This is a genomic window from Robiginitalea marina, assembly GCF_024006985.1.
GTDB classification, from domain to species: domain Bacteria; phylum Bacteroidota; class Bacteroidia; order Flavobacteriales; family Flavobacteriaceae; genus Robiginitalea; species Robiginitalea marina.
Genome location: NZ_JAMXIB010000014.1, coordinates 1 through 53738 on the forward strand (window position 1 = coordinate 1; position 53738 = coordinate 53738).

36 protein-coding genes are annotated in these 53738 nt (G+C 55.1%); 16 read left to right on the plus strand and 20 right to left on the minus strand.

From position 1 onward, the window contains the following. The 5 genes from NG653_RS13350 to NG653_RS13370 form a co-directional block, all read right to left on the minus strand. Positions 1 to 1043 (minus strand): PKD domain-containing protein (locus NG653_RS13350; RefSeq protein WP_252742220.1); only part of this gene is annotated, 1043 nt, incomplete at its 3' end. A 15-nt stretch (positions 1044 to 1058) separates the two neighbouring features. Continuing rightward, on the minus strand, positions 1059 to 1874 hold the full coding sequence (locus NG653_RS13355) for a glycoside hydrolase family 16 protein (RefSeq protein WP_370281139.1): 816 nt from the start codon (positions 1872 to 1874) through the stop codon (positions 1059 to 1061). Positions 1875 to 1922: 48 nt separating this feature from the next. Continuing rightward, on the minus strand, positions 1923 to 3335 hold the full coding sequence (locus NG653_RS13360) for an Ig-like domain-containing protein (RefSeq protein WP_252742221.1): 1413 nt from the start codon (positions 3333 to 3335) through the stop codon (positions 1923 to 1925). Between the two features lie 13 nt (positions 3336 to 3348). Continuing rightward, the gene (locus tag NG653_RS13365; RefSeq protein ID WP_252742222.1) at positions 3349 to 6525 is read right to left on the minus strand and encodes a glycosidase; all 3177 of its coding nucleotides are present in this window, start codon (positions 6523 to 6525) and stop codon (positions 3349 to 3351) included. Positions 6526 to 6847: 322 nt separating this feature from the next. After that, a complete protein-coding gene (locus tag NG653_RS13370; RefSeq protein ID WP_252742223.1) occupies positions 6848 to 9652 on the minus strand; it encodes a triple tyrosine motif-containing protein in 2805 nt (934 codons plus the stop codon). Positions 9653 to 9837: 185 nt separating this feature from the next. Here NG653_RS13370 and NG653_RS13375 point away from each other — a divergent pair, with 185 nt between their 5' ends. The 3 genes from NG653_RS13375 to NG653_RS13385 all read left to right on the plus strand — a co-directional run bounded on the left by NG653_RS13375 (position 9838) and on the right by NG653_RS13385 (position 12835). Further along, on the plus strand, positions 9838 to 10569 hold the full coding sequence (locus NG653_RS13375; protein ID WP_252742224.1) for a DUF6090 family protein: 732 nt from the start codon (positions 9838 to 9840) through the stop codon (positions 10567 to 10569). A 92-nt stretch (positions 10570 to 10661) separates the two neighbouring features. After that, on the plus strand, positions 10662 to 11909 hold the full coding sequence (locus NG653_RS13380) for an aminotransferase class V-fold PLP-dependent enzyme (protein ID WP_252742225.1): 1248 nt from the start codon (positions 10662 to 10664) through the stop codon (positions 11907 to 11909). A gap of 68 nt (positions 11910 to 11977) precedes the next feature. Then, a complete protein-coding gene (locus NG653_RS13385) occupies positions 11978 to 12835 on the plus strand; it encodes an aminotransferase class IV (RefSeq protein ID WP_252742226.1) in 858 nt (285 codons plus the stop codon). Positions 12836 to 13017: 182 nt separating this feature from the next. Here NG653_RS13385 and NG653_RS13390 read toward each other — a convergent pair whose 3' ends face one another. The 3 genes from NG653_RS13390 to NG653_RS13400 form a co-directional block, all read right to left on the minus strand. Beyond that, complete coding sequence (locus NG653_RS13390; protein ID WP_252742227.1) at positions 13018 to 14376, minus strand: YfcC family protein; 1359 nt, start codon at positions 14374 to 14376, stop codon at positions 13018 to 13020. Positions 14377 to 14640: 264 nt separating this feature from the next. Continuing rightward, on the minus strand, positions 14641 to 15159 hold the full coding sequence (locus NG653_RS13395; RefSeq protein WP_252742228.1) for a 5' nucleotidase, NT5C type: 519 nt from the start codon (positions 15157 to 15159) through the stop codon (positions 14641 to 14643). Positions 15160 to 15240: 81 nt separating this feature from the next. Beyond that, positions 15241 to 15927 carry an NADPH-dependent F420 reductase gene (locus NG653_RS13400; RefSeq protein WP_252742229.1) on the minus strand — a complete coding sequence of 229 codons (687 nt, stop codon included), beginning with the start codon at positions 15925 to 15927 and terminating at the stop codon, positions 15241 to 15243. A gap of 228 nt (positions 15928 to 16155) precedes the next feature. Between NG653_RS13400 and NG653_RS13405 the strand changes: the two genes are divergently transcribed. Continuing rightward, positions 16156 to 16629 carry a hypothetical protein gene (locus NG653_RS13405; protein WP_252742230.1) on the plus strand — a complete coding sequence of 158 codons (474 nt, stop codon included), beginning with the start codon at positions 16156 to 16158 and terminating at the stop codon, positions 16627 to 16629. A gap of 29 nt (positions 16630 to 16658) precedes the next feature. Here the strand turns inward: NG653_RS13405 and NG653_RS13410 are convergent, their stop codons facing one another. The 9 genes from NG653_RS13410 to NG653_RS13450 all read right to left on the minus strand — a co-directional run bounded on the left by NG653_RS13410 (position 16659) and on the right by NG653_RS13450 (position 27397). Next, entirely contained in the window at positions 16659 to 19133 is a 2475-nt protein-coding gene (locus NG653_RS13410) for a TonB-dependent receptor domain-containing protein (protein ID WP_252742231.1), read from the minus strand. Continuing rightward, a complete protein-coding gene (locus NG653_RS13415; protein WP_252742232.1) occupies positions 19114 to 20481 on the minus strand; it encodes an HTTM domain-containing protein in 1368 nt (455 codons plus the stop codon). Before NG653_RS13415 ends, NG653_RS13410 begins: the two co-directional genes overlap by 20 nt. Continuing rightward, on the minus strand, positions 20482 to 21627 hold the full coding sequence (locus NG653_RS13420) for an imelysin family protein (RefSeq protein ID WP_252742233.1): 1146 nt from the start codon (positions 21625 to 21627) through the stop codon (positions 20482 to 20484). 94 nt (positions 21628 to 21721) lie between these two features. Beyond that, on the minus strand, positions 21722 to 22939 hold the full coding sequence (locus tag NG653_RS13425) for a DUF4856 domain-containing protein (RefSeq protein WP_252742234.1): 1218 nt from the start codon (positions 22937 to 22939) through the stop codon (positions 21722 to 21724). A 224-nt stretch (positions 22940 to 23163) separates the two neighbouring features. Further along, positions 23164 to 23439 carry an ATP-dependent Clp protease adaptor ClpS gene (locus tag NG653_RS13430; RefSeq protein WP_252742235.1) on the minus strand — a complete coding sequence of 92 codons (276 nt, stop codon included), beginning with the start codon at positions 23437 to 23439 and terminating at the stop codon, positions 23164 to 23166. Positions 23440 to 23549: 110 nt separating this feature from the next. Next, on the minus strand, positions 23550 to 24410 hold the full coding sequence (gene prmA / locus NG653_RS13435; RefSeq protein WP_252742236.1) for a 50S ribosomal protein L11 methyltransferase: 861 nt from the start codon (positions 24408 to 24410) through the stop codon (positions 23550 to 23552). Then, positions 24397 to 25149, minus strand: a complete 753-nt coding sequence (gene tpiA / locus NG653_RS13440; RefSeq protein WP_252742237.1) for a triose-phosphate isomerase — start codon at positions 25147 to 25149, stop codon at positions 24397 to 24399. The genes prmA and tpiA overlap by 14 nt, the downstream gene beginning before the upstream one ends. Before the next feature lie 14 nt (positions 25150 to 25163). Further along, on the minus strand, positions 25164 to 26837 hold the full coding sequence (locus NG653_RS13445; RefSeq protein ID WP_252742238.1) for a BT_3928 family protein: 1674 nt from the start codon (positions 26835 to 26837) through the stop codon (positions 25164 to 25166). Then, positions 26834 to 27397: a DUF1599 domain-containing protein gene (locus tag NG653_RS13450; RefSeq protein WP_252742239.1), complete on the minus strand. Its 564-nt coding sequence runs from the start codon at positions 27395 to 27397 to the stop codon at positions 26834 to 26836. Before NG653_RS13450 ends, NG653_RS13445 begins: the two co-directional genes overlap by 4 nt. A gap of 92 nt (positions 27398 to 27489) precedes the next feature. Here NG653_RS13450 and folP point away from each other — a divergent pair, with 92 nt between their 5' ends. From folP to NG653_RS13465, 3 genes are read left to right on the plus strand one after another with little or no spacing between them, the layout of a single operon-like run. Then, a complete protein-coding gene (gene folP, locus NG653_RS13455) occupies positions 27490 to 28317 on the plus strand; it encodes a dihydropteroate synthase (RefSeq protein WP_252742240.1) in 828 nt (275 codons plus the stop codon). A gap of 54 nt (positions 28318 to 28371) precedes the next feature. After that, a complete protein-coding gene (locus NG653_RS13460; protein ID WP_252742241.1) occupies positions 28372 to 29160 on the plus strand; it encodes a diadenylate cyclase in 789 nt (262 codons plus the stop codon). Then, the gene (locus NG653_RS13465; protein ID WP_252742242.1) at positions 29157 to 29933 is read left to right on the plus strand and encodes a DUF3667 domain-containing protein; all 777 of its coding nucleotides are present in this window, start codon (positions 29157 to 29159) and stop codon (positions 29931 to 29933) included. The genes NG653_RS13460 and NG653_RS13465 overlap by 4 nt, the downstream gene beginning before the upstream one ends. On the opposite strand, the gene NG653_RS13470 is transcribed toward NG653_RS13465, so the two are convergent. Both NG653_RS13470 and truA read right to left on the minus strand, forming a co-directional pair. Continuing rightward, positions 29930 to 31696, minus strand: a complete 1767-nt coding sequence (locus tag NG653_RS13470) for an ABC transporter ATP-binding protein (RefSeq protein WP_252742243.1) — start codon at positions 31694 to 31696, stop codon at positions 29930 to 29932. The genes NG653_RS13465 and NG653_RS13470 overlap by 4 nt on opposite strands. Next, positions 31683 to 32438, minus strand: a complete 756-nt coding sequence (truA, locus tag NG653_RS13475; RefSeq protein WP_252742244.1) for a tRNA pseudouridine(38-40) synthase TruA — start codon at positions 32436 to 32438, stop codon at positions 31683 to 31685. The genes NG653_RS13470 and truA overlap by 14 nt, the downstream gene beginning before the upstream one ends. Positions 32439 to 32577: 139 nt before the next feature. Between truA and NG653_RS13480 the strand changes: the two genes are divergently transcribed. Next, positions 32578 to 33279, plus strand: coding sequence for a hypothetical protein (locus NG653_RS13480; protein WP_252742245.1), 702 nt, complete (start codon positions 32578 to 32580; stop codon positions 33277 to 33279). 483 nt (positions 33280 to 33762) lie between these two features. Here the strand turns inward: NG653_RS13480 and NG653_RS13485 are convergent, their stop codons facing one another. After that, positions 33763 to 34260 carry a metallophosphoesterase family protein gene (locus NG653_RS13485; protein ID WP_252742246.1) on the minus strand — a complete coding sequence of 166 codons (498 nt, stop codon included), beginning with the start codon at positions 34258 to 34260 and terminating at the stop codon, positions 33763 to 33765. Positions 34261 to 34461: 201 nt separating this feature from the next. Between NG653_RS13485 and NG653_RS13490 the strand changes: the two genes are divergently transcribed. The 8 genes from NG653_RS13490 to NG653_RS13525 form a co-directional block, all read left to right on the plus strand. Beyond that, complete coding sequence (locus tag NG653_RS13490; protein WP_252742247.1) at positions 34462 to 40923, plus strand: sensor histidine kinase; 6462 nt, start codon at positions 34462 to 34464, stop codon at positions 40921 to 40923. Further along, positions 40920 to 42095, plus strand: a complete 1176-nt coding sequence (locus NG653_RS13495; RefSeq protein WP_252742248.1) for an FIST signal transduction protein — start codon at positions 40920 to 40922, stop codon at positions 42093 to 42095. Before NG653_RS13490 ends, NG653_RS13495 begins: the two co-directional genes overlap by 4 nt. Positions 42096 to 42121: 26 nt before the next feature. Beyond that, positions 42122 to 42457 (plus strand): DUF6616 family protein, encoded by a 336-nt coding sequence (locus NG653_RS13500; protein ID WP_252742249.1) that lies wholly within the window; start codon positions 42122 to 42124, stop codon positions 42455 to 42457. A 15-nt stretch (positions 42458 to 42472) separates the two neighbouring features. Continuing rightward, positions 42473 to 43630 carry an FIST signal transduction protein gene (locus NG653_RS13505; RefSeq protein WP_252742250.1) on the plus strand — a complete coding sequence of 386 codons (1158 nt, stop codon included), beginning with the start codon at positions 42473 to 42475 and terminating at the stop codon, positions 43628 to 43630. After that, complete coding sequence (locus tag NG653_RS13510; protein ID WP_252742251.1) at positions 43627 to 44778, plus strand: FIST signal transduction protein; 1152 nt, start codon at positions 43627 to 43629, stop codon at positions 44776 to 44778. The genes NG653_RS13505 and NG653_RS13510 overlap by 4 nt, the downstream gene beginning before the upstream one ends. A gap of 161 nt (positions 44779 to 44939) precedes the next feature. Then, positions 44940 to 45956 carry a sensor histidine kinase gene (locus NG653_RS13515; protein WP_252742252.1) on the plus strand — a complete coding sequence of 339 codons (1017 nt, stop codon included), beginning with the start codon at positions 44940 to 44942 and terminating at the stop codon, positions 45954 to 45956. Continuing rightward, positions 45953 to 48976 carry an ATP-binding protein gene (locus NG653_RS13520; protein WP_252742253.1) on the plus strand — a complete coding sequence of 1008 codons (3024 nt, stop codon included), beginning with the start codon at positions 45953 to 45955 and terminating at the stop codon, positions 48974 to 48976. The genes NG653_RS13515 and NG653_RS13520 overlap by 4 nt, the downstream gene beginning before the upstream one ends. Beyond that, positions 48973 to 53738, plus strand: a 4766-nt coding sequence (locus tag NG653_RS13525; protein WP_252742254.1) for a nuclear transport factor 2 family protein, incomplete at its 3' end; no start/stop codon positions are given. The genes NG653_RS13520 and NG653_RS13525, both read left to right, overlap by 4 nt.

A 53738-nucleotide genomic window follows, 5' to 3' on the forward strand; every position in this document is an offset into this window, starting at 1 on the left:
TGGGAGTTGACGTCGATGGAGAATACCCCGGCGTTGAAAGCGATGTCTGGATCCACCTCTATGGTAATCCCCGCAAATACTTCCCCGGCATTCTTGACGTACTGCCCCAGCTTGGCGCTCGTGTTTACCGAAGTGTCCGGATTGTCGATAATAGTACCTACTCCGCCCCCAAAGTTGTTGAATATACTGTCATCGGCAGACTCAAAGTCATTGACCAGCTCCCCGCCTTCACAGGCCTCTATAGAGCCTCCCGTATTACCCCCGTTATCCGTTTCCAACTGCACAATATCATCCACATAGAAGGTGCCGGCAGTGGTTCCCGGGCCATCAACAAAAAGAGTGAGTCGGGAATAAGAGGCCTCGGAATCAAAGTCGAAAGCGATTTCTTCCCAACCGGTACCCCCGTGGTTGGCCACAAACTCTATGGCCGCGGAAGTCCCTTCTTCAAGTTTCAAAAGGACCGGAACCGGGGCCTCTGCCCAAACGTTCATGGTGATGGTCTTCCTTGCAGTCAGGTCCACTGGCGTTTGCAGGTCGAAAAAGATCCCTTCAAAGGCATTGCCGCTGTTGGTGATGGCCCCGACCCTGGATGCCTTGTCATTGGATCCGGAAACATCGGGGTTTTCCACAATCTCGAAGGAAGCACCCGAAAAGGTGGTGGCTTCGTAGGCCACATTCGCATCGTCGAAGGTAATCGGCAGGGAAATGCCCTGTTTGATCAGGATGGAGATTACATCTTCCGAAGTATCGGATGCCCCTGAAACATTGGTGGCTACCAGCGACACTGTATAGGTGCCGGTTGCCGTGTAGGCCTTTATCGGGTTGATTTCGGAAGAGGTGGTTCCGTCCCCGAAGTCCCAGGCGTACTTGTTTGCCCCTTCTGACAGGTTGATAAAGGTAACCGTCCCGGTATCCTCATTGATGGTATAGGTAAAGGCAGAAGTTACCGACGGGAGTATGTCTTCAACATCCGTACATCCCAAAAAGGCAATGGCAAGGATAAACATGGAAAATTTCCTGGCCTGTGTGAGTATTGGTTTCATCGTTTCGCTTGTTTTTTAGTTTACCCTGTTGTTTTTATAGACCCTTACGTAATCCACCACAATGGACTGGGGGAACACGGTTTCTGCATTGGGGGGGCCGTCAAAGGTTCCACCCACGGCCAGGTTAAGCAGCAGGAAGAAGGGCCCGTTGTCAAATACCCATTCCCCGGTTACATCCTCAGGGGTGATTTGATTGTAGAGGACATCATCTACATAGAAGTTGATATACCCGGGGCCCCATTCGATCCCGTAGACGTGAAACCCGGTATCGACCCGGTCATTCACGAAATCGTATTCCTTGAAGATGGCCTGGCCTGCACTGTAGCCGGGGCCATGTACGGCACTGCTGACAATACTGGGGGTCCGGCCTTTGTTTTCCATGATGTCGATCTCCCCGCAGCCTGGCCAGGGGTTGGTGTCAATATCCGCACCCAGCATCCAGAAGGCGGGCCACATCCCCTGCCCATAGGGCAAACGCATCCGGGCCTCAAACCGGCCGTACCGCTGTTCGAACTTGTTTTTGGTCACCAGGCGGGCAGAGGTATAGTTAGAACCCTCAAAGCTTTCCTGCCTGGCGGTAATGATCAGGTACCCGTTATTCACGGTTACATTTTCGGGCCGGTCCGTATAGTATTGCAACTCATTGTTGCCCCAGCCATTCTGGCCGGTTCCGATATCGAAGTTCCAAATGTCCGGGTTTGGCGGGCCGTCCGTGTCAAACTCATCCTGCATGGTGAGTTCCGTGAAATTCACCACGGTTTGGGTATCGTCGTTCGAACACCCCCACCCCATGAGGGTAAAGGCCGCAATAATCAGGGTTTTTGAAACCACAGCTTTAGGTTTTTGTGAGCGTTGAGTGAAATTTTTCATAGCAAATTCTTATCTGTAGAAGTACATGTTATCGACTAAAACCTCGGAAATTGTACTGTCGGACACCAGGAAAAAGAGGGACAGGTTAGAGCGGTTTAAGCCGGCAAAGTCGGTAAGCGGGATGTCGAGGCTGACCCATTCCCCGGCCACCAGTACCGGACTCCTGAATTCCACAAAGGCCTGGGTGTCATCCCCGGTGCCCAGGGCGCCATCCGGGCCGGCATCCAGCAACAGGACCCTCAGGAAATCCCCCGGATCCAATTGGGCATCCTCGACCCTCAGGTCTACGTGGTAGTGGGTCATGGCAGAGGCATTCACCGTGTTCAGGGTCTTTAAGGCCACAAAATTCAGGTCGGAATACGCAATGATATTATCCCCGTTGATGTCGATGTTTCCGCCCAGGGTGGTTTGGCCATCCGGGGTAAAGAACCCGTTGAAGTATTCAATGGCTGCACTGGCATACGCGTCGCTGAAAACGGAAACCACGTCTTCGGGGTTGCGCTGCGGAGGCACGGGGGCAAATTCAAAAGGCCCGCCGACTTCCAGGGTCAGGGACCCTTTGGCCCGCACCCCGGCCAGGGTAGCCGAAATGGTCGCACTCCCGGTTTTCACAGAGGATATAATGCCCAGCTCGTTAACCCTGGCCACCTCAGGATCCGAGGATTCAAAGGTAAAATACGAGGGGGCAGCCACCACGGTCTGGTTGATCCCGGAGGCCAGGTTGTAGGTTTGGGTCAGGCCGGCACGCGGGATGGTGCTTTCAATATCCTGAAACGACTGGGCAACCAGGTCTTCCCCTCCGAAAATTGCAGGCTGGGGCTGGGCCACAGTGCCAAGCTTCTCGAACTTGAGCTCGTCGATCCAGAAGGTATAGCCGTCCCCGTCTTCAGGGCCTTCGGAATACCAGAACATCCCCTTTTCCGCAACCAGCCTGGAGGGGTCCGGGATGGGGATGACGTATTTGTTCCAGCCGGTGCTGATCCTCAGGTTGGTGAGGGTCACCAGGAATTTATTCTCCCCAAAATCATTGCCAAAGCCGATCTCGTTGATCGTGGCCGCTTTGGTAGCCCTGGCCCAGAAAGTCAGGGCATCGTATCCGGAAAGGTCACGGCCCCCGTTGTCCGGGAAGATCGCCCCGGCAAAGGCACCCTGCGGATCGCCAAAGTTGGGTACATCAAAGCGCATGGAAGCCTCCCCCTGGTATTTAACCTCGGTATCTACCTTGAAGGCGTCGAGCCTGGATCCGTTAAAGGGCAGATACTCCAGGCCCCCACTGAAGCCGTCGATAAAAACATCCGGGTTGTTCGTCAGGGTTGCAAACGCCACATCGTCTGAAACTTCCCGCTCGCAGCCGGTAAGGAACCCCAGCAGGAGCCCGGTAAGAAGTAATTGCTTATAGTACATGCTTTTTGCGTTTTTCATCAGTTTATCTCGTTTACTTCCCAATATTGATATGGACATAGGTCCTGATCTCCCACTCGTTGCCGTTACCAAATCCAACGGGGCTGATGGTGGGTTCCGTCGCAAACTCGGAAGACGTTGCATTGGGCAGGTAGCGGGGCGAAAATTCGTTAAGCGACCTCCAGGTGCCCCGAATGCCAATTTTGGTGTTGGGCAGGATATACCAATCCGGTTTCCCAAGGGTGGTGGAGAGATCGAGCATCAGCTGCACCGGGAAGGTGAGGTTGAAGTCCCTGTGGTAGTCAAAGGGCCCCCAGTCGTTGATCTTAAAGGCGTGTTCCAGCTTGAATTTCTTGTAGATGACCCGGATATCGCCCCCTACGCGTTCAACCAGTCGCGGGCTGTCACCATTGGCCTGGGCATTTCCAAAATAGAGGTTGGCAATTAACCCAAGGTCGGGGTTTACTTTGGAAACGATACGGGCATGGGTTTCCCACAGGTCCTGGGCAGGAACTGCATTCGGGAACGCGAATATGCTCCGGTTCCCAAGGAATCCGATATGCGCATCCATGGAAGTGGGTTGGTGGCGGAACACAAACCCGGCACTCACCGCCAGTTTGGCGTCTTCGGCCCGGTCATTGTCCCATTCGTACATCCAGGTACCCGGGGTCGGGTCCCAGGTAAGCAGTAATTCCCCGGCTACCATTTCGCGGTTCCACCGCACCGAAAAGGGGTCGTCGAGGATGTTCCGCAACCGTCCCGGGGACTGCACATCATTGGGCATGGGGCCCACGATGGGTTTCTGCCATAAGAAGTTGGGTGCGATTTGCACGTTTCCTGCCTGATACGTAAACCCGGAGAGGAAGTTGGTTTGGTTCCCGCTGCCGCTGTCTTTCAGGCGCCATCCGGTAAAGGTGCGCGTGTAATCGGCCCCCCCGTTCGCTACCAGGCCCATGGCCGCCCCCTGGGCGTACCAGTTGAACTTGCCGCCTTCATAGGTAATCTTTGCCTTGGCGCCCCAGTTGTCCTCGGAGTTTACCTGGTCGGTGAACACAATATATTTGGACTCTGTGCCGGGCGCGTCGGGATCAAAGTTGGGATTGTCCTCGGTGAACTGGAATTCCCGGCCATTGAGGGGCTGTCCGCCCCAGATGCCTCCGACCGCGACCCCGAATTTCCCGAAATCCCGCTCGACATGGAGGGTCGCCCTCCGGGTCCTGGGCATGGGTACTGCCAGGGAAGACACAATGGTTCCAAAATCGTCTACGTCCTCGTGGAAGATACCGGTAACGTTGAACTTTCCTATTTCACGGCTGTATTTGACCAGAACGGCAGGGTTGGCACCCCACCACAGCTGGGGGCCAAAGGCCAGTTTAAGACCGTTGAGTTCCCTTTTTCCGTCGAATTCAAACCCTGAGATCTCGCCGTTATAGATATCGAGGTTGGGGCCGTAGTTGGCTTCCGGGTACAACCCGAAAAAGTCGCCCTCGTACCCCCAATGGTAGTGCCCGGTACGGTAGAAGCCCCTGAGGTCAAAGTGTTTGGCATTCCATTCGTAGGAGGCATTGTAGATCTGTACCCGATTCAGGTCCGTCAGGTCCAGGACGCCTTCCTGGGTATTCACTGTAATGGTGCGGCCCCGGTTTTCGTAAAAGATCTCATCTATGGGGTTGTTGGCCACATTGCCCAGGATACTCACGTTTACCTCTGCCCTCATATTGGAAGTCGGCATTCCTTCTACCCCTACAAAATACGATTGCATATGGCCGAACCCGAGTTCACTCGGAAAAGTGAGGTTGTCGGGGTCCGGCGTATCCGGGGTGGTAATCAGGTTGCCCCCGGTGTTATAGGTCGTAAATTCAGCCCTGAGGTTGCTTACGCGAAGTTTGCTGTTTTGCTCCCCGATCAGGGCTGCTTTGTCGCCCCTCGCCCTAAGTACGGCATCGGTGATCTGCAAACTCCCGAAATAATCCTGGACAAACTCCAGGGTAACGCCGGGTTCGTAAGGGTTAAGCTTGTGGGCTTCCTTCAGGGCGTAGTACGCCGCCCGCGGATACAGGTCGTAGAGCCCCCTGGGGTCGGTAGGCCCTTTGGCGCAAATCCCGAACCATTCTTCATTCATGTTGTTCTCGCCTACAACATAATCCAGGCCATATCCCCCGTTGGACCAGGAGGCATTCGCATCGTGGATGTCCGCATTTTTCCGGTCATTGAACCCGTACTTCCACCACCCATCGCTGAACTGAAAGGTAAACCCGCCGATAGAGTTTCCCGCCTTGCCCAGCCCGGCGGCATTTTCATAGATTTCCTTCCAGTTACCTACCATATAATAAGCCTGAGCCTGCTGGTCTTCGGCGTTTTTGATGGCATTGAAGGCATCGGCCCCAAACTCGGTAAACATCAGGGGCATGTCGAGTTTTTCGCGGACCACCTCAAACATATCGCCAAAGGAAACCCCGCGATAGGTATTGGTTCCGTAGATATCGACGTCCTTGCATTCCTCTGCAATGATATCGATGAACAGGACATCCCCGTTGCAAATGGCCACGGGGTGGGAAGCATCAATACCTTTCATAAGAACAGCCGCCTGATTCATCAACTGGTACATGGGCCTTCCCCTTTTTTCGCCGATGAATTTCTTTTCCTCCTCGTCATCCGGAAAGTCCTCTGTCTCGGCCCCGGCCCAGAACAGCCCGTAATTGTTTTCGTTCCCCAGCAAATACATCAATAGGCCCGGGGTATTTTTGTATTCCCTGGCCAGTTGGGCTACCTCCCCGAGCAGGAATTCCCTGGTGCGCGGGTCCGCATAGTCCGTAATTTCGATCCAAACCCCGTCAATGGTGAGTCCATACCGCCCGAAGGAATGGTTCAGCATGGTATAAATCCCGTAGTTTTCGTAGATGTAGGCAATCCAGCGGGCGGGCACCCCGGTATACTGCCTGATCACATTCACATTCATATTTCGCAACAAGGACATCTCCGTATCGAGGCCGGCCTTGATGATTTCATCGGGTTTGTTCCAGAAATCGGCATTAACCGTATTGGTCCCGATCGGGATATAATCCCAGTTCATCCCGTTGATCATGAAATCCCTGCCGTTGACCTTCAATCGCATCCCATCCGAATCCCTGGCAATGGAAACCTGATCTGCCTGGGCAAAGGCGCCCGCAGTAAAAAGGAGGAGAAAAATACCAATAATGCTGTTCTTCATAATGCAATAGTTTGGATTAGAGCGATTCCGAGTTCCCCGGCAAAGCAGCTTCCATCGAGTGCAAAAAGCCACGTAAAACCTTCCTGGGCAAAACGATTCTTTAACTCAAGCTTAAACTTATCTTAAATGAATTAACATATCCGCAATTCCACCCTATACAAAAAACATACACCGCATAAAAAAATAGGTATATTTCTCAAAATCGCAATTAAATCAGTGGTTTTAGCCTGCATTGATAATGATGGTACCCGGGCTTGATTGCCTCGTTGAGGTATAGTTGTATAGGTAATGTTGAGGTATTGTAAAGGCGCTTTTGGACAGGCTAAAGGGTAAGAAGGTAGTTTACCAGGTTTTCATCGTGCTCCAGGCCCATTTTTTTACGCAAACGATATCGTTTGATCTCCACGCTGCGGGGCGAAATATTGAACAGGGGGGCAATTTCCTTTGAAGTGAGGTTCAGGCGCAGGTAGGCGCAAAGCCGGATGTCATTCGGGGATAATTCCGGATGGGCCGCTTTAAGTTTATTGAGGAATTCGCGGTCGGAATGGTTGAAGGCCTCTTTAAACAATTCCCAGTCATCGTCCTGGCCCAGGCTTTGGTCGATAATTTGAATAATGGGCTGAATGGACCCGCTGTCCCTGAAGCGATCCTGAATCTGCTTGCGAACCCGGTTCAGGATTTCATTTTTCTTGATGATGCTCATCGTGGATGCCGCCAGTTCATTGCTTTTCTTTCTGAAATCCTTACGGAGCTGATCATTTTTGAGCTTTACGATTTCCCGCTCGTTGCGGGCACGGGCCAGGTCGAGTTCGCGTTGGTTGCGCTCCAGGAGCCTGTTTTGTTTTTTTCGGTAATAATTTCGGTACTGCGTATGGATGACCCATCCTGCCAGGGCCAGCATTAGCGCGTAAATCGCCCACATCAGGCGGGTCCTGTACCATGGTTGGGCAATCACAAAAGGATAACTCGCCGTATTGCCGGAGAGCTGGTCCCCGATCCGGGCCCGTACCTGGAAGGTATACTTCCCGGGGGGAAGGTTTCGGAAGGAAGCCTGTGAATTTTCTGACCAGGGGCTCCAATCCGGATAAAAACCATCTAACCGGTACTGGTACATCGGGGGGCGGAATGGAACATATTCCCCTGTGAAAAAAGAAAAATCGAGGTTGTTCTCCCGGTGGGTAAATTCCCCCGCTTTTGCAATTTCCGCAAGCGATTCCGAACCGGACTGCAGGTGCCTGCCCTCGTAACGCACGGAGGCCAGGGCGATGTTAAATTCCTTCGGGGCATAGCGGTTCAGGTCAATCACCATGTAGCCCGAACGGGTGCCGATCAGATAGTTTCCGGGCTCCGGAAGCACCCCCAGGCTTTCATAACCCACAATCCCGTTCCGCTCCTTTTCGGCCAGGGGGATCACCTGTACCTTCGGGTTGCCCAGCAAATTCCCGGGGCTGACCAAATAAATACTGGACTCCCCAAACAGCCAGAGGCTATTGTTGGTCGGGTCCACATGCATTCTCCCGGAAAGGTTTTTTTCCTTCCCGTAAACCGCCTTCAGGGTCGTATCCTTTACAAACCGGTCACCCTCCGGGTCATACCGGAAAATGCCCTCCGAATAGGCATAGAGCAATTCACCACCATATTTTATGATGCCCGAATCATACCCTATCAGGGTAGTGTCAACCGTAACTGATACGGCCTTGGAAAACCCCGGGTCAGTGGCCACCTTGAAAATCCCCTTGTATTCATGGTTCACAAAAACCGTACGGTCCAGTACCTCCACAAAACGCGAGGAATGTTCAAATCCGTCGATTTTGTTCCTGACCTTCCACAATCGGCCCTCCTTTTCCAGGATGCTCAACCCGTCGTATTTGCCCTGTATCAGCCATTGCGGGTTCCCCGGCAATCGCGCCACTTTCCAGGTACCCGAGTCAGCATCGATGCGAAGGGCCTGTGATCCCTCGATCACAAAGGTGCCCGTGTGGTGCCCGCAGAAAAGCGTGTCGTCAATTGCGTCCAGGGACCACACCTGGCCCTTGGTCCCTTCGACCAGCGCAAATTCCCCGGTGGACCCCACCGACTTATAAAATAACCCCTGGTTGGTCCCCAGGTAGAGGAAGCCGTCATGCGCCCGGGCTGCATACACGCTGCCCACATCGCCCCTTTTATCGTCGAATTTAGCGAAAGGGGATTCCGGGTTGATATAGCTTACCCCATTGTCAAGCCCAAGCCAGATGTTTGCGTCCCTGTCCTCGAACAGGGCCAGGACCGTATTATTGCCCAGGCCACTGAGCTGGTCATACTGCCGCACCAGGTTTCCCCGGCGATCGAGGTGGTACCCACCTTTTGAAATGGTGCCAACCATAAACCCTCCCTGCCTTAACTGAATGGCACTATAGGTGCGGGAAGCCTTGAGCATGGGGTTAACAGGAATTTCCCAGGCTTCCAGGCCTTCGGGGCGGAGCCTGAAAAACCCGCTATCACTGGTCAGCACGAGTAAGCCCCCGGGCTCGAGGAAAATGTTGATGACCTCATCTTCGAGCAGCACCGGGTGGTTGCTGACCAATACCTCGGATCCGTTTTCAACCCTGAAGACCCCAAGGCCTTTCCGCTGGAAGTAGAGTACCGCGTCTACTACAAAGATTTTCGTAATCGAGGTCCGCGCTTCTATTCGGGCCACGCTTTCATCAGAAGGGTTATAGACATAAATGCGGTCGAGTGACTGGAAAATAATGTAGCCATCGATCTCCAGGATGGTCCAGAATTCTTCATCGGGCACCATATCGATGTCCAACCGCCTGGTCAATGAAGTATAGCGCAATACCCCGTAGGAATCCCGTTCCCAGAACCCGAAATCCATGTAGAACCCGCTGTAGATCCGGTCCCCTATGGCCTTAACCGACCGCATGATAGTCTTATTTGGGGAAGGATACAGCGACCAGGACGACCCGTTGTATACCAGAAGGCCCTTGTTATTGGCAATATAGATGAGTTTGTCACGCCCCTGGGTTACGGACCAGTTCTGGTTTTCCGCCCCGTAATCCGAGGGGGTAAAATTCCGGATAGGCGGCACATCCTGGCCATGAAGGCTTCCAAGCAGGACAAAAAACAGGATTACTGCTATTTTCAAGGCGGGAACTAAAATTATTGGCTTTAAAAATACAAATACTTTTATGAGAAATGGCCCCGGGTGTTGCCCTTCCTTTTCAGGTCCCGGGAATATCAGGAAAGGCCCGCCTTCCAAATATCCGGTCAAATCATTACCTTGGGGAGAAATCCAATAGCAGGGCTTTCCTTCCCAAACCACGGCGACCGATGTTCCATTTTTTTCGACAACTTCGACGGAAACTGCTCTCGAACAGCCAGTTGAGCCGCTATCTTTTTTATGCCCTGGGGGAGATTGTGCTGGTGGTATTGGGGATTCTGATCGCCCTTCAGATCGACAACTGGAATGACCAGAGGAAACTCCAGGCCCGGCAGGCCACCCTGCTTACAGACCTGCGTTCGGACCTTCAGGAAACCCTGGATGGGCTGCAGTTCGGCAAATCCCTGAACGCCCATACCGTGGTGCAGTATCGTTTCCTTATGGATGCGATTGACCAAAATGCCCCCTACTCGGAGCAAATTGATTCGGCCATGGCCTGGCTCCCCATGTTCCATGTACCCCGCTTTACACGGACGGCCTACGAAAGCCTGAAAAGCCAGGGAGTGGATATCCTGACCAACCGGACGCTGAAAAACCAGATTGCAAACCTCTATGAAAATGAATTCCCGTACCTGAAAGAAGACCAAACGCAATTGGAATGGTCCCTGCACAATACAGACAAACCGGTCTACATCAACCGGTACCTGCGCTATCGGGATAATGGGGACATTATGGTGTTTCCCGTGGACTTTGAGAAAATAAAGGCCGATACCGGATTTATCAATTTTTTGGCCACCCTCATCGCAATTCGGGCGGCAGGGATAGAATTTTACGAGAGGACCATGGCAAAAACCGAAGAGGTTATTGCCGGGATAGACCGGGAACTGGATAACCTCGAGTGATGCCGGGCTTTGTCCAACACCCGTGATCAAGCCTTCCTTTCTCAGGCGGGCTTATTTAAGAAAACCGGTGAAACACATTAAAAACACCTACCATGAAAAACACTGTTGCCGTGAAACCCGACCTCGACTTTATCCGTTCGCAATTTCCTGCCTTTTCAGAGCCTTCGCTCCGGGGATGGGCATTCTTTGAAAATGCGGGGGGGTCCTATCCCTGCCGGCAGGTCATTACCCGCCTGACGGATTATTATACCCAAAACAAGGTGCAACCCTATTACCCCTACCCGGCCTCGGAAAAGGCCGGCGCCCTTATGGACGAATCGTACCGGCGGATTTCGGAATACCTGAATGTGGAAGCTGCCGAGGTCCATTTCGGGCCTTCTACCACCCAGAACGTGTATGTGCTGGCCCAGGCGATGCGCCCGATGTGGGATGAAGGGGATGAAATCATCGTATCGTGCCAGGACCACGAAGCCAATGCCGGGGCCTGGAGGCGGTTGTCCAAAACCGGGATGCGCGTGGTCGAATGGCATGTGGACCGGGAAACGGGGGTACTGTCGCCAGATACCCTTAAAGGCCTCTTTTCCGACAAGACCCGTATGGTGGCCTACCCCCATTGCTCCAATGTAATCGGGCACGTGAACCCGGTGAAGGAAATTACCGCCATGGCCCACGCCCATGGGGCCCTCTCGGTGGTGGATGGGGTCGGCTGGGCCCCGCACGGCTTTCCCGACCTGAAGGACCTGGGGGTGGACATCTACATGTTCTCTTCCTATAAAACCTTTGGCCCCCACCTCGGGGTGCTTTACGTGAAGGATGCCCTGGCCCGGAAGATGGAAAACCAGTCGCATTTCTTCAAGGAGGGGGTCACCCGGAGCATGCTGACCCCAGCCGGCCCGGACCATGCCCAGATCGGGTCCGCAGCAGGCATGGCAGAATATTTCGACGCGGTGTATGCCCACCATTTCGCGAAAACGGCCACCCCTGCGCAAAGGAACCAGGCCCTTTGCGGGCTGTTCCGGGCGCATGAAACGGCCCTGCTCGCGCCCCTGCTCGATTTCCTGCGATCGCGGGACGATGTGCGCATCATCGGCCCCGATACGTTGGAGGACCGGGCCCCGATCGTATCGATCTTACCCAAAAGGAAAGGGGTGCGGGAAGTCTATGACGCCCTTACTGCCCACCGGTTGATGCTGGGCTACGGCAATTTCTATGCGCACCGGCCCCTGATGGATATGGGCCTGGCCACCGACCCGGGGGTGATCCGGATTTCCTTTGTGCACTATACCCGTCAGGAAGAAATCGATCAGCTGCTGGAAGGGCTAAAAAATGCCCTGGCCTGACCCCCTGACCCCTCGAAGTTACCGCTAAGTCGTACCTTAGGGGAGTGAACACAAAAAGCACTGGCAGCATGGCGAAAGGGCCTGAATATCCTTCCAAAGTTTACCTGAACGGCGCTATCGTGGACGCTGGGGCAGCAACTGTTTCCGTCTTTGACAGGGGATTCCTGTTCGGGGACGGCATCTATGAGGTCATGGCGCGGATAAACGGGCGCTTTTTCTACCAACAGGCCCATATGGACCGGCTGAAGGCTTGCCTGCGAAAAATTGACATCGACTATGACGCGGACACCCTTGAGGAGGCGATCCCTTCCCTGCTGGAGGCTTCAGGGGTCTCCGGGAAGGATTGTATGCTCTATATCCAAATCACCCGGGGGGTGGCCCCCCGCCAGCACGCCTACCCCCCGGGAATCAGGCCTACAGCCCTGATGTACGCCTGGGAAAAGGCCCTGCCCGACATCAACCGGGGCCTTGCCAAAGTAGTGACCCGGGAAGATTTCCGGTGGTCGCGCTGCGACATCAAGATGACTTCCCTTCTCGGGAATGTAATGGCCAACCAGTATGCGATGGAGCAGCAATGCTACGAAACCCTGTTTGTACGCGATGGCGTGGTGACGGAAGCCTCCCACTGCAATGTCTTTTTTGTGAAGGATGGGGTGGTGTATACCCACCCGGCCAATACGTCCATCCTGGACGGGATCACCCGTCAGGTCGTTTTGGAACTCTGCGGGTCCCTTGGCCTCGAAGTACGGTTACAGGGCGTGGCCGCATCGGACCTCCACGGCATGGATGAAGCCTTCCTGACCGGCACCAGCACCCAGGTCATGGCTATATCGGAAATCGACGGGAAACCTGTCGGGATAGGGTCTGCGGGCCCGGTCACCCGGAGGTTGCAGGAGGCGTTCCTGGACTTGAAAACAGCCCCATGAGGCAGGCCCCGGCGGAATCACGACGCGCCATCCCAAGGGTGAATAGGGAATTGAAGGAGGTGCCCGGAAGCACCGGACGGGTTTTATGATGTTGAATTACAGGGATAAGGATTATTTTGAAACCGGGTGGGTGGGGGTCAGCGCTGTAAAGCCCTGCTACCGTGGTCCGATTTCTCCAAACTCTAAAACCCGGTAGATACCCCCACTACTATTGCCGTTGCCCCGAGGCCAAGAAGGAGAAGCAAAGGTTTCCAGATAAACTGAACCCAGCGGTTAAAGGAAATGCCCGCAACGGCCAGGATCCCCATCAGGGCCCCATTGGTGGGCACTATAAGGTCCATATTTACCGCCCCGTACTGGTACGCCAGTACGCAGACCTGCCGGGATACCCCCACCAGGTCGGCAAGGGGTGTTAGCACCGGCATGGTCAGCACCACCTGGCCCGAATAACTCGATACGGGGAAGTGCAGCAACGCCTGGCTGACGAGCATCCCAAGGGCAGACAGGGTTTCGGGAAGGCCTTCCATGGGCGTGAACAACCCGTAAATCAAAGTGTCCAAAATCATCCCTTTTTCCAGCAACAGGGGCACGCTGCTGGCCAACCCCATGATGAGGGCTGCGAAGGTCATTTCCTTCATCCCTTCCACGTAGGTAAGCGCGGCCCGGTCAATCCCCATCCCAGAAAGGACCCCGGTAAGGATTGCCAGGGCGAAAAAGGAGGCGGAGATTTCATTCATCCCCCAATCCAGGGCCACCAACCCGTAGGTAACCCCCGTAAAGGTCAGGACCAGGAAGAACAGCACAAGGATGTTGCGCCCTGAAAGTTTTTGGGCGCCAGAGCCCATCGGTTCGGGGGCAACCCTGTTCTTGCGCGCATACCGGATCAGATACCCTGTCCAGATAAGCCAGGCCAGCACAAGGAACAGCAGCCGAAACAGGGCCCCTGACATTAAAGGGAGCTCCGCTTCCTTCTGGGCCAGGACCACCGCAAAGGGATTCATCGGGCTGAACGCGGCCCCCAGTACCGCAGAACCAAAACTGCAGGCCACGGCTACAAAGGCATTATAGCCCATAGAGCGGCAGAATAGGATCAGGATGGGGGCCATGGCAATGATCTCCTCCTGCAACCCGATAGTCGCCCCTGCCGTGGCAAACAGCAGGGAAACCATCACCAGGGCCACCGCTTCCCGCCCTTTTACCAGGTCCACAATGCGCTGCAGGCCCTGCCCCAGCGCACCGGTTTTCTCAACCAGGTAAAAACTGCCCCCAACCAGCAGGATGAGGGCGATCAGGTCGGCCTGGTTTATCAGGCCTTCGGGAACGGACAGGAAGAGGTCAAAAACCCCCATCGTTTCTCCGTCCACCTCCTGATACGAATTTCCCACGACCCGGGTTTGTCCGGTATCAGGATCGGTCACGCGGCCGTAACGGCCCTGGGGCAAAATAAAGGTGAGCCCCCAGGAAAGGAAGATCACCCCCAGCATAATGACAAAGGCGTTGGGGAATTTTTTCATCGGCAGCTGGCGTGTCGGGGCTTTCAACAGCGCGACAAGCCGGGTTTGGTATGGTTATGAGCGGGAAAAGATAGGCAAAAATGAGTAACCGGAAGGGTATTTCCAGGGTTGGCTTAGGGGTGCTTATATCCTTTCAGGGTACCGCACAAACCTGTTTCAGTCCATTTAGCCCACATGTTTTTTTTAGGATAATCAAAAAACTACCCTGTTGCCAGGTGATTTCAGGGAACCAGCGTACCTTATCGCGGGTGGGTGGGGGCCCTGTCATAAAACTCCAGGCGCCAACTGCCCTTAAAGCAGCTTCCCGGCCACCTCCAACCAGTCATTGGCCCGCTCAAACCCCTCGGTGTGGATGTTGTGGGGGGAGGTAAACAGGATGCTCCGGCCCTGGAAGGTCTCCAGGTTGTGGGAGCGGTCGTCAATCAGCACATCCCCGCGGAGGATATGCTTGTCGCCCAGAAGGATGCGGTTACGCCAGTGGATAAAGGGAAAGTGCTCATCGAGCCACTGGTGCTTCTCAATAAGGGAATTCGGAAACTGCATGGCTGCCGAAGCGATGTACACCTGGTATTTCCCGGCGAGTGCTTCCAGGACCTCCTTGCTGTGGGCTATCGGCTCCAGGTTGCGGAAAAAACCCGGTTCGAAGTAATGCTGCCAGATCCGGTCGCGGTGGTGCGGGACCTGTTGCCAAACCTCGCCCCCCATGCATTGCTCAAGGGTCAGCACGGCACCGAATCGTTCATTATACCTCTGGATATGGGCCCCGTAGGTATCGGCCAGGACCTCATCCATGTCAACAAAAACCGTCATCCGCTTTTTCCTGCGAAGTACTCAAAAAAGGAGGGTAATTTCAAGGGCGCTGGCGTTAAAACTCCGTTATTTTTAAACCGATCAGGGCCTTTCAATATGGTAATTCATTATGGGTGACCCCAGGGCGCCCATCAGGGAAAAGGTCATGGGCATCAGCATTTCAGTCCCCCTGCTCGATTCAATGCCCCCAAGGTCCAGGATCCGGTGCGCAGGCCAGCCCATTTCCTGAAGCAGCCCGGAAACCTGCCGCTTGGCTCCGGCATGATTGCCGCAAAGGAATACCTGGTGTTCGCCGGGAACCAGCTCAGGGGTAACCATCACATTAAAATTCAGGGTGTTCAGCGCCTTTACCACGTGGGAATCGGGATACCTGCGCTGAATTTGTTCCCCGAGGGAATCAGTATTGCATACGGTCAGGGACGGGGGGAAGCCCCGCGTAAAATCGAGGGGGTTTGCCACATCCAACAGGGTTTTTCCCGACAACGCGGCGGCTCCGACCGCTTCCAGGGCCTCGAGGGAATACATCCCGGCCGTGGCATTTACCAGCAAATCGGTATCCGGGGACACCTCCGGGAATGCACAGAGCCGGATCTCCGGGTTTTTGGCATGCCAGGCCGAAAAAGAAATGCCATTGAAGGGATTGGGTTCCGTGCGCGACCGGGTTATCTCAGGGTCGCGGGTGGCCATGCAAACCTCATGGCCCAGTTCATTCACCCGGGTCGCCAGCGCCTGGCCGACGGCTCCGCTTCCGAGGATCGTTACTTTCATAGGTTCAGGATGAGTTTATGCAACGGGTAAGGCAAGCGTTGCGCTGTTCAATCAGAAGAAATTTACAAAAAAACCCGGTATCCCCTACCCCCAAATTGCCTGTAAAAAAACACGGGCAATTCCCCTGTGCAGCGCGCAGGCCTCCAAGATTACCCATTGTCTGTAGACAGAAATCACTATCTTAGGGGGTACCGGGTGCAGGTAACCAACGGCAGCCGGGAACCTTTCATGAAACGAATTTTCGCATTGCTGATTGGGGTTGCCTTATTGGGTTGCTCCGACGATGACGGCGGGTCCGGGCCCAACCCCGACCTCGACCTGGTTATCGGGACCTGGAACCTGACGGAACTGGCTATTTCCCCGGCCCAGGACATCGATGAAGATGGGGTGCCCACCACCAATGTGGTGGAGGAACTCCCGTGTCTCTCGGCCCGGATCGAGATTCGCGCCGACAATACCTGGACCTACAGCGGGGTGGACGTGGTGGTAACCACCATAACCGGAGGGCTTTTCAAATTCTTTTGTTCGGAACAACCCCGCACGGCTGGCGGCAACTGGGACCTGCAGGGCAACATCGTCCGCCTGGCGGACGCCACGGGGAACCTCACCCTCTTCACTTTGGACCGCTCAGAGCTGACCCTTACCAATATCATTGGCGAAAACCTGCCCGGGTTGCAGGCAGAGGTGTATACCCGGCAATAACCCCCACGTTTTCCCCGGGGTTATCCCAATTACAGTTTTACCTGGAGGGTGGTGTAAAAGGTCCGCGGTTCTGCCGGGATAATGCCGGGCCCGGGGTATCCGGTGGCCCTGCGGGTAAAGTAGCTATTGTCCAGCAGGTTGTTGATGCCGGCTTCCAACCTGAATTTCCCGAAAGCATAGGAAAAGGAAAGGTCGAGGATATCATAGGCCGGGATGGTCCCCTCGATGCCCCGCTGGTTGTCTTCCGGGTCCCTGGGGGCGTTGGTAGCATCGGTAAATTGCTCCGAGAGGTATGTATACTGCAGGCTTCCCAGTAGGTTTCCATAGCCGAAGCGCAGGCCGGTCTTCAGGTTCACCGAGGGGATAAACTCCACCTGGTTGCCTTCCACGTTGTTCTGGCTCGACTCGGTGTAGCGGGAATCAGTGAGGGCGAGGTTCAGGAACGCGTTCAGGCGCACCCGTTCATTTCCGGGGAACAGGAGGGGGGCGGCGTCGAGGTCGCCAAAGCCTTCCAACCCGTAGATTACCGCGGTACCGATATTGCCGCGAAAGCGCACTACCCGCCCGGTTTCCACTTCCTCCCCCGAGGCATTCGTCCGGGTTTCATTGCGGAGGATTTCCCCCAGGCGGTCATCGTATAACAGCCCAAACACGCTGAGGTCATACGAAAAGAACTCCCTGAGCCGCCCCCGGATGCCCAGGTCTGCCGTGAAACCATTTTCATCGGAAATATCCGGGTCGATCTGGAAAGTGGGGTTCACCACCCGAATATCGTTGAAGGTGACCGAGCGGTAGTTCTGTGAAATATTGGCATAAAGCTCTGCCCGGCCCAGGGCATAGGTGCTGCCAAGGCCGAACAGGAAAAAATCGCGTTCAAAGGTGCGATTGTCTTCGATTTCTTCGTTCAGAAGGGGGTTGCCTGCCAGATCCAGCACAATATTCCGGTAGGAGCCGTCGCTCCGGGTCCGGATGTATTCATAGCGAAATCCCGGGGTAAGGGTAAAGCGGTCCGAAAGGTTGAAAATATTCTCCCCGAATAGGGCCAGGTTCAGGTTTGGGAAGTCGAACTGCGATTGCCGCTCATAATTCGGGAACTGGTCTGAGGCAAATGTGAAGTCGGCGTTTGCCGCTGCCGTGCCCGGGCCCTGTTGCTGCTGGTTATCGGTCTGGTAATACTTGGACCCTATCAGCAATACCGCATCCCTGCCCCATGCCGTGTAGCGGTTCAGCAGACGGGCCTCCGCCGAAATGTTCTGGAACTCATCGACCAGGAGTTCCCGGGGCTCTTCAGGGTCATCCGGCTGGGAGACCCTGTTGGTCCGGAAGCCGAGGGCGCTGCGGGAGGCTTCCAGGGCAGCCACATAGAGGCTGAAATCGGTCCTGGGAGAAAACCGGTGTTCCAGCCGGGCCGATAAAAGCCTCCAGTCGACCTCAAACCAGTTCCTTGGGCGGTTGCTGAATTCCGGGTCTTCCCCGAACTGTGCGTCCGTAAGCCCTCCAGGTTGCTGGGCCAGGTAATTGAGCAGGGTAGCCTCAAAGGAAATCTTCGTGTCGGAACTGAGCTGGTACCCCACGTGGGCAAAAAGGTTCCGGCTGGAAAAATCGGAATTCGGCCGAAAGCCGCTCCCCTCTTTGTAATTGAAATACGTGTAATACGAAAATTTCCCGAGGGTGCCCGACAGGCTGTTGAAACTGGTCAGGAAATCGAAGGAGCCAAGGGTTTGGCGCGATACCCATTCGATCTTTTTGTCGGGGGCCGGCTTTTTAAAGACAAAATTCACCAGTCCCCCGAATTGCGGCCCGTACTGCAGGGAAGCAGCGCCCCGCACCACCTGTATCTGTTCCAGGGCTTCCGCCGGGGGGGTGTAATAGCTTTCCGGGTAGCCCAGGGCATCCGCACTGATGTCATAGCCGTTCTGCCTGACATTGAAATTCGCCGTCCGGTTCGGATCCAGGCCCCGCCCCCCGATATTCAGTTGCAGGCCGGCGTCGCCGTAGTCGAAAATATTCAGGCCCACCACCTGGTTATACACCTGCCGCGGGTTGTTGGCGGCCAGGTTGCCCGTAAGGTTGTCGACTAAAATGACCTCGCTCTTTTTGCCTGCAAACAGGGCCGTCCCTTCCACCTTTTTCAGCCGCTGCAGGGCGAAGCGCTGTTCCCGTTGCTGGCTCAGCACCACTTCTGACAATTCCATACTCAGGTACTGCAAGCCCACAGCGAGTTCGCGGTTTTCCCGGAGTTCCACCCGGGATTCATAGACCTGGTATTCAAAGGCGAACACCACCAGGGTATATGTCCCCGAAGCGAGGCCGTCGAAGCGGAAACGCCCCTGGCTGTCGGCTGCGGTCTGCACCCCGGGTTCTTTCAGGTAGGCTTCCGCCCCCGCAAGGGGCTGGCCCTGGGGGTTGGTGACCTTTCCTGTAAGGCTCAGCTGGGCAGAGGCCCCGAAGCCGGAGAAAAGCAGAAATAAAATGTACAGTACTCTAAATGCCTTTGATCTCATCGTCAAATTTCAAAATCCATGTTTTGTGACGCAGGGATTCGCGCTCAGCAGCCAGATCCACCCCGGGGTCGATGTAAGGCCGGCTTAACCTGCCGTTCAGGGCCACATAGCTCTCCACGTAAACCGATACCTCCCGGTGGCCCTGGGCCTCAAAATGCTTTTTGAGGAAGTGGGCGTATTCCAGGATGAAATCGGGCTGGAAGCCCATCTGCTTTTCCTGGAAAGGGGTCAGGAAGTCGGTGTTGTCTACATAAAACCAGCGGCCGCTCTGCCCATCGACCACTTTAAACTGGGCATAGCCCGATTTTTCCATCAGCATCACCCGCCACGAGAAGCGATAGCCTTCCTCCGTCCAGAAGAGTTCCCCGGGGTACAACAGGTACCTCCAGGGGAACAGGAGCTGGAAGGCGAAAAATATGCCGAGGACCCCGAGGCAGAGCCTGCGGGAAAACACCGGTTCCAGCCTGAATGCCTTCCCGTTGTTGAAGCGCGAAGCGTCTATCCGCAGCAGGCGGGTGAAAAACCCAAGGATGCGGTGGTGTATCCCGGCCTCAAAAAAGATCAGGGCACTAACAATCATGATATACGGGAACATGCCGATGGGAAACAGGATACGGGTAAGGGCGTGGAAGACGACCACCAGGGCAAAGGCAAACCACCGCGTGGGTTTGTAAAGCAACAGGAACGGGATGCTCAGGTCGTAGAGGGCACCTGCCCAGCTAAAGCCATAGTGCACCCATTCATAACCCATTAGCGGGCCGATCAGGGGGGCATCGTATTTGGAAGGTAGCCATATTTTGAGGGGCATGGCGTGCACCAGCCAATCGGAATTCAGCTTGGCCAGCCCGGCGTAAAAATACACGATCCCCAAAAGCAGCTTCACCGCATCCACGCTCCAGGCCGGTACCTGCTGGAAGCGCCGGGCCGGGTCCTTCCAGGCATCCAGGGAATAATAGGCGTTGGCCGGGAGGAAGATCATCAGGAAGGAAAGGAGGCTGATGAAATAGTAGTGGTTCAGGTACGTGGTTTTGTCCATCAGCTCGATGTAGGTGAAGGACAGGAAAAACACAAGGATGGCCCAGCGGTATTTGTAGCCGAGGGCCACCATCAGGGCGGCCACCCCGCAGGTGATAAACAGCAAATAGGTCCAGGGCCCCAGGGGCTTTACCCATCCAAACCCGTAGTAGGAAAAATGGAATTTGGGTTCGAGGTAGAGCTTTTCGATCCAGCCGTAGGCCCAGAAACGCACGATGCTGATGGCCATCATCAACCCGAAGAAGATGCGAAAGACCGCCAAAGGGGCGGCCTCCGTGGTGCGCTTCAGGTATGTCGTAAGGCCGGGTGCCATTTAGTCGCCATCGGCGTCCACAAAGTCGATGGCGATGCTCATGGCCGATACCATATCGACTTTTAACAGGGGAACGACCCGTTGCACCTCGTCATAGGCCATCAACATATCCGTTGGCGGGGTATTTTCCTCGATTTCCGTTTTGAAGGCCTGCAGGGCGGTCACCATGTCCCGCGCGGTATCGAACTGGTCATTGATGACCACATCCAGGGCCACCCCGTTTTTGACTGTGTTCAGGGCCCGTAGGTAAGAGGCCAGGCTCTCGCCCTGCTGGGTGGAACCCACATGCCGGCCATTGAAAAAATCCTGAACGGCGTCCAGGCCTTCCAGGAAGAGGAGGTTCCCGATACCCGGGCTGTAAAAAGCTTCCAGGGTCTGGGGGGCCGGGGTACCCGTAAACACCCCCAGGGGAATGCCCATCTTTCCGGCCCTCAGGAATTTCTCGTAATAGAAGATATAATCGTTTACAAACCGGTCGGTGGACGCCGTTGCCGAGGCCCCGTCACTCGCCACAAACGTATCCCGGAATCCGCCCTTCCAGGCATCCGAAACCGCGCGAACGCGGGTATCGATATCCGCCAAAATGTCCTCCACGTACTGGGCGTAGTTAGGGGTGGAGGAAAACGCCGCCAGGATTTCGGCATCGGTGGCGCCCAGGCCGTTGAGCAAATAGTCCAGGGCCGGGAAACCCTTGGCGTCCCGGTTGGAGGGGAGGTTAAAGTCATAGGTGCCGCTGGAAACATGGCTTTCGATCAGGGCCACGTCGGCCGGGTAGGTGTTGACATTAAGCCTCAGCCCGTCCTGTTCGGCCGGCCCGATCTCGAACATGGAAACGCGCTGCCATTCCAGGTAAGCCTGCAGCCAGGATGCCCTCAGGGCTTCCAGCCCGGCCTGGTCCGGGGTGGTCCGGAAACTTTCGAAGGAAGCCTGAAGGGCATCCAGGTCCCCCAGGAAGGCCTCATACGCCGGGATAATGATATTGTCGGCCCAGTTCTCCAGCATGGCGCCCCGGTCAAAGGTGACCCCATTGCCCCCGCCCCCGTTGTTTCCGCCGTCAGTTGGCGGGTTGGGGTCATCTGAGCCATCTGAACTGCAGGCCCAAAGGAGGCCTGCCGTAAGTACAAAAAGATACCAGAATCGTTTCATGCAAGTTTTATTTTGCTCGTGCAATAATAGGTAAAGTTTGGCAAAATGAAGGCAGCCCCCCGGCCGGAAACCGGCTGCCACATCCCTTCGGCAATCAGCTTCCCGCCTGTGCTATGGTAAATTCGAAGCGCCCGGCTATGGCTGCAGAAAGCGCATCCAGGGTGGCGGGGGTTACATCCCACAGGCCGTTCGGGCCGTCATCCAGCAAATCTGCCAGGAAGCCGTCCACTTCTGCCTTGTTGAAATAGGGTACATTGGAGTTCGGCCGGCGGGTAAACTGCAGGCTGTATATAAACCCGTATCCCTCGGAAAGGTCGTGGAAGGCACCCCCAAAATCGGGGGTGGGTTGCTGCAGGGCGAGTTTGGCCTGCTCCAGGTAATAGACGGCCCGGATGCCCACAATTTCGGAGATGAGTTTCCGCAAGATTTCGGCCTGGGCATCCCTGACCTCATAGTCCCCTGCTACAATCGCAGCACGGCCCACTTTGAAAGCCTCAAAGATCGCTTCCGTAATCCCGGCAAAATCAGGATCGCCTTCTGTCCTGCCGATATATTTATTGAGGAAGCTGTCATCGAGGCCAATCGTCGGCCTGGGGTCTGCCAGGTCCTGGGCGGTACCGAAAGCGTATCCGTAGGCCTCGTCCCAGTCGTGCTCCATGGCGGTATAGTTCCTCCCCGCTTCAGGGACTTTGTTGTCATTATCGTCCCGCTGGGTGCCCGCATCGATAAAATTGGCGCTGACGTAATTATTCAGGATCTGGTCGACCATAAGGGCCCCGATCAGGCTTTTGTTGAACAACTGGTCCATTTCCAGGCCCCGTCCGTCGACATAGCGGGTAGCGGTACCATCGGCGATCTGGCCGGCCACCCCCGGGGCAGCGGCGCTGTTCCAGTTCGGGAAGACCTCGTTGACCTGGATATCGATCCAGGACTCAAAATCTGCCCGGATCAGCGCTTGGTTGGTGGCATTGGAAGAAAAATAGTCGAAAGAGGCGGCGGTTTTGCTCCGTACATTATTGGCGGAAGCATTCAGGGCCGGATCGGAAAAATCGGGATTCCCCTCCTGGTGGGCATACATATCCTTTAACATTTGCGCCGTGGAGGACGGATCCATCATTTTATCGATGATTTCTTCCGCCATCAGGATTCGGGTGGTCTGCCCGCTGAAGCTTACCGTGCTCTCCCCGTCGCGCTGGAAAACATAGGTAGCAGGGATTTCGATACCATTTTCAAAAGGATCATCTTCGTTGTCGTCGGAGCACCCGGTCAGGAAGGTCAGGATCAAAGCAGGAAACAATAAAAACCGCTTCATTTCTTTGTTTATTTAGATTGGTTAAATATTATGAGGCGAAAATAGCAAAGCATCCGCTCTTCAGCAAGCTTTGTTTATAATAAATCTAAATAAACAGAAGGTTTAACACTAGGCGGTGGGGGTAGCTTCTTCCAGCCTCTGAAAAGGAGGCGGAAATCCCCAGGGCATCCAAGAAGCCCGGCTGCCCCATGGGAGGGGCTAAAGAAAGCTGTATCGAACTGAAGCTAAACGAGTTCTGCGCTCAGGCCGGCCTCCAGCAGGCGGGTGCACCTGGGCTTCAGGTCGTCTAACTCCCCGGTCTTTACGGTGCACTTACCATTGTAATGGACAATCAGCGAGCATTGCTCAGCCTGCTCGGGGGTATGTTCGCACACCTCGATCAGGGTCTGGATGACGTGGTCAAACGTATTCACCTCGTCATTGAAGAGCACAATTTCGTGGAGGTCCTTTTCCTTCTGGTCGACCAGAAGGGATTCCTGTAAACGTTCCTTCGCACTCATGGTCAATGGCTTTGGTACGAATATAGTAATTTTTTTTTCCCAGCATGCCAAATCTCAAAAGGCGGTGATACGCCCGCAGCTTCGCATCTGCAAACCCCGGCCAGGGCCCTTCAGCCCTTTTCAAAGAGAGCAGCTGTCCAGGCCTCCCTTTCCCTGAACTCCAGGTAATGGAGCCCCACCGCCTGCGCCGCCTCCCGGAGGTCGGGCAGGTCGGCCCTGTAGAATCCGCTGAGCAGCACCTGCCCCCCAGGGGCCAGGGCCCCGGCATAGGCCGGCAGGTCGGCAAGGAGGATATTCTTATTGATATTGGCCAGCACTACATCGAATTGCCGCCCCGCCAGAAGGCCGGCATCGCCCTGCAGGACTTCGACCTGAGGCTGCCCGTTGCGCAGGATGTTTTCCCGGCAATTTTCAAAGGCCCACGGATCGATGTCGATGGCCGTCACCCGGGAAGCCCCGCGCATGGCCGCCAGGATGGCCAGCACCCCGGTGCCCGAACCCATGTCGACCACCTCCTTTCCCTGAAGGTCCAGATCCAGAAGGTAGTCCAGCATCAGCCAGGTGGTCTGGTGGTGGCCGGTGCCAAAGCTCATTTTGGGGGCAATCTCAATCTCGTATGGGATCCCCGCCACCTTCGGGTGAAAGGGGGCCCGCACCCGGCATCGTTCCCCGACCTCTATGGGTTCATACTCCCGTTCCCAGACGGCGTTCCAGTTTTCGGGTTCTATGGGCTCAATGGTATAGCCGACCTTCCAGGCAGGGCTTGCCAGGTAGGGTAAATCCAGAAAATCCGCTTCCTTCCATAAAGGTTCCCTGATATAGGCATTGAGGCCCGTTTCCGTTTCCTCAAAGCTCTCAAAACCCAGTTCGGAAAGCGCTGCGATGAAAATCTCCGAAGCGGGCTGCACCGGATCCAATTCCAGGGTACACCGGAGATAGCGTATGGAGTCGGGGGCGTTACCGGAAGGCATTGACGATGGCCAGGAAATCGGTTGCAACCAGGGAAGCCCCGCCGATCAGCCCCCCGTCTACATCGGGCTTGGAGAAGATCTCGGCAGCATTGCCGGGTTTTACGCTGCCCCCATACAGGATGGACACCGCATCGGCCACAGGCCGGGAATAGGCCCCGGCCACCTGCTCCCTTATAAACGCATGCATTTCCTGCGCCTGCTCCGGGGAGGCGGTTTCCCCGGTGCCAATGGCCCAGACCGGCTCATAGGCCAGGATGAGCTGCCTCCAGGCGCCTTCCGGCAAAGCAAAGAGGGCATTGCGGAGCTGGCGTTGGACCACTTCAAAGTGCCGCCCTTCATACCGGTCGGGCAATTCTTCCCCGAAACAAAAGATCACCTTCATCCCCTTTTCTACTGCCTTTGCCACTTTTTTGGCCAACATGCCGTCGTCTTCCCCAAAATAGGCCCGGCGTTCGGAGTGGCCGAGGATGACCGTTTTTACACCAATGCTCACCAACATATCTGCAGAGATCTCCCCGGTGAAAGCCCCGCTGTCGGCATAATGCATGTTCTGGGCCACCACCTCCACGGGCAGGCCCTGCAACTGGCTCAATGCCTGGGGGAGGTTTACAAAGGGGGGAGCTACCATTACGGCGGCGCTGGTTTGCGGCAACTGGGAGATAAGCTCTTGCAAAAGGGTTTGGGTCTGCCCTGCGTTGAGGTTCATTTTCCAGTTTCCGGCTACGATTTTCGTTCTCATGTTTTCTGGGTTTTTTATGGGTTCTGTTTGGCCCTGATCTCAAGGGCCTCTTCCAGGGTATAGGGCCGGTATTCAAACTCAGGCCCGAACAGGTCTTTGCCGTAGGCCTCCACGGTCTGGCTGAATCCGGCCTGCTCCCTTCGGGCGTTTACATTTTCGGGGTCTTCTATGGGCCAGATCAGGCTGACCTCTTCCGGCGTCCCGGTAAAATAGGACATCCCCTGGGTACCGTAACGCTGGGGTTTATCCTGGCCCATTAAGGACCGGTCGAGCATCATGGCATACAGCCGGTAGGGCAATTCCCCGGTTTCGGCCGCTATCCGGATCTGCGGCAAAAATTCGTCTATCCGGTTGGAATGCTGGATTACGTACCAGGCCGCCAGGTTGGCCGGCACCCCCACCAGGGTTTTCCCGGGGTAGCCGTATATGGCCATTATGGAATCGATGGTACGGAGGTTGGCGCTGTCCAGGGCCACTTGTTTGCGCCAGGATTCAAAATCCATTTCGGCCCGGTATTTCTGGTCCAATTCCAGCACACTGTCCAGGGCCCGTTTCAGGGGGAGGTCAAAGCGGGCCTCGTCATCCAGGGGGGGGAGTTCCAGTTCCTCCAGGTCGTTGTAGTGCAGTTTTTGCCGGATGTTACCCTGCTCCAGGCGCAACACCCCGGGGTTGGAGCGGACGATGGTCTTCAGGGCGGTCATGTCGGTAAAATAAAAGGGGAAATGCAGGTTGAAAGTGTCTTTGAGGGCCGTGGTCGCCGCTTTGGAAGAGGCCGACAGCCCGACTACGGCATAACCGCGGGCAAGGGCTGTATCCGTTACCCTGCTGAGTTCCGCAAAGGCCTCCGCATTGCTTTTGGCCAGGTCATAGGCCACTACCATGAGGAGGTTTTTTCGCTGCAGGAGGAAGGGGGCCAGGTCCTGCCCGTCAAACTCCATGGTAAAATCGTGGATGGGGGGCTCGTACCCTGCCTGTATTTCCCGCGTACCTTCAAGGCCGATGAACTCCCCTTTTACCTCAGGATAATCGCCCAGGGTGGTCATGATTTCTTCCTTCCCGTCTACCCGGAATTTCCAGCGGTACTCATAAACGGGTTTGGGGGCATCCTCCGGGACAACCATCCCCTCAGGGATGCTTTTACCCACGGCATAGGGGCGGAAATCCACCACCGGAAGGTGGTTCAGCACATGGTTTCCAAACCAGATGCAGGCCACCAGGGCCACCAGGGTGGCCCAGAGCCGGAACCCGGGGGTTCCAAGGGGCCTGATGTGTTTTTTTCCAGCGAGGAGGAACAGGATCAGCACCAGCAGGATCACATCCTTCCCGAAGGATTGCCAGGGGGTCAGCTTTACGGCATCGCCAAAACACCCGCAATCGGTGACCTTGTTGAAGTAAGCCGAATAAAAGGTAAGGAAGGTGAAAAATGCGATGGTGGCCAGCAGGGTCCACAGGGTCAGTTGGATCCGGAACCCCAGCAGGAGGGTCACCCCAAGGATGACTTCCAGGACCACGACAAAGAGGGCCAGAGCGAGGGCATAAGGCTCCAAAAAAGGCAGGTCCAGCACGGCCGGGCTGAAGTATTCCTCCAGCTTAAAGGAAAACCCCAGGGGGTCATTGAGTTTGATGAGCCCGCTGACGATGAACAGCACCCCTACCAGGATGCGGGCACAGGTTATGGCGTATTTCATGTTGCAGGGCTGTTTTCCCCGGGCTCCTCCCCGAGGTGGATCAGGGCGAACACCGCATAGTTGATCATGTCCTGGTAATTGGCTTCGACCCCTTCGCTGACCTCGGTCAGGCCCTTGTTGTTTTCGATCTGTTTGACCCGGAGCAGTTTCTGCAGAATCAGGTCAGTCAGGGACGACACCCGCATTTCCCTCCAGGCCTCCCCGTAATCGTGGTTCTTGGCTTCCATCAGGGCTTTGGTGAGGCCCACCTGCCGGTCGTAAAGGGCAACGGCCCGGCCCGGGTCGAGGTCGGGCATTTCCGCCACCCCCAGCTCCAGCTGGATCAGGGCCATCACCGAATAATTGATAATGCCGATGAATTCGGCCCGTTCCCCTTCGGCCACGCGTCGTTCCTCTTTTTCCTGCAGGCTGCGGATACGCTGGGCCTTGATAAAGATCTGGTCCGTCAGGGAAGGCAGGCGCAGGATCCGCCAGGCGGCCCCGTAGTCTTTCATTTTCCGCTGGAACAGGTCCCGGCACCGGCTGATGACGGCGTCATAGGCTTGGGAAGTTTCCTTCATAGATTTTGCGTAATTTTCCGCCCGGGGCGCACCCCGTCAAAAGTACCATTTTATACGGTGTTGTCCATAATGCATTCCAAAGGTATCGAATTATGACCATTTGTTGCCGGGGGGAACTCCTCGACCTCAGCCAGCCCCGGGTAATGGGCATCCTGAACTGTACGCCAGATTCCTTTTTCGATGGGGGCTCCTTCTGGGACCCCTACCTGGCCATGCGGCAGGCAGAAGCGATGTTGGCGGCCGGGGCCGATTTCATCGATGTAGGCGGGTACAGTTCCCGGCCGGGAGCTGCCGATGTGGGGGAAGAGGAGGAACTGCGGCGGGTGGTGCCCGTCATTGAAGGCCTCCTGGTGGAATTCCCCGGGGCCCGGATCTCGGTGGACACCTTCCGCAGCAGGGTGGCCCGGGAGGCCCTGGATGCCGGGGCGGCCATGGTGAACGACATCAGCGCGGGCCTGAGGGACCAAAACATGCTCCCTCTGGTGGCCCAGCGGCAGGTGCCCTATGTGATGATGCACATGAAGGGCACCCCCCAGACCATGGCCCGCGAAACCCATTACGACGATCTGGTCGGCGAGGTCCTGCATTATTTTTCGGAGCGCCTGGCCGCCGCCAGGGCGCTGGGGATTACGGACTGTATTGTGGACCCGGGCTTTGGGTTCGCCAAGACCCGGGAACAGAATTTCCGCCTGCTCCGGTCCCTGAATGAATTCCAGACGCTCCGCGCCCCGCTCCTGGCAGGCCTAAGCCGTAAATCGATGGTCTATAAAACGCTCGGGGGCGGCCCCGGCGATGCCCTCAACGGGACCACTGCCCTTCACATGCTGGCCCTGGAAGGCGGGGCGCAACTGCTTCGGGTGCATGACGTAAAGGAAGCCGTGGAGTGCATCCGCCTTTGGGAAGCCTTTACGGGGGCCTGAAAACAGGGACGCCAGGTCCTGTAATTTTTCTACTTTTACAAAAACCTGCTGGGATTGGACTTTCTTAATTTTCTGGATTTTGGGGTTACCGACCTGATCGATATCCTGCTGGTGGCCATCCTGCTTTTCTACCTGTACCGCCTGGTCCGCGGCACGGTAGCCATCAACATCTTTATCGGCATCGTCATTATCTGGGCCTTCTGGAAAGGGACCGAGCTCTTGGACATGCAAATGACCTCCAGCATGGTGGGCGGTTTTATGCAGGTGGGCCTGATCGCCCTGATCATCGTCTTCCAGCAGGAGATCCGCAAGTTCCTCCTCGTTTTGGGGTCCACGAATTTTGCCAACAAGCGCCGCCTGGTGAAACATTTCCGGTTCCTCCGCCAGGAAGGGGTCAGTACCGACCTGGACGTGGAAGGGCTGCTGGCCGCCTGCGAGACCATGGGAAAGACCGGCACCGGGGCCCTGGTGGTCGTGGAGCGCGACACCTCCCTGGATTTTATCCGCTCCTCCGGGGACCCCATGCAGATTGAGGTGAACCAGCCGATCGTAGAAAGCATCTTTTTCAAGAACAGCCCCCTGCACGACGGGGCAGCCATCATCAAGGGCAATACCATCGTGGCCACGCGGGTAATCCTGCCGGTCTCCCGGGAGCGGTCCATCCCCCAGCGCTACGGGTTGCGCCACCGGGCAGCCATCGGCATCACCGAACGCACCGACGCCCTGGCCCTGGTGGTCAGCGAAGAAACCGGCCTTATCTCCTACATCAAAAACGGAGAATTCGTACTGTATAAAGACATGGAAGAACTGGAGCGGATGCTCCGCAAGGACCTCAGCACATGACCTGCAAAAATTGTGAAGGGACCCTGCGCACCGATTTCCTGTATTGCCCGGGCTGCGGGGCCAAAGCCCAGGTAAAACGCATCGATTTCAGCAGTCTGTTTACGGACATCTACGAGCGGTTCTTCAACCTGGAGAATTCCTTTTTCCGCACCTTCAAGGCCCTGACATTTAAACCGGAGGCCGTTATTGACGGGTATATGGAAGGGCTGCGCCGGCGGTTTATGAACCCCATCAGCTACCTCGGGGTGTCCCTGGCCCTTTCCGGGCTCATCTATTTCATCATGAAGGTCTATGCCCTGGAGCGGATAGACCTGGATATGATGGGTACCGGGGCCACAGCAGCCACGCGGAAGGTCTTTGACACCATCCTGGAATACAATTCCTTTTTTTTCCTGCTCTACATCCCGGTGATCGCCCTGGCGGCCATCCTGTCCTTCAACCAGAGGGGGTATAACCTTCCGGAACACCTCGTTTCGGCCACCTACTCCCTGGCCCATTACTCCCTGCTCTCCTTTCCTTTCAGCGTAGCCATCCTGCTGCTGGATCCGAGAAATTACATGGGCTATTCCATGGGGATGCTGGTGTTCATGTTCCTGTATTCCCTTTATGCCCTGCTTCGGGTCCACCGCTATGGGCGGGGCATCGCCGTGGTGCGCAGCATCGTGTTCCTGGCCCTTTTATTTATCGGCTACATGGGGTTATCCATCACCATCAATGTGGTACTGGTACTCTTGGGGGTAGTATCCTTTGAAGATTTCCTGCCTGCCGGCTAGGCGACTTCCTCCACCATGAACTGGGCCTCGTAGAGCTTGCTGTAGTACCCTTTTTTATCGAGGAGGGCCTGGTGCGTGCCGGTCTCCACAATGTGGCCCTTATCGAGCACTAAAATGGTATCCGCTTTCTTTACCGTGGCCAGCCGGTGGGCGATGATAATGGAGGTCCGGCCCTCGGTAACCTTCTCCGAAGCCTTCTGGATCAGCTGCTCCGAATAGGTGTCTATCGAAGAGGTGGCCTCGTCGAGCACCAGGATGCTGGGGTTGCGCATATAGGCCCTTAGGAAGGCGATCAGCTGGCGCTGCCCGCTGGAGAGCATGGTACCCCGTTCCTTCACGTTATATTGATACCCGCCGGGGAGGCTGCTGATAAAGTCGTGTACCCCGATCTGCCGGGCCGCCGCCTCAATATCGTCTATGGAAACCCCTGGGTCTTTCAGGGCGATGTTGTTCGCAATGGTGTCGGCAAAGAGGAATACATCCTGCAGCACCACGGCAATGTTATTCCTCAGGGAGGCGAGGGTATACTCCCTGATGTCCTTCCCGTCGAGCAGGATGGTCCCCGAATGGATGTCGTAGAACCGGTTCAGCAGGTTGATGATGGTCGACTTCCCGGCCCCGGTGGAACCGACGATGGCGACCTTCTGCCCGGGTTTCACGGCAAAAGATATCCCGTGGAGCACTTCCTCATCGGCCTCGTAGCCGAAACGGACGTCCCGAAACTCAATGGCCCCTTCCATATGGCTTACCTCCAGGGTACCTGTATCTTCGATGCGGCTTTCGGTATCCAGGATCTTGAAAACCCGGCCTGCCGCCACCATCCCCATCTGCAGGGTGTTGAACTTGTCGGCCAGTTGCCGCAAGGGCCGGAAGAGCATCTCGATAAGCAGGATGAAGGCAAAAAGGGTCCCGGCAATATCGGCCCCGGCGTCCACGATGTTCTGCAAACCGCCATACCAGACCACCAGGCCGATGGCCAGGGAGGTGACGATCTCTGCGATGGGAAAGAAAAAGGAGTTGTACCAGACGGTCTTCAGCCAGGCATTCTGGTGCTTTTCATTGATCTTCCGGAACTTTTCAGCCTCGATTTCCTCCCGGGTAAAGAGCTGTACAATCTTCATCCCGGTAAGGCGCTCCTGCACGAAGGAGTTCAGGTTGGATACCTGGGCCCTCACCTCGGTAAAGGCCACCTTCATGGCCCGCTGGAAGATCCGGGTGGCGTAAAGGATAAGGGGCAGGATGGCAAAGACCAAAACGGCCAGCTTCCAGTTCATCCAGATCATGATGGCAGAAGCGGCAAGCATCTTCAGCAGGTCGGCCACAATCATGAAAAAGCCCTGGGAGAAGATCTCCCCGATGCGCTGCAGGTCGGCGACGGACCGGGTAACCAGCACCCCCAGGGAAGAACGGCTGAAATAGGCCATGCGGAATCCGATCATCTTGTGGAACAGGGTGATCCGCATGTCCTTGATCACCGATTCCCCCAGCCAGTTGGCGTAATAGGTAAACAGGAGCTGGCACACCACCTGGCCCACCAGCACGGCCACCATCCAGGCAGAGAGTTCAAAAAGCAGGTCCCCGTCGCGCCTCGGGATGGCCTGGTCGATGATCTCCTTGAGGATCATAGGGGTGAGAACCGAGAAAACCGTGAGCAGGATGGCTGCCAGGGCGGTCCCGTAAAAGGTGCCCCGGTAGGGTTTTGTGAATGCCATTACCCGTTTGAACAGGTACAGGTCAAATGCCTTGCCGCTATCTTTCTCCATCTGTCAGGTAAATGCCTTCAGGGTATATTATTTCCGTCAAATATAGCCCTTTTGCAGGGACCGATACCCCGGCCCGGGAACGGTCGCGGCTGCTGATAATTTCCTTGATGCCTTCCGGGGCGATCCGCCCCTTGCCCACTTCGAGCAGGGTGCCGACCACGGCCCTCACCATGTTGCGCAAAAACCGGTCTGCCGTAATGGTGAACACCCAGGCTCCCCCCCGGGGTTCCCAGGCGGCCCGGGTGATCTTACAAAGATAGGTTTTGACATCGGTCTGCGAGCGGGAAAAGGCCTTGAAGTCGCTAAATTCCATTAAATAGGCGGCTGCAGTATTCATACGGCCAAAATCCAGGGGCTGCCGCACAAAACAGGCCGTGTCCAGCGCAAAGGGGTCCCGCTGCTGGATGAGGTGATACTCGTAGGTGCGGCTCAGGGCCGAAAACCGGGCATGGGCCTCCGGGAGCACCGGGCAGATACCGCGCACGACGATATCCTCCGGCAAAAAGGCATTATACCGTTCCGGGAAATCACCGCCCAGGGGCGCTTCCCAATCGAAATGGGCCACCATCTCCCGGGCGTGTACCCCCGTATCGGTACGGCCGGCGGCTACCAGGGCCACTTCCCCCCCCAGCAAAAGCTTAAGCCGCTCTTCCATCGCCTCCTGCACAGTAAGGGCCGCCGGCTGCCGCTGCCAACCGTGGTAGTGTTTCCCCAGGTAGGAAAAGTGCATAAAGTAGCGCATGGGCCGGGTTTGGGATTTCACAGGCAAAGATACTAAGAACCCGGGGCACTCGCTTCAGGCAAAAAATAATTCACTGATTTTCAATTATTTTAGTTTTTTCTACCTACCTTCATTAGCTAACTTTAAAACCAACCACACAATGAAAAAACTAGTTACCCTTATGGGGCTTTTCATGGTTTTCACCATGACTGCCCAGGAATTGTACTTCACCACCTACAATTTTACGGTGGAATCTCAAAATGTAGGAACTGTCTACAGGATGGTAAATGATTACTATTCCAAGAATAAACCGGCAGGGGTCACTGTTTCCCTGTACGAAAACCACTTCAACGACCACGGGGTGAATTTTACCCATTCCATTGTTTTTTCGGGGTCTGTCGATGCGCTGGGAGCCATGTACGGGAGCGGTGAAAACACCTCTTGGGAACTTTTTATCACCCGGCTTCAGCAGCACGTCAAGGAAGGATACAGTTCCGCTATGGGATCGCGTTTGGCCCACGCAGGCGACTTAAACCAAAAATTCCCCTTCCAGCGGGTAATGATGCTGGACGTGGAGGACGGAAGCGCTTTTTTGGAATTCTGGAAAAAGTTTAATTCCATCAATCCGGAGGGGCGCCTGGCCATGATTGGGAATATTTCGGCAGGCAGGTCCCCTGAGGGCGAAAGCCACTGGATCGTGAACGGCTTTAAGGACATGAAGTCGGCCATGGCGGGTGTTTCGAGTTTAATGACAGACACCCAGCGCGAAAGCAGGGATAAAATGTGGGAAGAAAGCAAGGACACCTATGGCGATGTGCGTATGGTGCGCAACACCCTGCGCATCCTGCTCGGCCAGTGGTAGACCCCTTCGATTTTTTCCCTGCAAAGCCCGGTTTTCACGTGAAAACCGGGCTTTGTTATTTTTTGTGGTCGGCCTGCCAGATTATACGTTCCCGGCGCCGGGCGGTAATTAGGTTTTAAAATAAAAGCTCTGATCTGAAAGGTACTGGCAGTGCATGGCAATACCTTTATTTCGGGGGGGCGGCACCCTTTGCATACACAGTAGCCCGAAGTTCCGGTAGGCAGTTTGGAACTTCAGCGGGCCGATTACGGCCCTGGCCATCCCTTGAACTTTATTCCCGATAAACGCAATCCCCTGGGGGCAACCCTGGACACGGAACCCAATAGCTAATTGGCTAATTGCCAAATTCGCTAATTGACAAATTCGCTAATTGACAAATTCGCTAATTGACAAATTCGCTAATTGACAAATTCGCTAACTGACAAATTCGCTAACTGACAAATTCGCTAACTGACAAATTCGCTAATTCGCTAATTAACCAATTCACCCCCGCTTCCCAAGCTCCACGACCTCCAGGTCTTTGATCTCCTTCCCGTCAATGGCAAAACGCAGCATGGTGCGCACCTGGTGGAACCCCGTATTGCCGCAGGCCCCGGGGTTCATATGCAGCAGGTCGAAGCGTTTGTCATATTGCACTTTCAGGATGTGGGAATGCCCGCAGATAAACAACTTCGGCGGGTTTTCGAGCATGGTTTCCCGTACCCTGGACTGGTACTTGCCGGGGTACCCGCCGATATGGGTTATCCACACGTCCAGCCCTTCGCAGGCAAAGCGGTTGTCGAGGGGAAATTCCCTGCGGGCCAAGGCATCATCGATATTTCCATAGACCGCCCGCAAGGGTTTGAGACCGGCCAGGGCATCGGTCACCTCCAGGGAGCCGATATCCCCGGCATGCCAAATTTCGTCTGCCTGCGCGGCATAGGAAAGGATGCGTTCATCCATATGCCCATGGGTGTCGGAAAGGAGGAGGATTCGGGTCATGCCTTTAAAATCTTGAGGCAAAGATACGCAGGCGAAACAAAGCCCCGGTAAATGGAGGATATTCCCCCATGGGAATCACCTTCTTTTTTGTACCTTACAGAAATTACCGGGAGACCTGTTTCAGGTGCCCGAGGAATGACCCCAGTACCTGCCTCTTTGGCTTGACCCAGGGTAGTTTGGGACCATCCTTCAGATCAACGCATGAGTCGAGAAATTCAAACCATCAAGGAGCTGCAACGCCTCCTGGAGCTTGAGGCAGCACTTGAACAGGTACGTGCCAGAAGTTTGGTGATGCGCCACACTTCGGAGCTGCAAAGCATTATCCATACCGTACATCAGGAACTCTTAAAGCTGAACCTGTCCATTTCCGGGGGATCATTTATTGTGATCAACAGCGAGCTGGACACCCAAATCCATTGCTGGGGTTCGGGGGGCACGGCAGATACCTCAGATGAGGTAACCATCCCCCGCCTGGAGAAACCCATATACACCAACCTGTTGGAGGGGATAAAAAAGGGGCCGGGGTTTTTTACGGAAGCCTACACCCGGGAAGAAAAAACGGAGTTTTTCACCTTTTTGGTCCGGCATAAACCCTGGTCGGAGCTCAGCGCCGCGGAAAAAGAAGAAACCCTTTCGGCCCCGGGCGGATATACGCGCTCCTGTGTGGTATCTGAGCATACCAGCATTGTGATCGTCAACCACTTCGGACAGGCGTTTACAGCGGCTGAAAACCATATCCTGGAGCGTTTCGGGACCGTCTTTGAACAGTCATATACCCGTTTCCTGGACCTTCAAAAGGCCGAAGCCCAGGCCCGGGAAGCCCGGATCGAAGCGGCCCTGGAACGGGTGCGCGCCCGCTCTATGGCGATGCAATCCTCGGAGGATTTGAGCGATGTGCTTAGTGTGCTTTTCCAGCAGTTTGACCGCCTTGGTATTGCACCCTTAACAGTCTGGCTAACCCTTTGGAACCCTGAAGAAAACACCTTTACATACCGCTCAACGGGCACCTCGGGAAAACGGATCCAGGGCCAGCAGGTGGTCGACATCGGGGGAATGGACCTTTGGAAAGACCTGTACAACAAGTGGAAATCCGGCACCTCCGAAGGCGTGGAAGTGCTTTTTTATTCCAAAGAAGACCTCGGGCAGCTTTTCAGCCTGTTGGAGGAAACTTATTCGGCCATGCCAGCGGAGGAACGCCTCACCCCGGAGCGTTTCCCACACGGGGGGTACAGCGTGCAGGGGCATTGTAAATTCGGATATATCGGCTACACCCATACCCGGGAACCCTCTGAGGAAGACAAGGCCATACTTACCCGGTTTGCCACGGAATTCGGCAGGGTCTACCAGCGGTTCCTCGATTTGCAAAACGCGGAAGAGAGGGCCCGGGAAGCCCAGATCGAAGCTGCCCTGGAACGGGTAAGGGCCAGGTCTATGGCCATGCATCAAACCGATGAATTGAATGATGTGCTTTGCGTGTTATTGGAGCAATTTGATTTCTTAGGTATTAATCCGGTACTCACTCATTTAACCTTGTTTGATGAAGCCAATGAAAAATTCAGTCTTCGCCTGACCACTTCACCTACCAGCAGAATTTTGGTAGAACAGATCATCGACATCTATGCGGTAGAGTCCTGGAAAGCCTCTTATGAAAACTGGAAAAAAGGGATTCCCAATACGGTGGATTGTATTGACTATCCACCGGAAGCGTTACCCGCAGTTTGGGAGGTGTTGAGTGAAGTAATGAATGCTTTGCCGGAAGGCCATAAAATAAATCCGGAAGATTTTCCTAACGGGTTATTTACTACACAGGGTCATTTCAAATTCGGATACCTGGGATTTAATCATAGTAGAAAGGCAACAGCAGAGGAAAAAACTTTGGTAAGCCGCTTTGCCACCGAATTTGGCAGGGCTTATCAACGCTTCCTGGATATTCAAAAAGCAGAAGCCCAGGCAAGAGAAGCACAGATAGAAGCGGCATTGGAAAGGGTGAGAAGCAGGTCTATGGGAATGCAGAATACCACAGAAATGCAACAGGTGGCCAACGAAACCAGAGCGCAATTGCTGTCTTTGGGTCTCAAAATTGATGCTTTGGCCATGAGCGGGGTGATCGACAATGAAGCGGATTATGATGTTTGGGTAGGCGGGGCAATTTCTGAAAAACCTCTGCGCATACCTTATAATAACAATACGAGTGTACAACGTGACTATAACAAAGCCATTAAAGAACGACCAGAATTGTTTACAAAAACCTATTCTGGCAAGATCATGAAGGACTACTTCAGGGACTTGATGGCGACCAATACATTCAATCCTGAAATAGAAAAATTCATGTTGGAGTGCCAGGCGTTTACAACGACTTTGACCTTCATGAAAAATTCAGGAATGCAAATAGTCCGGTATACTGATCAACCGTTTTCAGATGCAGACAACACCATTGTAATACGTTTCGGGAAAGTTTTTGAGCAGGCATATATCCGTTTTCTGGATCTCCAAAAAGCAGAAGCCCAGGCAAGGGAAGCGCAGATCGAGGCCGCCCTGGAGCGGGTACGCTCCAAGACCATGGCCATGCACAACACCGAGGATATCGGCGTTACCGTGGCTGCTTTTTTCAGGGAACTCGTCGGCATGGGCCTCGATGCCTCCATCCGCTGCGGGGTCGGCATTTTGAGCCAGTCGGAGCACATGCAGCTTTGGACGGCCTCGGCCCGGGACGCCTCGGCCCCCGTGCTCAACTCCGGCACCCTCGATATGTCGCTGCACCCCTTGTTGCAAGGGGTAAAGCAAGCCTGGTCTAAAGGGGACCCTTCCTTCTCCTATACGCTTGAAGGCAATGATCTTGAACGGTACTACCAGGTGCTCAGCGACGCCCCGGATTACCCGGTGCACTTCGACCTGAAGGCCATCCCCAGGGCGGTTTACCAAAATACGTTTATCTTCAGGGACGGGGTCCTTTTCTCCTTTACCGAATCACCCCTGCCGGAAACTATCCGGAATATCCTGGAACGTTTTGCCTCGGTATTCGGACAAACCTATACCCGATACCTCGACCTTAAAAAAGCCGAGGAACGCGCCCGGGAAGCCCGGATTGAACTTGGCCTGGAACGCGTCCGGGCCCGGGCGATGGCCATGCAGGATTCTTCGGAGCTGACTGAGGTCCTGTCCGTCATCTTCCAGCAACTGAAGCTACTGGGCGTGGATACGGTCTGGACGCATCTGACTCTGGTCCATCAGGAGGAAAACACGTTTACGTATCGGATGACGGGCCGTAACGGGGAGCGTATCGTGGCTGAGGAAAAAATTTCCCTTGACGCTTCGGAGCACTGGGCGCATATCTCCGATGCCATCAAATCCCCGGACACAGAACCGGACCCCATCACGCGGTTTGAAGTTCCTACGGAAGGTCTGGAGGGTATATGGTTGCTCTTTGATGGCATCTTCTCAAAACTTCCGAAAGGGGAACAAGTGTCTCCGGCCGACTTCCCAAACGGACTGTACACAACCCAGGCCTATTGCAAATTTGGCTTTCTGGGCCTCAACCAAACCAGGGAGGCCACCGCGGAAGAGGCCGATATCCTGCTGCGCTTTACCACGGAGTTTGCCAGGCTGTATCAGCGGTTCCTCGATTTACAGAATGCGGAGGAACGGGCCCGCGAAGCCCGGATCGAAGCTGCCCTGGAAAGGGTACGTGCCCGTTCTATGGCCATGCACTCCACTGAGGAAATCCTCGAGGTGGTCGTGGTGCTGTTCAACCAGTTAAAAGCCCTTGATGTCAATTTCATACAGGCCTGGATCAGCATCTGGCACCTTGACGAGGGCTATCTGGAGATGTGGATGTCCCCTATTGAAGGATTCGGGGACCAGCCCATTTACCACCAGCGGCCTTCGGCCGAATTTGAGGATACGACGGTAAAATCGTGGTTAAAAGGGGACCGGTTTTCCTACCTGTCCCTGCCCGGGGAGGAAATTGTGACCGGGTTTTTGGTCCGGATGGACCAGATGCTCGGTGGGGATTATTTCGAGAGGTTACAGGAAAAAAACCGCTACAGCCGGCTTGAATTTGTGGATGCCAACCACAAATACGGAACCGTCAGCATGTCCTGGCACGAGGAGGTGGCGGAGCAGGATAAGGAAACCCTCTACCGGTTCAGCAAAGTATTCGAACAGACCTATACACGCTTTCTCGACCTCCAAAAAGCCGAGGCCCAGGCCCGGGAAGCGCAAATCGAGGCGGCCCTGGAACGGGTGCGCGCCAAGACCATGGCCATGCACAATACCGATGACATTGCAGACACGGTAGTTACCTTTTTCGAAGAGCTCGTCGGCCTGGGCCTGGATTATACGATGCGGGTGGGGATCGGCATCTTAAGCCAGTCGGAGGAGATGAGGTACTGGACCGCTTCGGTACGCGGGACTGCGGAAACCATCTTGCAAAGGGGGTTGATCGACATGACCCAGCATCCCCTTTTGACAGGTGCAAAAAGAGCCTGGTCCGAACAAGTCCCCCTTTTCACCTATACCCTTGAGGGCAAAGCCGTAAAGGAATATTTTAAGGTGCTCAATGATGATCCGGAAGTTTCTCTTGAATTTGACCTGGATGCCCTACCGGAGACCATACACCACAAAAGTCATGTCTTTGGGGACGGCCTCCTGTACACCTTTACCGAAACACCTCTTCCCCGGGACATCACCAGTATCCTCGAACGCTTTGCGGCAGTGTTTGGCCAGACCTATACCCGTTACCTCGACCTGGAACGGGCGGAGAAACAGGCCAGGGAATCGCAAATCGAGGCGGCCCTGGAGCGCGTAAGGGCCAAAGCCCTGGCCATGCACAGTTCGGCAGACCTGAGGCAGACCATAACGACCATTTTTGAGGAGTTGAAAAACCTGGATGTAAAGCCGCTGCGATTGGGACTGGGGTTGCTCAACCCGGACAAACCCGAAGGGGAAATCGTCACCTCGCGAATCGGTGAAAACGACGAAATCATTGAAGTAAGCGGAGCATTTGAATTGGTGGGTGATCCGATACTTGAAGAAGTTTACGACCATTTTAAAAAGCAGCTCGATTACTTCCCCATCCTGGAAGGCGATGAAATCAATAGTTACTATGCCGCCCTCACCAGGTCTGTAGATGTAGAGGGTTATGGGACGGACACCAAACATTACGGGTGTTTCCTGTTCTTCCCAGAGGGGGGGCTATACGCCTGGGCAGCCGAACCACATTCAGAAGCGCAAATTGAAATCCTAAAGAAATTTTCACGGGTGGTGGAGATTACCTACCGGCGCTATAACGACCTCATTGAATCCGAGGCCCGGGAAAAAGAGGCCGTCAAGCAGGCTTCGCTCGACCGGGTCCGGGCGGAAATCGCGTCCATGCGGACCACGGAGGACCTCGAGCGCATCACCCCCCTGGTCTGGAAGGAACTGACCACCCTGGGCATCCCGTTTTTCCGCTGCGGGGTCTTTATTATGGACGAGGCCAGCCAGCTGGTGCATGTGTACCTGACCAACCCTTCCGGGGAGGCCCTGGCCGCTATGGACCTGCCTTTTGATTTTGACATGTCCCTGATCCAAAAGGGGGTGGCCCACTGGAGAAAGCAAAAACCCCTGGTAGAAGAGTGGGACCAGCATCAGTTTATTGAAATGACTGCAAAGCTGATGAAACACGGGCAGGTCAAAAACATCCAAACCTACCAGGCTGGAGAAACACCCCCGGAACGCCTTGTCTTGCACCAGGTGCCTTTTGCACAGGGTATGCTGTATGTGGGCAGCACCCAGGCCCTCTCCGACGTGGAAATGGATATCGTAAAGGCCCTGACCCGCACTTTTGCCGTGGCCTATGCCCGGTACGAAGATTTCAGGGAGCTGGAAAAGGCAAAGCAAAAGGTTGAAAAGACACTAGATGAGCTGAAAGCTACCCAGGCCCAACTGATACAGTCCGAAAAAATGGCCTCCCTGGGGGAACTCACTGCGGGCATTGCCCACGAAATCCAAAACCCGCTGAACTTTGTGAACAATTTCTCGGAGGTGAGCAAGGAACTCCTGGAGGAGTTGAACCAGGAAATCGAAAAGGGTGACTGGGAGGAGGTAAAGGCCCTCGCCGGGGACGTGATCCAAAACCTTGAAAAAATCAACCACCACGGCAAACGGGCCGACAGCATCGTCAAGGGCATGCTCCAGCACAGTCGCAGCAGCGAGGGGAAGAAAGAACCCACCGACCTCAATGCCCTGGCCGATGAGTACCTCCGCCTGGCCTACCACGGCCTGCGCGCCAGGAACAAAAGTTTTAGCGCCGAATTCAAAACCGATTTTGACCCTGCCCTGCCCAGGATTGACGCGGTGCCCCAGGATATGGGCCGGGTCTTGCTCAACCTGATCAACAATGCCTTCCAGGCCGTGGAAAATGGTGCACGCCCAACGGTCCTGGTGGCGACCAGGCGCCTGACCAACGCGGTGGAGATTTCGGTTACCGACAACGGCCCGGGCATCCCTGAAGCCATCAAAGACAAGATTTTCCAGCCCTTCTTTACCACCAAGCCCACCGGGCAGGGCACGGGCCTGGGCCTAAGCCTGAGCTACGACATCGTAAAGGCACATGGAGGGGAACTCTCGGTGCAATCGTCCCCGGAAAGCGGCACAACCTTTAGCATCCATCTCGGCCTATGAAAGCAAAATCGATCCACGGCAACTCCCCCGAACAGATCCATCAGGCCCTGCAGCAAAGTATGGCCGATGGCTTTACCCCAACCCTGGCCATCGTTTTTATATCGATCCGGCAAGATCGGGACGCCATACGGAAACTCCTTGCCCAAAACGATATTGACGCCTTCGGGGCCACGTCATGCGGGGAATTCGTCGATGGCCACCAAAGCACAGGGGGCATCGCGATCTTGCTCATGGACCTCCCAAGGGATGCCTATTCCCTTTTGCTGGAGGATATGGGCGGGCGCGGGACAGGCGAAGTAGCCGACCTGTTTGCTGCCAGGGTCCTTGCGCAATTTGACAACCCTTCGATGCTCCTTTGCAGTACCGGGGTAACCCCTGAAGGGGGTGTGTTTGACGGCATGAAGCTGGTCGAACGGCTGACCACCGCCCTGGGCCCGGATCGGGCCTTTTTCGGGGGGATGGCGGGCGATGACCTGACCCTGACCGGCACTTCTGTTTTTACCCCAGCCCGGGAATCGCAGGACGGCCTTGTGGCCCTGGTGCTGGATGCAGACCGGGTGGCCCTGCACGGCATGGCGATTACCGGGTGGAAACCCCTTGGGATTTCCCGCAAAGTCACCCGAAGCAGGGGAAAGCTCCTGTATGCCATAGACGATAAGCCCGCCGTGGACATGTACCTAAAATACCTGGGGAAAGGGGAACAGGCAGGGGACCGGGAGTTTAACCTGCTTGCCGAGCTCTCCTTCCACCACCCCTTTATCGTGGAACGGGAAGCCGGTGGCGATACCCTGATGAAGGGACCCATGGGTATTGACCACGCAGAACATGCCCTGGTGATGGATATGGAGATGAAAGAAGGGGAAGTGTTCTGGTTTTCCATGCCCCCTGATTTTGATATCGTGCAAGAAATCACGGATGCGGCCACGGAAGTGAGAAACACCGTGGGAGCCGATGCCGATGCCCTGCTGGTATTTTCCTGCGCGGGGCGGGAACCCTCCCTGGGGCCCCTGGTGACCATGGAAAATGAAGGCCTGGCTTCCGTCTGGAACAGCCCCATGGCCGGCTTTTACACCTACGGGGAATACGGCCGGGGCAAAAGCGGCCGGCAACAATATCACTCTACCGCCTGCTGTTGGGTAGCCCTAAAAGAAATACCTCAAGCAGACTCATAAAAAACAAACCAAAACGACCTGTTCTCATGAAAGTATTTATCGAATTATGGAAGGCCAAAGAGGCCTGGAAGGCACTGCCCGCTACGGACCGGCAGGCCTATGCGGCCCAGTTGGGGCCGGTGATCCAGGATTTCGTCGACAAGGGGGCCGTCCTGGAGGCATGGGGAATGAACACGGACGAAACCGAGTACCGGGCTGCCTACGATTTTTTTGCCGTGACCAAGTTCCCCTCGGATGGGCTGCTGGAGGAATTCCAGGCCATAGTGGAAGCTGCCGGTTGGTATGCGTATTTTGACCAGGTAAACCTTTCGGGTACCCTGATGTCCCCGGAGGAAGTGGTTGGCAAAATACTCGAACTCTAACCCCGTCAATTTAAAATGAACGCAAAAACAATTACCGTAAAAACACCCGAAGCCCTTCAGGCGGCCCTGGAAGTGGCGGCGGCCGAAGGTTTCAGCCCCACCCTTGGGTTGGTTTTCGCGCCCTCCGGCTTCGAAACCCGGCCCCTGGCAGAGGTGCTTGATGCGAACGGTATTGCCGTTTTCGGGGCCCACACGCCCGACCGGTTTACCGACCGGGGGATTGAAAATGCGCTGGCAACCCTCCTGCTAATGGACCTCGACCCGTCCTGTTTCAGGATTGTGCTGAAATCGATTCCTACGGGGGAATATCAGGCAGGTTTGGAGGTAAGCAGGGAAATTGCCAGGATGGGCAAATCCTGGTTCGACCGTCCGGCCTTCATCGCCTCCGTATCCCAGGCCGAAGTGCCGGGAGATGCCGTGGTGGAGGGGTTTTTGTCAGTAGCCGGGGAAGGGGCCACCTTAATTGGGGGGTACACTGGCGGGAAACCTTACTGGTCCGACCATGTTGTTTTTACCAATGGGGAACAGAGCCAGTGGGGCATTGTTTGCCTCATCCTCGACCAGGACCGCGTGGCGCTGCAGGGGCTTGCCGTTTCCGGCTGGAAGCCCGCCGGCACCCCGAAGACGATCACCCGAAGCGAAGGCAACTGGATTTATACCATAGATGATGAACCCGCCTATGATGTCCTTGTCAGGTTCACAGGGGCAACCGTCGATCCGGATGACAGCGATGACCTGCTGCAGCAAATCGGCAATTCACACCCATTGCAGGTCATCCGCAGCGGAGGCAGTGCGGTGATGAATCCGCCCCTGATGTTTAACAAGGAAACCGGGGCCGTCCTGTGTGGCGGCCATATCCCCGAGGGGGCCAAAATCCGTTTTTCCCTGCCCCCGGATTTCGATATTGTGGATACCGTGGTCGAAAGCGCCCGTGAAGCCAAAGCACAGTCATTTCCCGAGGCAGACGCCTTGCTGGTCTTTTCCTGCATTGGCCGGCAGGCCACCCTCGGGCCTCTGATCGATGAGGAGGTCAACGGCCTGAGTGACGTCTGGCGAGTACCTATGGCCGGGTATTTCAGCCTTGGGGAATTCGGGGCGACCCGGGGAGGCAACGCCACCTACCAGGGCACCACCTGCAGTTGGGTGGCCTTAAAAGAAAAACCAGCACCATGAGAGCAAAATCCATAAAAGCAACATCACCCCAGTCCCTTCAAAAGGAATTGGAACAGGCCATGGCCGACGGGTTTACCCCTACCCTGGCGATTGTTTTTACCTCCGTGGTCCAGGACCGCAAGGCAATCGGCAACCTGATGAATGCCTCCGGGATACGCCTTTTCGGAATCACCACCAATGGGGAATTTATCGATGAGGAAACGGAAAAGGGGTCGATCGCAGCACTCCTGCTCGATATGGACAATGAGTATTTTCAAATCTACCTGGCGGAATACCCAAATCATAACTATAGGGAAGTGGCGAAAGGGGTAGCCAACCAGGCGAAAACAAGATTTAAAAGGCCTGCCTTTATCCTGGGCACGAGCCACCCGGCGGCAGACGGGGAGGAGATCCTGAGGGGCTTTGAAGCGGTATTGGGCGAAGACGTCAATGCCTTTGGAGGAGGCGCCGGAGATGACTATTCCTTTTCAGAAACCTTTGTGTTTACCAATACAGGGGAAAGCAACAATGGGATGGTCTGTATCGCCATCGATGAAGACAAAGTCGCGATCAGCGGCATAGCCACTTGCGGGTGGAAAGCGGTGGGTACCGAAAAAACGGTGACCAAAAGCGAAGGGAACCACGTGTACACCATCGATGGCTCCCCGGCCCTGGACCTTATGACCAAGTATGGGGGGCTTGAAAATGTACATCCCGACAACAAAGATTTACTCATGGAAATCGCCGCCAATTTCCCCTTGCAATTACAAAAAGAAAAAGGTTCTCCCGTAATGCGCCCCCCTTTGGTGGTCGACTGGTCAGACCATTCCTTTTATACCAGTGGCACCGTGCCTCAGGGCTCAAAAATCCGGTTTTCACTGCCGCCGGACTGGGACGTCATGGAAAAGGTGGTGCAAGGCGTTCGCAACCTGAAAGAAAACGGGATGCCCAAGGCAGACGCCCTGATCGTGTTCAGCTGCGCGGGCCGGATCCTTTCTTTCGGGCCGATGATGAACGCCGAACTGGAAGGCATCAAACAGATATGGAATGTACCCATGGCCGGTATGTTCTCGAATGCCGAACTGGGCCGCATGGCCGGGGGAAACCTGGAAATGCACAACCTGACCACCTGCTGCGTGGCCCTTAAGGAAAAAAAACAGTCCCAATAACCATGCAAAAAATAACTGTCCTCTGCGGAAACCCAACCGATCCCGAAGCGTTTGAACGCTATTACCAAAACACCCATTGGCCCCTGACGGCGTGACCGTGATGGTGGGCACTAGCGATGCATGAAAACCCCTGATGCGAATATGCCTAAAAAGACTCCTGAATGAACAGCCACCTGCAAACCCTGTTTGATTTTATCAGCCAATCGGAAACCCTTCCTGAAGCGGACAGGCAACTCCTGTTGGGCGCCCTGAAAAAAGCAGATAACGATTTAGCGATCAGCCTGTTCAAACTCGACCGGACCGAAAAGGTAAAACGCACCACGGCCATCCTCCTCGAAGAAACCATTGAAGAACTCGAACAAAAGCGGAAAGCGGTGGAGGAGGCCCTGGCCGAGCTGAAAGCCACCCAGGCGCAGCTCATCCATTCCGAAAAAATGGCCTCCCTGGGGGAACTGACCGCCGGCATTGCCCACGAGATCCAGAACCCGCTGAACTTTGTGAACAATTTCTCGGAGGTAAGCAAGGAACTCCTGGAGGAGTTGACCCAGGAAATCGAAAAGGGCGACTGGGAAGAGGTGAAGGCCCTGGCCCGGGATGTGATCCAAAACCTCGAAAAAATAAACCACCACGGCAAGCGGGCCGACGGCATCGTGAAGGGCATGCTGCAGCACAGCCGCAGCAGCGACGGGAAGAAGGAACCCACCGATTTGAACACCCTTGTGGACGAATACCTGCGCCTGGCCTATCACGGGATGCGCGCCAAAAACAAGGCCTTCAACGCGAATTTGGAAACGGATTTCGGGGAGGCCGTGGGCGAGGTAACCCTGGTGCCCCAGGACATCGGGCGGGTGGTGCTGAATTTGCTCACCAATGCTTTCCATGCCGTGGACGAAAAAAAGGAACAGGCCCCTGAAGGGTTCCAGCCCAAAGTGAGCGTACAGACCCGGAAGAACGGGAAATATATTGAACTCCGGGTGGCGGACAACGGGAAGGGCATACCCGAACCTGTAAAGGCAAAGATTTTCCAGCCTTTCTTTACCACCAAACCCACCGGGCAGGGCACAGGCCTGGGCCTTTCCCTGAGTTACGACATTGTAAAATCCCATGGGGGCGACATCCTTGTGGCCTCTGAAGAAGGGGAAGGGACCGAATTCACCATTAAACTTCCCTCAGAATGAGAAACCCCGGAGTACCTGAGGCCTTTGAAGGTCGTTCCGTATACGAACGACTCATAAATGTGATGCTGGACTTTGATGAGGTAGAGGACCTTAAAGAAATCGTCCATCCTGAATTCACGGGATACGGGTCGGCTGCGCACGAATTCTTCAGGACCCGGGAAGACGTAAAGAAAATGGCGGAAATGCAGGCCCAACAACTTAAGGGGAGCGGTTTCGGGTATACCCGCAGGCCGGTTTCAGAAAAAGTATTTGCCGGGGGGGATGCCTGCCTGGTCCTCGAAAATTTTCTGCTGTTTTTGCCGGACAGCAACCACCAACTCGAGGTGAGGCTTTCGGCCCTCCTTGAAAAGATCGATGGAAAGTGGCTGGTAACCCACTTCCACGGCTCCAGCCCGGACACCGATATTGCCGAGGATGAAGCCTTCCCGGAGGAAGGGCTTCGGCGGAAAAACCTGGAACTCGAGGCGAAAATAAAGGAACGCACCCGCGACCTGGAGGTTGAAGCCGCCCTGGAACGGACCCGGGCCCAAAGCATGCTGATGCAGCATTCCGGTGAGCTGAATGCAGTTTCCAGTGTCTTCCACGAACAATTATTGCGGCTGGGAATTGATTCTGAGTTTTCTTTTGTATGGCTTCCCGATGAAGCCAGGGAAAACCATATTTTCTGGACTACCTGGACGGAAACCACCGAGGGGAAACAGGTATATCACAGCAAAGCGGTCACCTATCCGCTGGACCTGACTGATGCCTACAATGCCGCCTGTATTGCCGATTGGGAAAGCGGGGTTTCGGTACACGAGCACTTTGTGCCCCCGGGGGACATCCCGGATTTCTTCACCTCCTGGGAAGAAATGCTGGAAGGGGCCCCCCACCTGAAAGCCGAATATTTCCCACAGGGGATATACTATACCGAAGCCTTCATGAAATACGGGTGTTTCGGGATCGATATCCGAAGGCCGCTGACGGAAGAAGAAAAATCCATATTGCACCGCTTTGCCATTGAATTCGAGCGGACCTATACCCGATTCCTCGACCTGCAAAAAGCCGAGGCCCAGGCGCGGGAAGCCCGGATCGAGACCGCCCTGGAGAAAGTCCGCACCCATACCATGGGCATGCGATCCAGCGAGGACCTTTCCGGGGTAACTTCCGTGATGTTCGAACAGATGAAGGAACTGGGGGGGGATTTGTTTGCCTTCGGCGTGGTGCTGTGTTCAAAAGACAAGAACGTGGTGGAGCAATGGCACAGCCTGGCGGACCAGGGCATGATATCCCCCTTCCAGGTGCCCGTGGACCTGGATTACATCCACCAGTACCGCTATGACCAGTGGAAGTCGGGAAAAGACCTCTTTTCGATAGAAATTCCCGAAGACTATATCGAAACGCATTTTGCCAAAATGTATACCCTGCCCTCCTTCAAGAAAGCCATGGAAGAGGTGGCAGCCAGGGGCTTTGATATCACGACCCCGACCTGGGAACTGGACTACGGGGCCTCCTTCAGCCACGGCTACCTGCTGATATCGTCCCTGGCACCCTTTGGGGAGAGCCATATCTTCCCGCGCTTTGCCAGGGTTTTCGAACAGGCCTATACGCGCTTCCTGGACCTGCAAAAAGCCGAAGCCCAGGCCCGGGAGGCGCAGATCGAGGCCGCCCTGGAACGGGTGAGGAGCCGCACCATGGCCATGCAGCATTCCGATGAACTGGCCGAAGCCTCCCACCTGCTGGACCGGGAAGTCCGCGGGCTGGGGATTAAAACCTGGGGTTGCGCCTTTAATATTTACCGGGAGCATGACTCCCTGGAGTGGTTTGGCAATGAAGCAGGGCTACTACCAACCTACACGGTGCCCAGGCAGGGGATCTTTAAAACCTATTTCGACCTGGGCCAGGAAGGGGAATCCCTTTTTATAAAGGAAATAGCCGGGGAGGAATGCACAGCCCACTATGAATTCATGAGTACCCTGCCGGTTGTTGGCGAGGTCCTGAAGCGACTAAAAGAAACCAACGGTGCCTTCCCCTCTTACCAGATCGACCATGTCGCGTATTTCAAATACGGCTACCTGCTGTTCATCACCCGGGAGGAGGTGCCGCAGGCCCACGAAATTTTTAAACGGTTCGCCAAAGTATTCGAACAAACCTATACCCGTTTTCTGGACTTGCAATTAAAGGAAGAGCAGGCGGTAAAATTAGTTGAGGAAAAACAACGCCTGGAAAAAACCCTGAGTGATTTGCAGGCCACCCAGAAACAACTGGTCCATGCCGAAAAAATGGCCTCCCTCGGAGAGCTCACCGCCGGCATTGCTCATGAGATCCAGAACCCGCTCAACTTTGTCAATAACTTCTCCGAAGTGAGCAAGGAACTGCTCGAAGAACTCATGGAGGAATTGAAAAAGGGGGATGCTGAAGAGGTGGATGCTATCGCGCAGGATGTGATCCGGAACCTGGAAAAAATTGTCCACCATGGCAAAAGGGCCGACAGCATCGTTAAGGGCATGCTGCAGCACAGCCGCAGCAGCGACGGGCAAAAAGAGCCCACCGACCTGAACAAACTGGCCGACGAATACCTCCGCCTGGCCTACCACGGCCTGCGCGCCAAAGACAAGTCCTTCAACGCTTCCATGGAAACCGATTTTGACACCGCCGTGGGTATTGTGGACGTGATCCCCCAGGACATCGGGAGGGTGCTGCTGAACCTGGTGACCAATGCGTTCCATGCCGTGACGGAACGAAAAAAACACCACCCCGGGGAGTATGACCCCAGGGTAACGGTGAAGTCGCGGAGAACGGATGAAGGTGCGGAAATTCAGGTAATCGACAACGGTGGCGGTATCCCGGAAACCATACGCGAAAAGATTTTCCAGCCCTTTTTTACCACCAAGCCCACCGGGGAGGGCACAGGGCTGGGGCTTTCCATGAGCTATGACATTATAAGCAAAGGGCATGGAGGGGAATTAACCATGGAGACCGCGGAGGGGGAGGGCACCGTTTTTAAAATCATACTACCTGTAAAAAAGGAAAGGACATGAGGTTGACCCAAAAAATAAAAACCGAGGTCCTGCAGGTCTATGACACCTGGCTGGAAAGCTATGTTTCAGGGAATGTGGAAACCTACGACCACTACCTGGACGATGCCTACCATTTTATCGGTTCCACCAATAATGAAGAATTCCTCAGCAGAAGGGAAACCACGGAATTTTTCAGGGTCACGGCAGACCAATTCGCCGGTAAAACGGAGTTGAGGAACGAGACAAAATCCGTGGAGGGTTTTGGGGAGCTCATATTCCTTACCCATGTCTTTGATGCATGGTTTCTCGGGGGGGAAGACTGGTCCTACTACGGGAGGTTCCGGTTTACTTCAGTGCTTCGGAACACTGAGGACGGCTGGCGCTTTATCTACCAGCATTTCTCCACCCCCGACAGCAAAGCCCAGGAAGGCCAGACTATCGGCTACGACCAGATCAGCGCCGAAAACCTGCAACTTCGGGAAGCGATCAAAAGGCGGACCGTGGAACTGGAAGAAAAAAACCGGGAGCTGGCTATAGAGGCTGCCCTGGAGCGGATCCGCGCCCAGGTTACCGCCATGACGGATTCCTCGGAACTGCTCGATATCGTGGTGACCATGCGCACCGAGTTCGTGAAACTGGGGCATGAAGCCCATTATTTCTGGCATATGAGGTGGCTGCCCGAAACCTATAAAAAGGCGATGACCTCCGGGGATGGGACGCGCATTGGCATGGTGATGACCCTGCCCCGCAACATACACGGAAACATCCCCCTACTGGAGGCCTGGGAACAAAGCGATGACCCCACGGTAGTGTATGCGATGGATCCCGAAACCGCCGTGGACTACGTAAATAAAATGGTTTCCCTGGGCGATTTCCAGCAGGTGGACCCGCAGGCCCCGGGCCCTGACGATATCCGTCATATTGGGGGCCTGACCTTTGTGATGGCCCGCACCACGCATGGGGAGATCGGATTCAGCCTGCCGGGGGTCGTCCCGGAGCCCCCGAAAGCGGCCGTGGATACCCTGGTGCGATTTGCGGGGGTTTTTGATTTGGCCTACCGCAGGTTTGAAGACCTGCAAAAGGCGGAAGCCCAGGCCAGGGAAGCCCAGATCGAAATGGCCCTGGAAAAAGTGCGCTCGAAAACCATGGGGATGCAAAAAAGTCAGGAACTCAGGGAAGTGATCCAGGAAGTGTACGACCAGTTTGTACTGCTTAATATCCATGTGGAACATTCCGGCTTTATCCTGGATTATAAGGAAAATGAGCAGATGCATATCTGGTTGGCCGATACACATGGGGTCCCGGCGGAACTTACCATTCCCTATTTTGATTCCCCCCACTGGAACAGTTTTTTGGAAGCCAAAAAGGGGGGAGCGGACTTCTTTACCAACCTGCTCGATTTCGAAACAAAGAATCAATTTTATAAGGACCTTTTTGACTTTATCCCCGATCTGGATGAGGAGATCAAACAGTATTACCTGAACTGCCCTGGCCTCGCGATTTCAACGGTATTGTTGGAGAATGTCGGGCTTTACATTGAGAATTTTACAGGGACCCCCTATTCTGAGGAAGACAATAGGATCCTGATGCGCTTTGGCAGGGTCTTCCAGCAAACCTACAGCCGCTTCATGGATCTCCAAAAAGCAGAGGCACAGGCACGGGAGGCGGAAATCCAGTTAGCCCTGGAACGCGTTCGCGCCCGCTCGATGGCCATGCAAAATACAGATGAACTGCATGAAGTGCTCAGTGTCCTGTTCCGTCAGTTTGACAACCTCGGGATTGAGCCGGTGAATGTGTTTTTGAGCCTTTTTGACCGGGAAAACAGAACCCTTACCTACCGGGCCTCCGGTAAGTCCGGGACAAGGGTTCCCGGGAAGCAGGTGGTACAGGTCGATAGCATGGAGCCCCTTAAGGCCCTCTATGACAAATGGCTGCATGACAACTCCGATTCGGTGGAAGTGATTTTTTACCCCAAAGAAGTGCTGCCTGACCTCTTTGGCATTTTCTCCGAAACCTTCGCAGCCATGCCTGAAGCAGATCGCATGGGGCCCGATGATTATCCGGAGGGCGGATATTCCGTGGCAGGGTATACCCCATTCGGGTATTTGGGATACGACCACCAGCAAGAGCCAACTGAAGAAGAAAAAGAGATCCTTTCCCGATTTTGCCTCGAATTCACCCGGGTTTATCAACGGTTCCTGGATATCCAAAAGGCCGAAGCCCAGGCCAGGGAAGCGCAAATCGAAGCGGCATTGGAAAAAATCCGGAGCAGGTCACTGGGCATGCAAAACTCAGGGGAGTTGCAGGACGTGGTACAAATAGTCGCCGAAAAGATCCAGGAACTGGGTGTGATAGTGGATCCTACAGGCGTGCTGATTTGTACGTATCCGGAAGGCACCAAAGATGTGATTCACTGGACCTACAGTCCGGCAGCCCGGGAGCGCTCCAAACCTTACTTTATGCCCTATTTTGAACATCCCATCTGGGATGAAGCATGGGAATCCAAAAACCGGGGCGATGCCTGGTTGTCGAAAACCTATTCAAAGGGGGTTAAGAACACGTTCCTTCGAACCATCTTTACCCGCAGTGATTCCGATTATTCCGGGTTACCGGAAGACTACAAGCAATGGCAGTTAGACAGCCCGGTTTATACGCTTTCGTTTGCCTGGGGTAAGCATTCGGCCCTTTGTGTCCCCAATAATGACGGCACAGCACCCACTGAAGCCCAAAAGGAAATCCTGATTCGATTTGCAAGGGTTTTTGAACAGAGCTATGTGCGGTTTTTGGACCTTCAGAAATCTGAGGAACAAGCCCGGGAAGGGCGAATACAATTATCCCTGGAGCGCTTGCGCTCCAAAGCCATGAGCATGCAGCAATCGGATGAATTGCACGAAGTTTTGGCAGTTTTGTTCGAACAGTTTGATATCCTGGGTATCCGGCCTATGTCGACACATATGACTATCCTCGATCTTGAAAACAACACTTTTACCTTCCGGGAAACGGGCAAATTTGGCAACAGGAGTTTCGGGGAGCACACCTTTGCCCTCGATGCCATGGATACCTGGAAAGATATGGTGGAAAGCTGGCAGAAGACCGAGCCTTTCACCATCAACCGCCTTCATTTCCCCAAAGAAAACTTACCGCAGGTATGGGAGGTATTTCATGAATCTTTTGCTTCCATGCCCGAAGAATCGAGGATTCGTCCCGAGGATTATCCCGATGGCATCTACCACACCGCTGGCAAACACCCTTTTGGGTATATCGGGATGAACCAGGTTCGCCCTGCTACCGAAGAAGAAGAACAGATTGTAATCCGGTTTGCAAACGAGTTCGGCCGCGTTTACCAACGCTTCCTCGACCTGCAGAAAGCCGAAGCCCAGGCGCAGGAGGCCAGAATAGAAGCTGCCCTCGAAAAAGTGCGTGCCCGCACCATGGGCATGCAGCACAGTGATGAATTGCCGGATGTGGCCCTGCTGCTCTTTAATGAAGTCAGGGCCCTTGGGGTACCGGCCTGGAGCAGTGGCTTTAATATCCTTGCGGAAGACAGGAAGTCTGCCGCTGCCTGGATGAGCAGTGAAGGCACCCTGCAAAAGCCGTTTACCCTCCGGTTGTTCGGAGAAGCCTCCTTTGAGGAAATGGGGGCTTTCGCCAGGGGGGACGAACCTCTAATGGTGCAGGAATTGGGGGGGAAAGCGCTTGTGGCCCATTACGACTACATGAAATCGTTCCCGGACCTGCAGGCCATCTTTAAAGACATCCAGGATGCAGGGCTTTCCCTGCCCACCTACCAGGTTAACCACCTGTGCAAGTTCGCCCATGGCTTCCTGTTGTTCATCACCTATGAAAGGGTGCCCGGAGCGCATGAAATTTTCAGGAGGTTTACCACGGTCTTTGAGCAGACCTACACCCGGTTCCTGGACCTGAAGAACCTGGAAGCCCAGGCCCGGGAATCGAAAATAGAAACGGCCCTGGAGCGCGTGAGGGCCCGGGCCCTCGCCATGCAACAGCCCGAGGAACTGAAGGACGTGGCCCGGGTGATGCGCCAGGAGATGGCACTGCTCGGGGTGGAGGAACTGGAGACCTCCAGCATCTATATCCACGACCCGCAGGCGGGAAAGACCGAGTGCTGGTATGCCATTAAAGACATCCGCGAGGCGGAAAAGGTGATGGTGGCGGACCATTTTGACCTGGACCTGAACGAAACCTGGGTCGGTAGGGAAATGCTCAGGTTCCACGGGGGCAAAGAGGAACAGTTATCCATTATTATGAAGGGGGATCAGCGAAAAGAATGGATCGACTATTGCGAGGCGCATTCCCAGGCCTTAAAGGGATATTACGGGGAAGAGATCCCGGAGCGTACCTACCATTTATATAAATTTTCGCACGGGGCCATCGGGGCGGCCACTCCCGGGGAACTGTCGGAGGAGAGCTGGAGCCTGCTGAAAAGGGCTGCCTCCGTCTTCTCCCTGGCCTATTCCCGCTTCCGGGACCTCACCCAGGCACGCCTCGACCTGCAGCGCCTGAAAGAAGAAAAAAAACGGGCGGAAGATGCCCTGAAGGAACTGCAATTGACCCAGCAACAATTGGTCCACGCCGAAAAGATGGCTTCCCTGGGGGAACTCACCGCAGGCATCGCCCATGAGATCCAGAACCCGCTCAACTTTGTCAACAACTTCTCGGAGGTCAGTAATGAACTGCTCGAAGAAATGGCTGAAGAACTGGAAAAGGGCGACCTTTCCGAGGTCCGGGCCATTGTGGAAGACCTCAAACAGAACCTCGATAA

Coding starts and splice junctions, on each gene's coding strand:
- NG653_RS13375 (WP_252742224.1), top strand. CDS start 9,838: ATGTTCCATTTTTTTCGACAACTTCGACGGAAACTGCTCTCGAACAGC.
- NG653_RS13500 (WP_252742249.1), top strand. CDS start 42,122: ATGAAAGTATTTATCGAATTATGGAAGGCCAAAGAGGCCTGGAAGGCA.
- NG653_RS13400 (WP_252742229.1), bottom strand. CDS start 15,927: ATGAAAGTAACGATCCTCGGAAGCGGAGCCGTCGGCCAGGCGCTGGCG.
- NG653_RS13450 (WP_252742239.1), bottom strand. CDS start 27,397: ATGAAGGAAACTTCCCAAGCCTATGACGCCGTCATCAGCCGGTGCCGG.
- NG653_RS13380 (WP_252742225.1), top strand. CDS start 10,662: ATGAAAAACACTGTTGCCGTGAAACCCGACCTCGACTTTATCCGTTCG.
- NG653_RS13360 (WP_252742221.1), bottom strand. CDS start 3,335: ATGAAAAACGCAAAAAGCATGTACTATAAGCAATTACTTCTTACCGGG.
- NG653_RS13485 (WP_252742246.1), bottom strand. CDS start 34,260: ATGACCCGAATCCTCCTCCTTTCCGACACCCATGGGCATATGGATGAA.
- NG653_RS13395 (WP_252742228.1), bottom strand. CDS start 15,159: ATGACGGTTTTTGTTGACATGGATGAGGTCCTGGCCGATACCTACGGG.
- NG653_RS13505 (WP_252742250.1), top strand. CDS start 42,473: ATGAACGCAAAAACAATTACCGTAAAAACACCCGAAGCCCTTCAGGCG.
- folP (WP_252742240.1), top strand. CDS start 27,490: ATGACCATTTGTTGCCGGGGGGAACTCCTCGACCTCAGCCAGCCCCGG.
- NG653_RS13420 (WP_252742233.1), bottom strand. CDS start 21,627: ATGAAACGATTCTGGTATCTTTTTGTACTTACGGCAGGCCTCCTTTGG.
- NG653_RS13465 (WP_252742242.1), top strand. CDS start 29,157: ATGACCTGCAAAAATTGTGAAGGGACCCTGCGCACCGATTTCCTGTAT.
- NG653_RS13415 (WP_252742232.1), bottom strand. CDS start 20,481: ATGGCACCCGGCCTTACGACATACCTGAAGCGCACCACGGAGGCCGCC.
- NG653_RS13385 (WP_252742226.1), top strand. CDS start 11,978: ATGGCGAAAGGGCCTGAATATCCTTCCAAAGTTTACCTGAACGGCGCT.
- NG653_RS13470 (WP_252742243.1), bottom strand. CDS start 31,696: ATGGAGAAAGATAGCGGCAAGGCATTTGACCTGTACCTGTTCAAACGG.
- NG653_RS13490 (WP_252742247.1), top strand. CDS start 34,462: ATGAGTCGAGAAATTCAAACCATCAAGGAGCTGCAACGCCTCCTGGAG.
- truA (WP_252742244.1), bottom strand. CDS start 32,438: ATGCGCTACTTTATGCACTTTTCCTACCTGGGGAAACACTACCACGGT.
- tpiA (WP_252742237.1), bottom strand. CDS start 25,149: ATGAGAACGAAAATCGTAGCCGGAAACTGGAAAATGAACCTCAACGCA.
- NG653_RS13515 (WP_252742252.1), top strand. CDS start 44,940: ATGAACAGCCACCTGCAAACCCTGTTTGATTTTATCAGCCAATCGGAA.
- NG653_RS13425 (WP_252742234.1), bottom strand. CDS start 22,939: ATGAAGCGGTTTTTATTGTTTCCTGCTTTGATCCTGACCTTCCTGACC.
- NG653_RS13495 (WP_252742248.1), top strand. CDS start 40,920: ATGAAAGCAAAATCGATCCACGGCAACTCCCCCGAACAGATCCATCAG.
- NG653_RS13405 (WP_252742230.1), top strand. CDS start 16,156: ATGAAACGAATTTTCGCATTGCTGATTGGGGTTGCCTTATTGGGTTGC.
- NG653_RS13480 (WP_252742245.1), top strand. CDS start 32,578: ATGAAAAAACTAGTTACCCTTATGGGGCTTTTCATGGTTTTCACCATG.
- NG653_RS13510 (WP_252742251.1), top strand. CDS start 43,627: ATGAGAGCAAAATCCATAAAAGCAACATCACCCCAGTCCCTTCAAAAG.
- NG653_RS13410 (WP_252742231.1), bottom strand. CDS start 19,133: ATGAGATCAAAGGCATTTAGAGTACTGTACATTTTATTTCTGCTTTTC.
- NG653_RS13520 (WP_252742253.1), top strand. CDS start 45,953: ATGAGAAACCCCGGAGTACCTGAGGCCTTTGAAGGTCGTTCCGTATAC.
- NG653_RS13430 (WP_252742235.1), bottom strand. CDS start 23,439: ATGAGTGCGAAGGAACGTTTACAGGAATCCCTTCTGGTCGACCAGAAG.
- prmA (WP_252742236.1), bottom strand. CDS start 24,410: ATGCCTTCCGGTAACGCCCCCGACTCCATACGCTATCTCCGGTGTACC.
- NG653_RS13365 (WP_252742222.1), bottom strand. CDS start 6,525: ATGAAGAACAGCATTATTGGTATTTTTCTCCTCCTTTTTACTGCGGGC.
- NG653_RS13445 (WP_252742238.1), bottom strand. CDS start 26,837: ATGAAATACGCCATAACCTGTGCCCGCATCCTGGTAGGGGTGCTGTTC.